Here is a 53,765-nt window from a genome sequence, read left to right on the forward strand (position 1 = left end):
CTTGAGCTACGCAACGGCTCCGCTCAGCAGGCCTTGACCGCAACCTAAACACGAGAAAGAAACAGGAACGGATTCTACATCCAAACGGCCCGGATCAAGGGGCTGGGTCAAGCTGACTTGAGGCAGGTCGGGTCTCACGACCGACCTCGCCTGGCAGCCCGCACTTCCAACGGAAAAAGTCCACACATTGCACCCAATAGATTGCGGCTAGTTCCGCATGGTCGCGAAGGTTGACATTCGTGTTGAATCGCAAGTTTTGCAACCATTGGATGTTTACCGACATCGCAACGAAACGGGAACATTGCTGAACAAGTGTTATGCGTCGTTCAATTGTGCTCACCGCTTTCGTGAATGCAGCTTGTCGCTGGTGCAAAAGAGTCACTCTGCTCAGGTTTGTCCATATTCGGGCGCTCACCCCAAAAAATACTTCTGCGATTGCAACCCACGCACCATTGGCGTCTTGAGCCACAATGACACTCACCACGCCTTATCCGGCATCCGGCAATTTCGACAAAAACGTCCATTTTTAGCTCGTAGAAGAGGTGTTCAGGTTGGTAAAGTCGGAACCAATGATTTTGGAATACGGGCCCCAAAATGCCTGATCACTTCGAGTGCCAAAGTCTGCCCACCCGCCACTGCTGCGGTGGGTGTTTTTCCGGAGATTCTGGCCGCAAGGTAACCCGCGTTGAAAGCGTCTCCGGCACCAGATGTATCGCGAAGTTCATCTGCATGCCGGGTCGGAACGTTGTGTCGGCCCTCCGCACCGATGCAGACTGAATCAGTACCGTTCTTAACGATCACTTCGGAAACACCCAGCGCACTGATCCGATCAATCGTTTGGTCTGGAGAACGATCCCCCCACAATCCGGCTTCATCATCGAAGCTAGGGAGTGCGATATCGGAGACGGCGAAGAAGTTTTTCATTGCCGTACGCGCTTCGTCCGGGGAAACCCAAAGCACTGGACGCACATTTGGATCAAACGAAACACGCGTGCCGGCAGTTCGCGCTTTGCGAAGGGAGCTCAGCAGCCGTTCGCGAGAATCGACATTGAGAATGCCTAATGTAATCCCGGACAGATGGATCAAACCCGCACCTGCGAAAGCCTGGTCCAACCAACTTTCATCCCTGGCCAGCAATCGCGCGGCTGACGCCTCGCGCCAATAGCTAAAACTACGCTCCGCCTCATCGAGTTCGATCATGTAAAGGCCCATGGTCCGATCTGGAACACGACCGACATACGCAACGTCAATGCCGTCCTCGCAAACCATATCGACAAAACTGTCCGAGACAGAGTCCGTGCCCACCTTCGTGACGAACCCAACTTGTAATGACAGATCAGGGATCTGTGACATATGCCATGCGGTATTAAACGTGTCGCCCGCAAAGCTCCGATGGTAGGTGTCATCGCCGATCACCGCCATCTCGATCATGGCTTCGCCGACGGCCAACATCCGATTCGAACTGAAGGCTAACATGAGGACAACGGATTCTGCTGGTGGAAGATACGACCGGTTAACCAAGCGGGCCAGTCTCTTTCAAAGAACGTTCGCATGCCGTCGTGTTGGCGGTTGGCGCGCGAAGAAATTGATATGCTGACGCCATCAAACTGCGCGATTAATTGCTGCTGTTTGTCTGCATCCCTTTCCGCGCGAAAGCGCGCGTCGAAAAGTGGTCCATGAATGGTGTCTGGCAATGCGTCACCCTTGTCGTCGCAGATCGCCCGCGCCCCGCGGCTGCCGCCACCATGGGCGATATAGAAGTTGAGGGCCGCCAATACTGCTTCGGAGGCCAAAGCCATTTGCTGCCATTGCAGCACGCGTGCGGCCTCGGACGGGCGTGAGATGGCAATGCCGTGTTCGCATATTTTGGCGTTCAGGGCATTTGCGTCATCAAGCGCCGTTGCCACCTCTGTCGGGGCGCAAAGAATACCGGCTTTGTCGCTCATCCGGGCCTGAACTTCGGTTCGAACACTTTTGACGGATAAGGGACTGTCATGAGCGAGTACCTTTTGGATTTGCTGAACTGCATTGGTCGCGGAACTTGTAACGTCTTCAATGAATGTCGAAGCGCCCACAGCACCGATATGTTCCGCGATACGTGTACCAAAAACTTGACCAGCATTCAGTGCTGAGCCACCCGGTCGCGTTGCGCCATGGGTGCCTGCTGCCTCGCCCACGGCATAGATGCCGGGTAAATTGGTCCGTCCCCAGATATCGACTGCAATCCCGCCATTCATGTGTTGATTGTTAACGGCGAATTCCAGAGGATCCGTCGTGATGTCGACTTTGTAGCGCTTGTATAGTTCAATCGCGAGCGGGTTCATATGGCGCAAACGATCAATCGGCAGCGCGTGATCTGCACCAGCATCGCGCAGATAGGTCGCCACGTCATTGTCCAGCCGATCAAGGCTGAAATCCTGATCGATGGTTAGAGGATTACGGTTGAAATCCATGAAGACCCGCCGACCTTTCTGGCCTTCACGGAAGATCGCGAGGTCTATGAGACTTGACTGGAAATTGAGCATCCGGCTGGCGTGGAATGGCCATTGGTAGCCCTTGCGGAAGATGTTCGAGGCCATCTCTTGCGTGGTGCGGTAGTAGTCCGCAAGGAAATGATGCTCTGTCCCGTCCTCGTCCGCGGAAAAGATGTGCGGGATCACCTGCACATAGGTACCAGACAGGTTCCAGGGGAAGCCCTCGCGCCGGGTGCCGATGCCAAACTGGCTTTCTGTGATATTTGTCAGAGCCAACCCCGTCTCGAGCGCAAGTCCAAGGGTACCAAAGCAGCCATTCGGAAAGACGCTGTCACGATACAGCTCGCCTGGGCCGCCAGCAGCCAGGACAAGGGCGGAACAAGCATAAATCGTCAGACCATAAGAGTTCGCTTCGCTTGCGTCCTTTGATCGGATCGCCATTACGCCGATGACACGCTCGCCGTCTTTCAGAACTTTCACGACAGTTGTCTGATTGAAGAGTGGAATTTCAAGGCGGATTGCTTCTTCCGCCAGAACCTTGACCATCAGCCGGGATGTGCGCGGCCCACAGGACGTGGCGCGTCCCACTTCGTCATGGTCGGTCTGATAGCGCAGCGTACCACCAAGACGGTCCTGTGGCAAAGGAAGGCCTAGATATTGCAGCGATGCCATGGCGCGGATCGACCCCACCGCCTCGATGTACGCTGTGTCTTCATCCATAGCACCGCCTGCGCCGATAGAGGCCGCCATGTCAAAGAAGTCGTCACCCTGATCCTTGGTGTTCGCTGTGTGCAGGGTTTGCTTGTCAGATCCAGAGCAGGCCGATGTCCCCCCCCACGCGCTCTGGCTGAGAACCGCAACATCAACATCGCGGCGCTTCATCTCAACAGCGGCGCGCAGACCTGCGGCACCGCTGCCCACCACAACGGCACCCACGCGGTGCAACGGGATCGTGAAATCACCAACAACTATAGTCTCTGTCGCCTCGGGTTCGGAGGCGAGCCGCGGCATGACCACATCGGTCAGTGCATCAAGAATGTCTTGTGGGACGGAGGACGCCACTTTGATCTTCCTTCACTGCTCAGATGTTGACCCAGGCGCGCCGCTTTGAGGAAATCATGCATGCATCCACGATTTGACAGATGTGATGACCGGTCTCGAAGGTCGGCCACATCTGCGTACCGGTTGTGATCGATTTAATAACCTCGGCCGCTTCGATGATCTTACTTTCGTTGTATCCCAATGCAAAGTTGGGCAGAGGCAGGAAGGCGCCATAGGTTGGATGTTCGGGGCCTACGTCAATCTCACGGAAACCCCGCCGACCGGTCGGATCATCATTGGAGTAAAACCGAAGGCGATTTATCTCATCGAAGGTGTAGGCAAGACTGCCCTTCGTGCCATAGATTTCATAGGTTTGCATGAACTTACGACCAGTGGCGACGCGGCTGAAATCGATGTTACCTTTTGCGCCGTTCTCAAAGGTGCAGAGTACATTGGTACCGTCAGGGTTGGTGACATCGCCCCATTCGGTCTCGTCTGTGATCTCTGGTGCCGCGCCACCAAGGCCCGACCCCTCGATCTTGGGCCGCCTTGGGGATGTAATGTAGCTGTCGGCGATCAACGATGATACGCGTCCGACAAGAAAGTCCATATAGCTGAAAACGTGGCTGCCCGTGTCGCCGATGATGCCGGTTCGGGCTAGATCGCCATCGGCGCGCCACATATAGGGAGCGAGCGGGTCGCCAAAAACATCGATGTGCTGACAGCCCTTAAACAGCTTGATCTCGCCAATCTCGCCCGCCTCGATGATCTCTTTGGCGCGGTCATGGATCGGATTGCGCGGGAATGCGTGACCAACGCGCGTGATGGCGCCCTTTTCCCTGGCTATTTGCACCAGTTCACGCGCCTGTGCTGCCGTATCTGCCAAAGGCTTTTCGCAAAAGACGTGTTTACCGGCGAGAAGTGCTGCCTTGGCGACCTCGTGATGCAGGTTATCGGGCAGGCAAATGTCGATCAAGTCGATCTCAGGGTCGTTCACCGCGTCTTGCCACCGGTCCAAAAGCTTCGCATCTGGCGCGGTAGACCTAAGCTCTGTTGCCGAGTTCGTATCAGTCACAACAAGCGCCGTTACGCGAGCCGTGCCCCACTCCGTTCCCAAAAAATGCGGAAACGTCTGATAAGCCATGGTGTGCACGCGACCCATCCAACCTGCGGCACCTAAAACGGCGACTCTCACCTCTTCCATAGTGCTCTCCTATTTATCTTTTTTTGATACCGCTTGAAGCCCTAACTACCAGTCGAACGGGGCTGCGTGCGGATACCGGCGGGGCTACGCCATCCTTGATCCATGCCGTAATCTGCTGCGCGGCAGAGGCTGCAAAATCGGGGATATTACAACTTATTGTCGTCAAAGGAGGATAGCTGTCCTGCCCGTCTTCGATATCGTCGAACCCGACAACCCGTAGGTCGCGACCTGCAGTGATACCAAGATCCGGGCAAGCCGCCAGCACACCCAGTGCCACCAGATCATTGAAGCAGATGACGCCGTCAACGTCTGGGTGCTCTGCCCGCAACTGCGCCGCTGTGACTTTGCCAAACGAACGAGTGGACTGCCCAGTAAGGGTCAAAGGCGCTTGACCATGCGCTTCTAGAACCTCCATGTAGCCTTGCATCCGTTCATGGGTGACGGGCCGCCCTTCGAGCCCCCCGAGAAAAGCGATCTTCTTGCATCCCTGTTCGATCAGATGTTCGACTGCGATGCGCCCGCCCGTCACATAATCCGGGGCCAGCACCGGGAAGGTGCCGCCAGTTCGCTCGAGAGTACGAAACACCTGCAGTGTTGGCGTGTTTGCCGCATCCAGCACCGCCAAAGTCGACGCGTCATCTCCATAAGAGGGCGATATGATAAAACCCGACACGCCATGCTCCACAAGCGATGAAATCATCTGGCGTTGCAGCTCAGGATCTTCATCCGTGTTGGCCAGCACCGTGGCAAAGCCGGCATGAGCCAGTTGCATCTGAAAGAGCGCTGCGAACTCTGTAAAGAATGGGTTCCGCAGGTCGTTTATTACCAGCCCCACAAGCCCCGAACTGGCGGATCTGAGTGTCGCGGCGGATCGGTTATAGACGTAGCCGATATCTTTCATCGCTTGACGCACGGTTTTGCGAGTAGTGTCTTTGACCGACGGTGCGTCTTGTAGCACAAGACTGACCGTAGACTTCGACACTCCGGCATGTTTGGCGACGTCAAGAATGGTGGGGCGCTGTTTCATTGTGACTCCGGTATGATGACCCATCTGGCCTATACGTTGAGATCGAGGACGAGAAGCCCGTCAATTCCACCCACCGCATTGTTCACTAATTGCCCGCCAAGCACTTTGTGTTCTTCGTTGTCGGCGTAGGTTTGTAGAGCATCCCAACTGTCAAAATCGATGACAAATCCATGCATGTATCCACGTTCGATCTGTTCGGGACTTTCTGATCGTCCACCGGTGAAATTCTGCGCACCCGGCAGTTTGTCGGACAGTGCGGCAAGGCGATCATAGATGCTGTTGATGGTGTCCTCGGAGGTTTCCGGCTTGAATTTGGTCAAGACAATATGGCGGATCATAGGTTTAGTCCTTGGTCTTCTTTGATCATGTCGGCAGCTTTTTCACCAATCATGATGCAAGGAGCGTTGGTGTTGGACGAATTGACGTTGGGCATGACTGACGCATCAGCTACACGTAGCCCGTCAATGCCATTAAACTGCAGCCGAGGGTTGAGTACTGCCGCATCGTCAGCGCCCATTCGGCAGGTGCCGGCGCAATGATGTGACGTCTTGGAATGCAAGCAGATAAAGTTGAAGTAGTCCTCATCCGTGCGCACGTCTGGACCCGGTAAGCGTTCCGCGAGGATGTACTCGCTCAGCGCGGATTGCGACAGGATACCCTGCACGAGCTTCAGGCCCCGAATCGACATCTCGCGATCATACGGATCAGAGAGGTAGTTCGGGTCGATCAATGGAATGTCAGTGGGGTTATCCGACTTGAGCCGCACGGTGCCGCGCGACCGGGGCCGCAGATGGCAGGCGTTCAACGTGACGCCCCCGTTTGGCATTGCTTCGACACCTGCCTCGATCCCCGTACCAAGGCCAAGGTGCATCTGTATATCAGGGGACCGAGCGTCTTCGTCAGCATACCAGAACCCACCCGTTTCAAAGAGGCTTGAGGCCACCGGTCCCTTGCGTGTCAGCAGGTATTGCAGACCTGCAAAGGCGCTCAGATGTGGCTTAGCAAAACGGTCGTAGGTGTGCGGCCCGGTAACTTCACAAATGGCGTAGAGGTCGAGATGGTCCTGCAAATTCGAACCTACGCTGGGCTGGTCATAGACGACATCGATGCCGATGCTTTGCAGGTGCTCTGCCGGTCCAACCCCCGATAGTTGTAACAGACGAGGTGAACCAATGGCCCCAGACGACAGGATTACCTCGCGATCTGCGGAGATCACTGTACCGTCAACCAATTCGACCCCTGTTGCACGGCCATGTTTGACCACGATGCGGGCCACCTGTGCCTTCATTTGGATAGTCAGATTGTCCCGCCTCTTGGCTTGCCCCAGAAAAGCCATAGCAGCCGAGGACCGACGGGCATTCTTCTGAGTCAGTTGGTAGTATCCTGCGCCATCCTGTTTCTCGCCATTTACATCAGTCGTCATTGGAATCCCAACTTGACCCGCCGCCTCAATAAAAGCGTCGCAAATCGGCAGAGGTGCGGCGGGCATGGAGACGCCTAGCGGCCCGCCTTTGCCATGATAGCGACCGGAATAAGTATCATTGTTTTCAGACTTCTTGAAGTAGGGCAGCACATCTTCATAGCTCCACCCCTCACAGCCCATCTGTCGCCAATCGTCGTAGTCTTGTGCTGCCCCACGTGTATAGATCTGCGCGTTGATCGCAGAGCCACCGCCAATGACCTTGGCTTGGGTATAGGTGAAAACCTTATTCTGCATCGCCCTTTGGGGCGTGGTCGACCACCCCCAGGACCCGATGCCCTTGGTCATCTTGGCAAAGCCAGCGGGCAGGTGAAAGAACGGATGACGGTCACTGCCACCTGCCTCGAGCAACAAGACGCGCGCGCTTGAATCTTCGGAAAGGCGCGCAGCGATCACCGATCCGGCTGACCCGCCGCCTATCACTATGAAATCATATCCCCGAGGCATTAGGCAGCAAACTCCGTCTCTGCGATGTGACGCCCCGCGCGCAGTGCAAGGGCCGCAACGGTCAACGCCGGATTGACGGCAGCTGAGGTCGGCAAAACCGACGCATCGACAATGAAGAGGTTCGGATGATCATGGCTGCGGCAATAGCTGTCGACCACACTGGTGGTTGGGTCACTGCCCATGCGGGCTGTTCCACACTGGTGCGATGGGGTGCGGCGGTCGAATGGCTTTGACACCACTATGGGAAAACCGGCGCATCGCAGGACGCGCTTCAGTTCTTTGACCAGCCGCGCGTGCGCCGCCAAGTTGGAGCGTTGCCAATCGAGTTTGATCTTCCCATTTCGCAGTGTAACCCGACTATCTGGATTAGGCAGGTCTTCAGACATCGCATAGAAATCGAAACTCCGCGAAGCGATGAGCTCTGCCAAGCGGCTGGGAAGGTTCGAACTGGCTGCCAGAATAGGCCCCGTAATCTTGCCCAGCATCTGCACATTACCCAGTGGTGGCCTCTTATCTGTGCCAAGATAAAAGTCGTTAAGCATCAGCGTCTTTTGATATACACACCGGTTCTTGCGGAGCGGATGCAGAGCCAGAACGGCCGAACAGTTGTGATTCATAAAATTACGTCCCACCTGATCGGAACGATTTGCAAGCCCGGTAGGGCAATTGTCATTGGCTGATCGCAACATAAGTGCTGCTGATTGCACCGCACCTGCGGCAACTGTGATAATCGGTGCAGTGAGTGTTCCACCTTGTGCCAACATGACACCCGTCACGTGACCGGCCGCGTCACTTATCAAGGACTGTACCTCACATCCCGTCCTCAAAGTCACGTTTTTATGGACTAGCGCGCGGGCCAAGCCGCAGGTCTCGGCATCCATCTTGCCGTTGCAGGTGTTGGGATAGGCGTCCCAAGTCGTCCGCCCAGATGCAAGCCAGGTCGATATGTCAACTCCCAGCGGGATATGCGACGGAGCCAGCCCGACCTTTACCAAACACGTTCTCATGTCAGCCAAATCCGGCTCGTCTGGAACGGGCGGATGGGGATATTGACCAGAATGATACGGCTCGGTCGGATCTTCCGCGGCGTTGCCGCGCACCTGATACAGATCTTCCGCAGCCTGATAGTCGGGTTCAAGCGCATCGTAGCTAATCGGCCAGCCTGCCGTATCGCCGCCCGGATGACTGACCACACCAAAATCCGCTTCGCGATAACGAATAAGCGCAGCACCATAGAACTTAGAATTTCCGCCCACGTTGTAATAATTTCCTGGGTTGAACGGTTGGTCCTGTCCATCCAGCCATTCCTCATCAGGGCGAAACACGCCACGTCCAAATATCGCGTTTGCGTCGCGATCCTGCGGCGACGGGCGCAAATGCACCCCCCGCTCTAGAATTATGATCCGCTTTCCAGTTGGTGCCAAAGCTGCCGCCAGCGTTGCGCCTCCCATGCCAGATCCGATGATTAGAACATCCGCATCCATCAGGGTACGATCCGCATTTCTGTTTCAGGATCAAAGGCCACCGCTTTTTCCATGTTCACAGCGAAGATGAAATCTGCACCAGGACGCACATCTGCATCAGAGCGCATCCGCGCAATCACATCCTCTCCCCCCAATGTCATCGTAACGAAGGTATCTGACCCAGCCGGCTCCGTAACAACAATCCGGTTGGTCATATGCGCGATGTTAGACGACTTGCGATCTGCGGCGTCTTCATCAGTGAGCGTCTCGGGCCGGATCCCTAGCATTATGTCGCGACCATCCCATGCCGCCAGATTGTCCTGGCTGAAGGGAAGTGATACGTTTGAGCCGTCATGCAGCGCGACTACAGCCATGGGTCTGCCGTTCTCGACCGCAACTCTGGCGGGCACCACATTCATCGCAGGTGACCCCATGAAGGTCGCCACAAAGATGTTGGCTGGCGTGTCGTAGATTTCCTGAGGCGTGCCCAATTGCTGAACATAACCGCCATACATGACCGCTATTCGGGTTGAGAGCGTCATGGCCTCGATCTGGTCATGGGTGACGTAGACAATCGTTGTACCCAGCTTCTGATGCAGTTTCTTGATCTCCGTCCGCATGTCGACCCGCAGCTTGGCGTCGAGGTTGGACAAAGGCTCATCAAACAGGAACACGTCGGGGTTACGGACCAGTGCGCGGCCCATGGCGACCCGCTGACGTTGACCGCCAGACAAGGCTCCCGGCTTACGGTCAAGCAGCTGCTCGATTTGCAATAGCTCGGACACCTCTTTCATGGCCTTTTCACGTTCAGGTTTTGGCGTTCCGTGCATTTCCAGCCCGAAGGTAATATTCTGGCCCACGGTCATGTTCGGGTAGAGGGCGTAGCTTTGGAATACCATCGCGATATTGCGTTTGGATGGGTGGACCCCATTCATCACCTGATCCTTGATGCGGATCTCGCCGCTTGAAATCTCTTCAAGCCCCGCAATCATGTTGAGCAGCGTGGATTTGCCGCAACCGGACGGCCCCACTAGGACGAGGAATTCGCCCTCTTCGACGGAAATGTCGACTTTGTGCAGAACTTCAACCGACCCATAGGACTTGGTGGTGTTGTCGATATCAAGAAAGCCCATGAGATTATCCTTTCACGGAACCAGCCATCAGACCGCGCACGAAATAGCGGCCGGCGACGATGTAGACGAGAAGTGTTGGAAGGGCGGCAAGGATCGCGCCAGCGAAGTGTACGTTGTACTCCTTCACGCCATGGCTGGCCTGTACCAGATTGTTCAGAGCGACAGTCATGGGTTGGCTTTCGGCTCCGGCAAAGGACGCACCAAAGAGGAAATCATTCCAGATGTTGGTGAATTGCCAGATAATCGAAACCACGGCGATTGGACCAGACGAGGGCAGTAGAATGCGCCAAAAAATCTGGAAGAACCCGGCCCCGTCAATTTGCGCCGCTCTGATCAGTTCGGTCGGGAAGACGGCATAATAGTTACGGAAATAAAGTGTTGTGAAACCAATTCCATAGACCACATGCACCAGTACTAACCCCCAGGTGGTGCCAGCCAACCCCATCAGCCCCAGCATCCGGGCCATCGGGATCAGTACAACCTGAAACGGTATGAAGCACGCAAACAGCATCAGACCAAAAAGGATCGTATCGCCCCGGAAGCGCCATTTGGTCAGCACATAGCCGTTCAGCGCGCCAAGCACTGTCGAAATAGCCACAGCAGGAACGACCATTTTGATCGAATTCCAGAAATACGGTGAAAGGCCAGTTGGCTCGACTCCGATCTGGGCCGAGGACCACGCCTTGGCCCACGGCTCAATCGTGAAAACCTGGGGCAGGTTCATCATGCCGCCACCGGTAATCTCATCAAGCGGCTTAACCGAGTTCACGAGCATCACATAGAGCGGCAGCATGTAGAATAAGGCAAAGAGAACCAACACCAGGTAGATCAGTGTGCGAACTGTCCGGCCTGTGCGGATCGCCGTGTCTTGCGTTGCAACGGACATCACTTCTTCTCCCGCAATTCGGCATAAAGGTAAGGGATCATGATCGCGGCAATTGTTATCAGCATGATGGTCGCTGACGCCGCACCAATCCCCATTTGGTTGCGGCTGAACGTGTAGGAATACATGAAGGTTGCGGGCAACTCAGTTGCCCGGCCCGGGCCACCCCCGGTCAACGCGATGACAAGATCAAACGTTTTGATAGCCAGGTGGCTGAGGATCACGAATGCGGACAGGAAAGCTGGCCGAAGTTGCGGAATAATGATCCGGCGATAGAGGTTCCAGTTCGACGCGCCGTCCATCTGTGCGGCCTTCAGGATTTCATTATCGATACCGCGCAGACCTGCGAGAAACATCGCCATTACGAACCCGCTCGTCTGCCAAACCGCGGCAAGGACGACGGTGTAGATCGCGAAGTCACGGTTCTTGATCCAGTCGAATTCAAACGTAGTCCAGCCCCAACTTTGCACCACGTTCTCAAGGCCAATGCCCGGATCAAGAAACCATTTCCAAGCCGTACCTGTGACGATGAAGCTCAGCGCCATGGGATAAAGGTAAATCGTACGGATAAATCCTTCGCCGCGGATTTTCTGGTCAAGGAATATAGCCAAGCCTAGCCCAAGTGCCGTGCAAATCCCAATGTAGAGCACAGCGAAGATGCCCATATTGGTGATGGAGATTTCCCAATGGCTCAGGCGCCAGAGTTTGGAATAATTCTCCCATCCGACCCAACCATAGGAGGGCAGCAAGCGACTGTCGGTGAACGATAGGTAGACCGAAAAGAAGATGAAGCCATAGACGAAGATCAAGACCATGGCTAATGACGGTGACAGAACCAGCTTGGGCAGCCAAGTCTGTAGCCGCGTCTTGAAATCGGCATTCGCTACCTGAGCCATGACGCTAACCTCATTGCATTGTGCTTGGATGGTATCCTTCGAAAAGCAGGGCGGCAAAGCGCGCCGCCCCGCTCTGGGAGGAACCGCTTACTTTGCGATCTCGACCGCGTCGACCAGTTCCAGAACAGCCGTCTCGCTATCGTAGTCACCGTTGAAATGCGCGGTCACGACGTCATAGATGGCGTTCTTGACGGAAGCCGGGTTGGCGTGACCATGAGCCATAGAGCCAAACAGGTTGCCGGAAGCGGCGGCGGCGGCCAAATCGGCCATGCCTTTCTTACCGCAATCGTCGAAGGCTTCGTCTGACACATCTGTCCGCGCAGGTACCGAACCTTTGACGACATTGAACGCTGATTGGAATGATGGCGACAAGATTGCCGTTGCCAATGCGGCCTGTTCATTTGATACCGCCCCCCCCTGGTCAAACATCATGAACTGGTCAGCGTTGAAGGTGACTTGTTCGGAGGTGCCAGGGAACCGGAAGCAAAGGAAGTCCTCTCCAGGTACTTTGCCCGCGTTCAGGAACTCGCCCTTGGCCCAGTCTCCCATCATTTGAAAACCAGCTTCTCCATTGATGACCATGGCGGTCGCAAGGTTCCAGTCGCGGCCTGAGAAGTTGTCGTCGACATTGGCTCGGATCACGGACATGCGGTCGAACGTTTCTTTCATCGCGTCACCGCCTAGAACTTCCGGGTCGAGATCGATGAAAGCAGCCTGATAGCCGTCGGGCCCAAGAACCGACATGGCAACACCATCAAAGACGGTGGCCTCTTGCCAAGCCTGACCACCATGCGCGACGGGTGTGATTCCAGCCGCCGACAGCGTGTCCATAGCTGCAACGAAGTCTTCCCAAGTCTCGGGTACTGAAATGCCATTGGCATCCAGAACCGCCTTGTTGGCCCAAACCCAGTTGGTGGAATGTACATTCACCGGAGCGGAAACCCACCGGCCGTCGACTTTCGCAAATCGCTGAAGGGCTGCGGGGATAACATCGTCCCATCCTTCTGCTGCGGCAACATCGTTCAGGTTCGCCAAGGCACCTTGATCCGCCCAGTCGAGGATGTCGAAGCCAAGACCTTGAACCGCGGTCGGAGCGTTGCCCGCAGTCACACGTGCGCGCAATACAGTCATTGCCTGCTCACCACCACCACCTGCGACCGGCATGTCGGTCCAGCCAATGCCTTGGCCTTCAAGGTCTTCCTTTAGGACGTTGAGCGCTGCGGCTTCACCACCTGACGTCCACCAGTGCAACACCTCCACACCATGGCCATCAGCCTGCGCGGCTCCGGTGGTCACGGTGAGTGCCAGTACAACGGCTGTTTTTGTTTTTAGAAGTGAACGCATAGTGTCCTCCCTATCTGCGTTGCATTGTTTCAGACGGTTGCTAGTCGCCTGATGTGACCCAAGGTGCGCGGGTATCGCGTCCAACGCGCATCACCAGCGATTTCACCTCAAGGAATTCCTCATATCCGTAGCGGCCAATCTCGCGCCCCTGGCCGGATTGTTTGACGCCGCCGAACGCAAGTTCAGGATATCCGTCCATCCAGGTATTCGTCCAAACCGTGCCCGCATGAGCCCGTCGTGAGAATTCAAGGCAGGTGTGTATGTCGTTGCTCCAGATACCTGCTGAAAGGCCGTAGTCGCTGTCATTTGTCAGCGCGATGGCCTCTTCCAGCGTCTTGAACACCAGAACGGTCAGCACCGGGCCGAAGACCTCCTCACGCGCAATCGCCATGTCCGGCGTTACATGGCTAATCACGGTGGGTTGGTAGAATTGCGAGCTGCGTCCTTCGACCTGGAGTGTGCCGCCTCCGATTTCCAGTTTCGCACCCGCACTAAGCGCATCACGAACAAAGCCGTCGATTTTTGCGTTGTGCTCTGCGGTGACAATCGCGCCTACTTGCGTGCTGTCATCCATAGGATCGCCAAATCGCACCTGTTTGGATAGCGCAACTAAACGGGCAATAAACTCTTCGGCTATATCCTCGTGCACAATGACCCGGCTGGAGGAGTTACAGCACTGGCCCACGTTGAAATAGACCCCAAAAGTTACCGCGTCCGCAGCATTGTCCAGATCAGCGTCGGGCATGATCACCTGCGGGTTTTTTCCACCAAGCTCCAGCGCCAGCTTCTTGAGCGTGCTGGATGAGGCCTCTGTGATCAGCTTGCCCACCGCTGTGGATCCTGTGAACGTCACCATATCCACGTCTGTGTGGGTCGACATCAGACCGCCAACAGGTTGCCCGTGGCCCAGCACGATGTTGCAGACGCCCGCAGGCAGGCCAGCTTCAATCAGTAGCTCGCCCATCATCACGGTTGAAGATGGCGTCATTTCTGACGGCTTCACAACAACTGTGCACCCAGCTGCAAGCGCAAAAGGCAGTTTCTGACTAAGTATCCAGAACGGAAAATTCCAAGGCGTGATGATCGACACGACGCCAATTGGATCTTTCACAACAACGCCAAGCATTTCCTCACCCAGCGTATTGTGGCTGTCTCCATGGGAAGTGCGCGCAAGCGAGGCCGCAAAACGCCAAAGATCGGCCGCCCCGCTAACTTCGCCACGGGCTTGAGAAATCGGCTTGCCACTTTCCAGTGTTTCCTGAACCGCAATGCGCTCTACATTTGCCTCAATCAGATCAGCAACTTTCAGCAGAACACTCGCGCGGTCCTTGGCGGAAATCCGGCTCCAAATCCCGGCATCAAATGCACGGCGTGCTGCGGCAATGGCGGCCTCTGTCTCAGCCTCACCACCGAAAGCCGAATGGCTTACAACGACATCGTGAGAGGGCGAAACGCGTTCAAACGTCTTGGCGCCTTCAATCCATTGGCCGTCAATTAGATGCCTACCCTTAAAGGCAGGCGGAAGCTCATAGGTGGTCGCGATGTTGATGGTCAGGTTGTTCATGTTGTTATTGCCTGCTAAAATCAGGTGAACGTTTTTGCAGGAACGCCTCAACGCCCTCACTCCGGTCTGCGCTGGCCCCGGCCGCTGCAGACCCAAGAGCTTCGATCGCCGCCGCGCGGTCTTCTCCCACAGCACCGTGGATCATGGCTTTGGTGATTTCGTTTGCACGAGGTGAGACGTCTGCAAGATCGTTGGCGAACTCCAACGCCACCATCATCGGATCGTCCACAAGACCCGCTGCAAACCCCAGAGCCATTGCGCGCTCTGCCGAAATCCGCCTTCCAAACAGCGCCATTTCCTTGACAATCGGTTCTGGCAACAACCTGGCTAATCGCTGGGTGCCAGACCAACCCGGTACGATACCAACCTTTGCTTCGGGCAAGGCAAGTGTCGCGCGCGGCGTCATCAGCCTAATGTCACAACACGCGGCCAATTCCAGCCCGCCGCCAAAAGCATGGCCGTTGAGCGCCCCGATTGTGGGTTTGGACAGACGCGCCAGACGGTCGAATACCCGGTGACCGTCGCGCACCCAGTAGCGTGCGAAGTCGGTCGAGCTGAGCGCACCCCATTCCGCAATGTCAGCACCGCAGCAAAACGCCCTGGGTCCCGCGCCAGTCAGGATCAACGCGCGGACATCAGGCGACCGATCAATCTCGGCCAGATGGGAATCGAGTGCGCGCAGCATCGATGTCGTAAGCGCATTCAGCTTGGCCTCATTGGCCAGCGTCAGCACGGCAAACGGGCCTTCCTGCGAGAGTGTCACTGCGCTCATAGAACCAGTCCCATCGGCGCTTCGGACAACAGCTCCTTTGACATCCAGGTGGCATTCTCTGCCACCTGGATTCGCCCTTGCGAGGCCTCAACGATATGCCGCTGAGGGTCCACGCCCGGCATGATCTCCGTCGCCACCGGACCGTTCCCAGTCAGACGCATCACGCAGCGTTCAGTGATGTAGGTGACACTCTGCCCCTGCTCGTTTGCGCGTTTGCCTGAGAAGGTGACATGCTCGACCTCGTCCACCATTTTAGCGAATTTGCCCGGCGCCTCGATATTGATGCCGTTCTCTGTCAGGCCGATTTTAGCCCCGGCCTCAAACCAGCCGGAAAAAATGATATTCTTGGCCTTCGCGGTGATATCAACAAACCCACCGCAACCTGCCGTCAGATAAGGTTTCTTGCCCAACTTCGAGACATTAACATTGCCTTCTAAGTCAACCTCAAGAAAAGACAGGAAGGACATGTCAAATCCAGCACCTTGAAAGTAGATGAATTGCTGAGGCGACGGCACATAGGCATCCGCGTTAGACGCACAGCCAAAGGCGAAGCCAGTTAGAGGAACGCCGCCCACTGCGCCCTGCTCAATTGCCCAGGTCACAGCATCCGGGTGACCTTCTTCCAGCAGCACGCGCGGCACCATGGCACTGATCCCGAAACCCAAATTGGCCGTCATCCCACGTTTCAACTCTTGTGCAGCACGGCGGGCGATGACCTTTTCCACCCCATGCTCGGCTAGGGAAAAGCTGTCCCATGGGCGCATGACCTGACCCGAGATTGCAGGATCATGAAGCGTTTCAGTTGTCTGCTTTTGGTCCGGGTCGACAACAATGCAATCTACCAGATGCCCAGGCACACGCACGTCGTGCGGCCTCAGCGAGCCATTCGCCGTCACCCGTTTTACCTGAGCAATGACCAGCCCGCCGTTGTTGCGCACGCATATCGCCTGTTCGAGCCCGCCCAAGTAGGCGCCCTCATGCTCATATGTCAGGTTGCCACGCTCATCCGCGGTGGTGGCGCGGATAATGGCAACACTGGGCACTACATTTGGGAAATGCAGCCAAGTCTTGCCACCAAATTCTACGCGGTCAACGATTGGGGAGGCTGCACCGCTCTCATTCATCGCGCAGCCTTGCCGCTTAGGATCTACGAAGGTCTCAAGACCCACCTCGGTCAGCACTCCAGGACGGTGCGCCGCAGCTTCCCGGTGCATGTCGAACAAGATGCCCGATGGAACATTATAGGCCGCGACCCGATCCTCAACGATCATCTTCCAAATCTCGGGCATTTCAACGCTAGAAGGGCCGGATGGGTAGGAGCCGGCCAAAACGCGGCTGAGGAGACCATCTTTGGCAATGTGGTCCATACCTTTGACGCCGTAGACATCGCCGGCCGCAATGGGGTGCAATGATGTAATTTTTCGGGGGCGGCCCTCTGTCTCAAAACGCTCACCGATGGCCGCGAGCACAGCATCAGGGCAACCAAGTGTGGATGACGACGACACCGTCAGCACAGCGCCGTCTGCAATACGCGCAACTGCTTCTACTGCTGGTATGACCTTGCTCATGACCTTCCCTTATCGCCCATAAATTGGAACGTTCCATATCTATATTGGAACGTTCCAATTTCAGCAAGAGAAATTTTCCTTGGGGAGTAGTCTTTGATTTTCAATGATTAGGCTCAGGACACATAGCCAATAGATGACCAAAGCGGCGAGAGCGATTGCTGAGAGGAAGACTTTGGGGCACCTGCCGTACCGTGTCGCCATACGGCGCCAGTCCTTCAATCTGCCACACATAATCTCGATACGATTGCGGTGTTTGTAGCGGCGCTTGTCGTATCGGACAACTGTTTTGCGCTGTTTGCGGCCTGGGATGCACGCGCGTATCCCTTTGTCTTTCAACGCTTCTCTGATCCGATCTGCATCATAGCCGCGATCACCCAGCAACCATTCGACATTTGGCAGACTGCTAATCAATGTCCTCGCACCAATGTAGTCGCTGATCTGACCCGCAGTGACAAACAGATTCAAAGGGCGTCATTCGCCATTGTGCTTGAACCAATGGCGCACCATGGCTCATCTGTCACAAACCGCATGCAACTTTGTGTTCATGCCACCCTTTTCGCATGTGCGGTACGTCGAAAACCGCACGTTCCGGACGTTCAGTACCACGTGGCAAATGGCAGGTGAGCGGACTTTCCCGACTTTCGCAGCGGCTGCACCAATGACGGTTTTGGATAATGGGCGGCGTCACAAACGGTCGATTTTGGTATCTTCAAAGAATACAAGTGGAAGGTGATCTCAAGCGGAACGATCACATATGGACTGCAGCTCTAGTCGCCGCATTCAATGGTATTCTCTAGCCCGAGCGTCAAACTAGCTTCTTCGTCGAAACGTGCTGCTTCAAGCTGCTCGCCGCTGATAGTCGCTCCCGCGCAGGTTGCAGTTGACAAATTTCGCACCTTCGGCCTGAAGGCCGGTCGCAACAATTCCAACCATCTCACATCGATCGAAGCTGGCATTGAGGAACGACGCCTCGCGGAGATTAGCTTTGGCGAACTTTCCACCTTCCACGACGATACTGTGCGCCCTCATCTTTTCCGCTTGGACACCACGCATTCCGCAGCGAAAAAAGACGCTCTGTGCAACTGCGCGCCACGAAATGAGCCTTGATCAAAATCAGATTGCTCAGCTTTGACATCGCGAAGACTTGCTCCATCGAAGTCAGAACTCTTCAAGTCGCAATGATGTATCTGAGCTTCGTTAAGGCGTGCCATAATCGCGGTAACGTGGCCCGTCGTACCGGTAAGGTCTACCTTTTCAAGGTTTGCACGGGTAAACACTACGCCCGCGAGAGACGAACCGCGAAACGCCGCTTTCGTCAAATTTGCTTTGCCAAAAGTAGCACCATCGAGCGCGGCCTTTCGAAAACGCACACCGCCTAGCTGTGCACGTTCAAACCGGCGACTAGCAAGGTCTACTCCCTCTAGATCAAGCTCTGAAAGTATCTCCTTCGGACTTTGCACCAAAACAGCAGCTATGACCTGTCTGGTTCTTTCGAAGAGCCGACTAACATCATAGATGGCATCGCCTGGCGAACTAGCTTCATCATCTGAAGGCAGAGATGCCTGTGCGATCCTGTTCAGCTGCACTAGGTCTGGAAGGGCGTCCGTACCAACGCTCAGCAGTGCAAGGCGCAAGCCGGCCTCCATTTCGTCGCTGAACTGCCCGAGCGACATTGCTAGCAAGCGTGTCGTCTCTTTTGGGTAGAGAGATAGGGCAGGTGTTGTCCACACTCGAACGTCGGGATCGTCGGTCTCTCCAAATCGCGACATCAATGCAGATACATGGGCAGCACGGCGTCCTTCTTCATCTATCCGCTGTTACTCGATACGGCGGCGCTCGATTCCGGCGGCCTCGGTACGTGCAACGCGACGCTCTTCCAACAATTTGAGAACCGCCCAGATGCCCGCCCCAAGTATCATAAACACAGCAAGCAACAAGCTCGCAGCACCTGTAAGCGCTTCAATGAGGTCTGGGTTCAAGAATCCATTTTAAGCCATGCAAGCAGTTTCGCAACAGACGCGTCCAGATGCCATCGAAAACGGTGAAGTCAGATCAAACCAAACTGTCTGCGGGAGTATGAAATGGGGGTGGCGTGTTAGTTGGTGACGCAAAGACCAAATTCAACCGATGTCCAACGTTGGGGGCGCCTTCTGATGTCGAACGTTCACTGCTTTTCTGGTCCAATTATGACGGTTGGGTCAGGTTCGTGTGACGTTCAACAGGAATGTCGGGCGACACATAGTTTTGCCATTGTGGCGCGGCTAAAGCATTGATTTTCAACCAACTGGAATTTCCTCCGCGCACCAGTTTTGCCATTTGCGACTCAAAGGTCTTCCATCGTATCAAAGCTGCCTGATGGCTGCCATTGGTCTCAGGCGCAGAGAAAGCCCGAAATGAGCCCAAACTGTTCATTGGCCCGGTCGGAGCGAAAGTCTGCTTTGCTGCCCAACCCATTAATGAGGTTGGTCAAATACATTGACTAATAGCTAATTAACTATGTAAAAGTATATTATGACTGATCGCCTCGAACAATCCAAAGCTCTCGCCAACGGAGCTCGACTTTCCATTCTCAAGTGGTTGTCCGAGCCCGATAGGCACTTCTTGCATCAAGTCACAGGGACGCCTTCTGAGATCGGTGTTTGCGTAACTTTGATCACTGAGAAATTGGATATGGCGCAGCCTACAGTTAGCCGCCATCTGGAGCTGTTACGCCGCGCTGGCTTTCTATCGGTCACCAAGATTGGCAGGTGGTCATTTTACCAGCGGAATGAAGCTGCGATCTCTGAGTTCAAGGATTGGGTCAATGAACATCTTTGAAGAGGCTGATGCAAAGCTACTGCCCGGTTTCAAACGCGAGGTAGCGGAGGCTAACAGCAAACATGTAATGACGCTGACGGCTGGAAACGGACCGGCGCTGCTGATGTTGCATGGTGATCCGCAAACGCACTTATGTTGGCATCATCTAGCCCCGCAGCTCACTGACCGTTTCACCGTAGTGTTAACTGACATCCGGGGCAGAGGAGAAACACACAAGCCGCCGCACATTGCCGGTGAAAATGCGTACACCAAGCGCGCAATGGCGAATGAGCAACGCGCTGTGATGCGGGCGCTAGGGCATGATACGTTTTCTCTGGTTGGGCATGATCGCGGTGCACGGGTGGCACGGCGGTTGGCATTGGATCATCCCGATGCGGTGACGCATCTCGTCGCCATGGATATTGTTCCGGCGCTCGACTTTTATCAGGCATCAAATGCCGAAATAGCTCAGGACTATTTCTATTTCTCTTTTCTGACTCAGGACTATCCTGTTCCAGAGAAGCTGATTGCGAGCGATCCTGATGGCTTTCTCCGTTTAATACTCCAAGGATTGTCAGACAGGCCTGTGCCATATGATCAAATGGCCATGGAGGCATACTTGACGGCCAATAGCGTGCCAGACGCGATCACGGCCATGTGTGAGTGCTTTCGCGCTGGTTACCATATTGACCGCTATCATGATGCTGAAGACTTAGAAAAAGCGCGTCAGATTACCTGCCCAACTCTCATCATGTGGGGAGAGAAAGGTGTGGTTGGAAAGCACTTCGATATGGAGCGTATCTGGCGCAAGTGGAGTGTGGATCCGATCTTTGCGTCGATGCCTTGTGGTCACTTCATTCCTGAAGAGGCGCCAGACGCTGCATTAACAGCAATCGAGCAGTTCTTTGCGACGCCTGAACAGAACAACTCCAAAAACTTAAGGTGACATATGCACTATATCAATCTTCCCGGTATTGGCGGATCAGACGAAAGACACTGGCAAACCATTTGGGAGACCGAAGAAACCGTGTTCAGCAGGATCGCAGTAAAGGACTGGAACGCGCCGGACCTTGATGAATGGTTGTCGTCCGTTGACGATGCGATCGAAAAGGTGAGCGGCGCATGCATTTTGGTCGCCCACAGCCTGTCATGCCTTTTGGCCGCTGAATATATCCTGGAGAAGCCAAGGCGAGTTAAGGGGGCTTTTCTTATCGCGCCACCAGACCCTGAGTCGCCCGTCTTTCCCAGAGAAGAAGCCGCCGAATTTATAACAATTGGCCAAGGTAATCTCGAATCCCCTGCACTGGTTCTTGCCAGTCAAAACGATCCCTATGGGGACTTAAGTTATGCTAGGCGGCGAGCGAGCGAGTGGAATGCGTCTTTGATCGAACTCGGATACAATGGCCACCTGAATGATCTTGGCGATTGGGCGGATGGTCGAAGGCTATTGTCAGCGTTTAATGCTGGTATCTCCTGATCAATCTACCCTAAAGCTGCTCGACGTCGTTGGAAAACGTCATAAGACCAGTGCGTCGGTCAGCTTATGGTCCAGCTGTGGTTCATGTGCGTCGTCTATAAGCCGCAGCCTTGGCTCGATTGCCACACACTTCCATACTGCACCACCGTCGCTTGTGGTTCTTGCTCACGTCGCGAAAGAGTAAGGTACAGTCTGGGCCCTCGCAGTTACGTACATAAGAAAAGTTGGCTTCCGCAATCAACTCGGCACAAGCCACCGCAAGCCGCGGAAGAAGATCGGTAGGCCTATCTAATTTGTGCACCAACTGAAGTTCGAACACGGGAGCGTCGCTTGAAGTGAGGCGCAGAGTTTGTTCACCCTCAGAGATCATGCGATTGAGCTTCGCAATGATCGGGTGATGTTGATCGACATGCCCGGCTTCACTCGCTTCGACGATGAAAGACCGGAACTCTTCACGAAACACCCGGATCTGTTCGGCTGCCTTGTTGAGCAATGATCTAGATTCTGGCTTTCGCAGGCCTGCGATGTCGGCTTCTGTGACAAGTCCTGATTGCACCAGCCAATCCAAAACGTCCTCGCCCGACTCAAGCCACTCAAATTCTTCTGCCTTGGGGGCCGCGACCGAATTCAGGAAATCCAGGGCTGCACTATCTGCGATGAAGAACGGTTCCGGGCGTCCATCAGCCATTTAGATTGAACCTCCACGTATGACGTCTGGTGAATTGGGCAGCCAAACCTGATAACCCTCATAATTTGTTTTTACAAGTTATTTTCGCACGCACTCTGCACAAGACAATGTGACTTGCTCAAACGCGCCGCCGTCACCTAAGAATAACTATCTAAAACATATTATGAAGGTTACTCACCGATGCCCTCCAAGAAACAAACGATCCCAATCGCAACTGCATTATTGCTTTCTTTGTCCGCTCTGACAGCATCTGCAGGCGAGCCAAACCATCACATTTCCTACAACACAATCGAAGTCGGAGATGTCTCCATCTTCTATCGTGAAGCCGGACCAAAATCGGCGCCGACGATTTTGTTGCTGCATGGCTTCCCTTCCTCATCTCATATGTTTCGGGATCTGATTCCGGAATTAGCTGAAGATTTTCGCATCATAGCACCGGACTATCCTGGCTTTGGTCAGTCGTCTGCGCCGGATGCGGGCGCGTATGACTATGATTTTGCGACGCTCGCAAACACTATCTCTGAATTCACCGAAGAGCTGGGGCTGCCGAGCTACACACTCTTCATGCAGGACTTCGGCGGTCCCGTTGGATTTCGCTTGGCGCAGGCTGATCCGGATAAAGTCGATGGCATTGTCATTCAAAACGCCACCATCCACGCAGAGGGCTGGAATCCGGATATCGTTAGCCAGTTTGCACCCTTCTGGGAAAACCGGAACGCCGAGACGGAAACACCCATTCGGAGTTTTTTCGCGCCGGAAACAACGAAGTGGCAATACACACAGGGCGCAAGTCTGAAACATCGCATTAATCCCGATGCATGGATCATTGATCAGGCTGGACTAGACCGACCGGGCAACCACAAGGTGCAATTGGAGTACCTGTGGAACTATCAAGATAACGTTGCCAAGTACCCGGCTTGGCAATCCTATTTGGCCGAGAACCAGCCAGACACACTCATCGTTTGGGGACGCAATGACCCGTTCTTTACGATTGAAGGCGTGGAGGCGATCCAGGCCCTTGTGCCCGATGCAGATGTCCAACTGTTCGATGCTGGACACTTCGCTTTGGAAACGCACGCGGAAGAGATCAGCGACGCCGTCCATCACTTCATGAAGCGCCAATCAAAACGATAGTTCAATTTGCCCTAAAGGAACCAAAGAATATGACCAAAATTCTTCATATTGTCGCCTCTCCGAGAGGAGACGCGTCGCAGTCCACACAACTGGCTGAAGCCTACCTTAAAACATTGACTGAGTCAGATCCAACCGCATCCATCGATACATTGGAACTTTGGAAGGAGAAGCTTCCCGAGTTTGACGGTGACAAGGCCGCTGCAAAGATGACCTTTTTCGGCGTCGGAGAAATGGGGGATACACAGCAAACTGCATGGGATCAGGTTGTCGACATCACGTCGAGATTTACCGATGCTGATATCTATGTGCTTTCCGTGCCCATGTGGAATGGAGGTATTCCCTATAAGCTGAAACAATACATCGACATCATCACCCAACCCGGATTGCTGTTCGGTTTCGATCCGGAAGCGGGCTATTCTGGATTGCTCGAAGGGAAGCGTGCGCGTGTGTTTTATACATCTGGTGTTTGGTCACCGGGTACCCACCCTAAATACGGCAGCGATTTTCACTCTGAATATCTGTCATGGTGGTTGGATTTCATCGGCATCAAAGAAGTACAAGATGTGCGTTTCCAGCCATCACTTCTCACGGCTGATCCTGAAGGGAGTCGAAACGCGGCCCTTCAACATGCCAAAGAACTAGTCGTCGAAATGGCCTGACGGTTCTCATCGCTCAATAATATCACCCCTGCCGCCTTCCGCATGGCGGCAGGATCAGCCTCTAGTCACTGCCGATGAAGTTCAAGAAATGAGAACTCTCCAAAAAAAGCTCGACGGCTGGACGCTTATTCAGGGCCGCGGTGGCATCGTCATGAACGCGCTAAGTGCCCTCGACATTGCCGTTTGGGATAGAAACTCGCGTGCTGAGGAGTTGCCCCTGGCGAAGTTCATTTCCTCTGAGGCAAGCGACATCGTACATTGTTATGCATCTGGAGGGTACACTGGAGGTGCCACACAATCGCTGGAAGACGAATTGCACTCCTACATTGATGCAGGTTTTGACAGCGTAAAGATAAAGTGCGCTTTTGGCGCCTTCTCGGACGATCTGAACCGAGTGCGAGCGGCAAGACGAGCCCTTGGGGATCAGGTTAACCTTATGCTGGATGCTTACAATAGGTGGGAAACCGTTGAAGCGGCTCTCCCATCTGTATTGGGCTACAGCGAAGTTAGACCCTATTGGATCGAAGATCCGCTTGCTCCAGACTTGTTGGACGAAATGTTCGTCCTATCAGTGAATGGCCCGTTCCCTCTAGCAACCGGAGAATTCTACTTTGGGTCCCAACCATTTAAGTCGATGGCAAGGTTGGGAGGTGTCAAAGTCTTTCAAGCCGAGGCTCCACGATGCGGTGGGATTACAGAATGGCTGGAGATTGCATCTATTGCTCAAACGGCTGGCATTGAGATGAGCCCTTGTTGGTTCCATGACTTGCACGTTCATCTCGTAGCGGCGATAAATTGCGCAAAGTTCGTCGAGTACTTCCCTACCTTCGAAGTGCTGAACTTTGGCCTGCTGATAGACAACCCGGTAAGAGCATCGGAAGGCAAAATTTGTGTACCAACCGGACCGGGTTTGGGGTTCGACTTCTTGCCTGACCAGAAGGAAAAGTACTCCTTGCAGCGCGCAACAGAATTCAGTGTCGAAGACATCTAGGATCGGAAAGAGTGTGCGCCAAGCCCACGGCACCGTTCTGGTGCCGTAGGAATGCAAGTTAAGTCGCCAGTGTCTGAGCCATGTCTGCACATGCGCCGTCCAGCATCGGCTCCATATGGTCGCGCGCATCTGCTGGCAGTAAGTCCACGATCCAGTTTAATCGGGTATTGCCTTGACCTTCCTCCAACTGCATGGCGGCGACATGAAAATCCATGTTCAATGGTGAACTGGTGATCGCATACACCACACGTTTCAACTTGTGATCCACGCTCACTATTTTTTCAGTCAGCTCGCCGCCGCCCTCCAGCGTGCAAACGCGAGAATCACCTTCTTGTACGCTGGACGCGAGGAAGCTGATCAAATCTGAGATACGGCCTGTGTCTGAGACCTTTTCCCAAACTTTAGAAATAGGGGCGTTGATCGTGATGGTTTTTGAAATTGTCGTCATATTAGCTTTCTCCATATCGAGACAAGTGTCTAGATACTCTTAAGCTAGACACTTGTCTAGTAATAAGTTACGTTCTTCGAAAGGAGACGAACTTGGCGCGTGCAAAAAAATATGATCGAGAAGTAGCCGTCGAAGCAGCCATGCTCGCTTTCTGGAGAAAGGGATACGGGGCGCTTGGCGTTCGTGAGATTGAGAGCGAAACCTCAATTAATAGATTTGCCCTGCAGACAGATTTCGGTGGCAAGCAAGGCCTTTTCCTAGAGGCTTTGCAAAGGTACTTGGAAATCTCGGATGAGACAGCACTGAAGCCTCTTAAGTCAGGTGGGCTCACTGCGTTGATCTCATTCTTCCGACAACTCGCCCAAGGAGAGGCCGAAGATCCTCGTGATGGGGGCTGCCTAATGGTCAATACAGTTATCGAAAACGCAAATTTGGGTATCGACGATGTCAGTGATCTCACAGCCAAACACTACAATAATATGCAACAGATGTTTGAACTGGCGCTTGGTTGGGCCCAGGAAACAGGAGAGCTTCCTCGCGACTTTGACTTATCATCCGCTGCTAAGATGTTGCTGACATTCGCCATGGGCGTCGAGGTCTATGTGCGAATGAATGGAAGTGTGAGTGCTGCTTCTGCACAGGTTGAGTTTCTTGTTTCCCAAATCGAAAACTGGCGGCTGAGAATGTAGCCGTTCGATCTTCTTTGCCGCGATGATCGGAGCGGTTTTCTTCGATGAAGGTCTCACCTGGCTTTCGGCTCTTGCGGGAGGGTCTGCTTGCCACAGCGCTGACCATACGCAATCAGGAACACCGGGATCGAACCTGATCGGCTAAGGTGCAGCTCGTTTTCTGACCTCACCGCGGGTCATCAGAGTTTTAAGGCATTCCAATCCGCCGAGATAAATGCCGACGCAACCAAATCCGATCAGGGTTGCATAAAGCACGCCCAGATCAGGGAATAGTTTTGTGACACAAGCCAGGTAGATCCCGGTTGAGAGAAACGAGACCCCGAACCCCTTGATCATCGCAAATGCCGCTGCCCGACCATGGTTTGAGTGCAAAATGACAAGCAGAGGGACCAGCGTCACGGGAAATGGCGAAAATACTCCGGCCCATTTGGGGCCAACGAGAGCGACCATCTCTGTCACAGCAATGACAACCAGCGAAGCCAGCAGCATTCGGGCGAGCAGAACACCCGGAGTAACCGTGACGGATTTGCTTTTGGCGTGCGCAGGAATGGCTCTGAGCTGGAAGTTAATGATGCAGGTCGTGGCAAGCAAAAACAGGATTGCTGCAGCAAAACTCCATGAGATGTTTGCAACACCTGCAGCAACAACAAAGTAGACGATTAGGGCAAGTGCCAGGTTGGTCTTGAAACTGAACTCCCCGGACAGCCGGGAACCGATTGCAAAATAGGCATAGGCAAAGATCGGATTTATCGACAGTGCAGCTAGAGAATAAAGTGAAGAGAGCGACGCGAGAACCGGCCCGTTCTCTACGGCGATGAATGAGACAACGATAGCCGTCCCAATTGGAAACCCCGTGAGGATGCCCGCGAGCCTGGGGTTTCCACGATCAGCGATGAACCCAAGGATGAGGACACTGAGCGCCGAAACGACGATTTTTAGGAAAAGAAGGGACACGCATGGCTCCTGGCAGCGAATTTTGGGCCAATTAAAATCAGGCCGAAAGAACTTCAAAATTGCGAGACATATGAACCAAGTCTATCGTCTTGACGAATGGTGTTTTCCGCCCTTAGCCTGAAGAAAAACTTTAGCCTAGAGGCAGCCGATATATGCACTTGAACCTAAATTCGCTCAGGATGTTTGATGCTGCAGCCCGCCACTTGAACTTCCGGAAAGCAGGGGTGGAACTGAATCTCACTCAAAGTGCGGTCGCGGATCGTGTGCGTCAGCTCGAAGATGCACTTGGTCGCCCCCTGTTCGTCAGGCACGCAAGAGGTCTGGCGTTGACCGAAGAAGGATGTGCATACCACGCTCGGATTGAGCAAGCGCTCTCAATCATTGAGAGGGCGACTGAAGACATCGCCCATCAACCCGATAAGAGCGTGTACATCAGTGTTACACCGTCATTTGCTGCAAAGTGGCTCGTGCATAGATTGAGCGCGTTCAATGAAGAGTACCCAGATATCGATCTGCGTGTAGAGGCCTCCGACAGGTTAGCAAATCTCGGAGCCGGACAGATAGATTTGGCGGTTCGCTTCGGGAATTCTCCCGCCGTTCCAGGCAAGGAAGTTGAATTGTTTTCACCAATCAGGCTTTGCGCCGTCTGTACGCCGGCGTTGGCAGACCATATCGGCAAGGTTTCTTCACCTGAACACCTGTTCGAACACCGTCTGGTTGAAGATGGGCAAATGCGATGGCGTGCCCTCGCAGATGAATTGCAGGTCGTGTTGCAACACAAACCTAAGCAGATTAATCAAACATCGCTCGCAATCGAGGCGGCCAAGTCAGGAGCCTGGATTGCTCTTGTGCCAAATGTCCTAGTCACTTCCGAATTGAAATCGCAAGAACTGATAAAAATATGGCAGAGCACCAATGACGCGCCTGAAGCGTACCATCTGATCTACCCAAAGAACCCGACAGAAGCGCAGGAACGCGTTATCGAGTGGATGGCGGCTGCGGCCCAAAACCACTCAAACCAGGAAGACCGATGAGGTCGGGCATTCCAAACCAAATCAGGCTGCATACAAGAGAGTTGCGGTTCAATGCTGCGATCGTTAGCAGGATCTGGTGCCTCAACTCAATTTCGGGTGTATTCTGTACCCTTTGGCCAGCGGGCCGAGATAAAGTCCCACGAGTTCGGTGCTTCATCGATTTTATTTGTAAAGATAATGGAATTAGCTAACCGTTCTTATAATATATCATTGGATCATAAAGTAATGAAGATTAAAATATCACTTATAGCCGCCGATATTCTCAGAAAGCACTGTAGCGTGGGAGATTATATAGCTAGACAGATTGATTCCTTGCCTTCCAAAGCCGAAACCGTTTATTTGGAAATTCAACCTTCAGAATTGAGGAAAGCGGCTCGTCAATTAAGAGATTTCATGAAAGTGTCTCCGACATGCCATCAAGGCGTTTACACCACAATTCTAAATGAAATCGAATATGCTTCTAAACTCAGGAAGTAAATTTTTCGAAAATATATTTGTTACGCTTGATTGAAAAATACACAGTATAGCCAAAGTGAATTTATATTTCACTTTAGCAGCTGCTTACAATTTTGCGCCACTGCAGATACCATAGTCGCTGTACGTTTTAGCAACCTCTTTCTTTGAATTTTAGCGAACCGTATGTCTTAATATTCAAGCGAGCTTTCGGTGTTGTAGGGAGGCCGGGTAAGGCTCGATTCATTCGACCAGACACCGATGAAACAGAACATTAAGAACCAACGCGCCACACCATTCACGCGATCAGGACTAAGCCGTGTGGACGGATTTGATCAAGATGCTAAACGCAGTCAGAGCTGTTGGGGCTGCGCAAACGACGCCATGGGCGGCGCTTGTCTGTTGACCGGCCAGGGCAGGTTTGTTGGGCGGACAAAGGAAATGAAGGGACACCTGGTCTCCTAGAGCGAAGCCGGGGGCAGACACTCGGATCAACAGTGAGCCGCGCACCGCGCGGATCTCAACACAGGTACTAAGTTGGAGCCGACTGCCCCAAACCCCGTGGATATTTCTCGAAGGTGAACAAGCTTGGGTTGAAGAAACGTCAACCTTATCTCTTGAACTCAAATGAAGGGACCTTCGGAAGCTCCGATTTAAGTTTCTTACAATGAGTAACATTTGCACCCGTGGGACAATTCTGGGAATAGAAAAGCTCCGCCTGCCGGATGCTGCGTTCAAACCCTTGTCCCCTTGCAATCATCAGCCCTTGCAGCGCACAGCCCTCCTTGTCCCCGTTTTTGCACGCTTCTTCCGTCATCCTCGCAGTGCCCGCGAGATCGCCAGCGCTGAGCAGATACTCCGCATAGGGCCTGCAACCCAAGTCTGGTTCGATGTCACAGGCTTTCTCATAAAGAGCCATTGCTGCTTCAGCGTTCTTTTCGGTGCCCCCGCCGCGTGCGAATGCTTGTGCAGCCTGTTCACACCCAATTCCAGATCCTTGATCACAGCCAAGCTTGAAGTATTTCAAGGCCAGTTCCAGATCGCGTCGGGTACCAGAACCAACTTTATAGAAACCACCAAGTTCTGCACAGGCATCGGGATATCCAAGATCACAGGATTTCGCCGTGTATTCGAAAGCAAGAGCTTGATCCTCACGGACACCATCCCCCCACCTGTAACGGTCACTCAGAAAGATGCACCCGAATGCATGGCCAGCATTGCAGGCTTGTTTCAGGTATTCCATTGATTTTGAAATGCTGCCGGCGTTCTCAAACAGTCCCTGTTCGAATGCAAAGGACACGATGAAAGCCGCATGTGCGTCTCCTGCATCCGCAGCTTCTTTGAGCGGAATCAGATTGTCTCCCGCTATCGCTTTCTGTAGCAGTACTTTCTTATCCTTGTTCACCCAGTCATTCATCGGGATGGCGTTCCAGGGCGCAGAGTCGCCCTCCGCGAGCACACGGCCACCATGTGGTGCCTGAAGGGTAATAAGGAACATGATCGCAAGAAAAATGCGCATCGCCATGGCGTGCCGCCCTTCTGTTTAAAATGTTAAAATTGAATACATCTGCAATAGACTTGCTCCGATGAGCTATGTGACCGCAATAGTGTCACGGTGCTCCATCGCTTTCGCTTTTGGCCATCTCGCGCGCATAATCTAGACGCCGCCAATCAGCACTGGTCAAGGTGCCAGTTTGAAACATCTTCTCCATTTGCGAGGCGATGTCCGCCCATTTGACCGTGTTTCCAGGGGTTACTTTCAGACGCCAAAGAGAGACCCAAACATCACGTTGCGCTTGCACGTCTTCAGGGTTGTCCTTGGCGATCTTCTTTAGGATGTCATCCGCTCTTAGAAGGAATGGCAGTGCCTGTGCCGGATTGTCCTGACTTAGGTGTACATCCGCCAATTTGCTGAGGGATATTGAAAGATCACGCTGCGCAATTCTGTTGGCGGGGTCGTGCTTGAGCATTTTCTCCGCGTTCTCAACACTGAGAGAGTAGGCTTTAAGAGCTCTGTCGTGATTGCCCGAGGCCTCGCTGGCAAGGCCCACTTTGATTGTTGAATAAATGAAATCGTGCTGTAGCTGCGCGTTCGACGGGTCCTTTGTGGCCAGCTTTTCCGAGATCCCTAGCTCTCGCATGTAAGCCGCGTCAGCGGCGCTAAACTTGCCTTTGGCAAAATCCACATCTCCGATCCAGCTCAGCGCAAGAGCAAGATCACGTTGTGCCTGTGTGTCCGACGGATTCTTCTCGACCTGTTTTTCTGAGATCGCTTGACTACGCGTGAAGTTGGTTAAAGCTGAGTGCAGAAAGCCCTCTGCCAGAAAGATTTCTCCGACCCGCATGAGCGATACGGCCAACTTATGTTGAGCCTCTGCATCCGTCGGGTGGATCGCGCTCAGGCGCTCACTGATTTCCAGACTGCTGGTGTAGGCGATAAGCGCCCCGTCCAAATCTCCTTGACGCTTGCGCACATCTCCCAGATTGCGGAACGCGTGTGAAAGAACGCGCTGTGTCTGCGTCTCATCTGGATCCTCTGACGCCATGTGTTTTGCGACCCTTAAGGCCTTTGTATAGGCTGAAAGAGCTTCCACAAGGTCGCCAGCGGCGCTTTGCGTATCTCCGGTTTCGGAGAGCGTCTCATAGAGTTGGCGCAGCGTTCCTGTGATCCTGGTCTCAGTATCGATCCAGTGCATTTCGGAAGAGGACGCAGATGGCTGAGCGACGCGCGTGAGACCGCAATCTATCGGTTTCGGATCATCGAATTCGACATTCGTCACAATATGAACAACGCTGATTTCTGACCTTTCCTCCTTCCCGGTTGGCCGAAGAACCGAAACACCCAGCACCATCTTATCGCTGCCCAACAGAAGCCTCTGTCTTTCCTGCTCAAACAGGAATATGTCACCAAAAGACATACGTGCCGACCAGCCAGAGATCGACTTTGGGAGGGGAGACTGTTCGCTCCAACCCGGCGCAAGCAGTTCTAGGATTTGATTGTTCAGGTCGTTTTGTGATCTGGGGTCGGCAGGCTGGACTGTATGGTTTTTGAAATCCTCTGGTGATAGCTCGGCTTTCAGCATATAGGGGCCAAAAACCTCAATGTCGTCGACCTGATCTTCGGCATATTCCCACAAGGGGCGCAGCAGTTTATGCGCAAGAACCGTATCTTTGTCACCAAAGGGTATGAGCTCGCATGTGAACAGAAGGCTTGAAAGATCAATAGGGGTCTGTTCATCAGCCGCCGAAACGTGCGACGCAGAACAGCTCAGTCCAATCGCGAAGACTGTTGAAAGGGTAAGATCCCGCATAGCGCGCATAGCTCTAATACAGCGCTGTTGAAAGCGACATGGTGGTGTTGTTCATCAGGATGCTGTTGTAGGTATCGCGGACATGGCGGTCGTAGTCGCTTTCTTTTCCTGTCCGTGATGTTGATGACCCGCCCCGGCTGGCAAGGAAGGCGTCTATTTCAGCGGGCGTTTTGCTGGAGCTCAAAAACTGACGCACCTCTTCTTCATCGCCGGTCTCCAAAAACGTCTGTAGCTTCGACTGATCAAAGCTGACCTGCCCATCCCTGCTGATCACGATGAAAGACGCAGGATACTTGGTCAGAAAGACAAACATCTGCGCCGCGTTCTGTTTCAGGGCGGCCAAAAGCTCCTTGTCACCGGCTTGTTTGGCGGCTTCCTTCAGCGTCACAAGAACCACTGGCGCGTGAAATAGCCAGTCATAAAACGCATCCTTGTTAGGGCCAAGTTGAGCTGAATTCAGGCCCACTTCGTCCAGGTGTGTGGTCCAATACTGAACAACTTTTAGTTCTGCGGCTTCGGGTAGCTTCTTGTCATGAGCAAGTTCCCACATGGTGACGAAGTAGACGCCATAGGCCATGCCGACGTCGCCTTTGGTTAGGCCTACGCGATCTACCAAACCTTCGGCCGCAACGCGGGCCTGCATAAAGGTGTCGAAGAACTTTTGCTCCTCAGAGGGCGAACCCTGACTTAAGTCTCTCGCCATGTTGCGGGCAAAGGTGCCGCGCGCGCTTTCAGAGGCAATAACGCCAGAAGTATATTGTGTTTGAGCCGAGAGAGGAAGGATAGTTGCAATAACGATGATGGCAGACAGAAATACTCTAAACTTAAATTGAACCAGTTCTTTAAGATTTTAAGGGTGAATGCTTACCTGAAAAAGTAGCTAAGATGCTTAGCCTCGCTTCGATAGAGGTCGATTGCGAACTTGATGTGACATCTCTAATTCGAGCGAAAATCTGCTCAGCGATGCGGCGCATTCGGCTTGGAGGCATAGGCGAACAATACCAACTGCATCGCCCGCTTATGCCTCTCTTAAACCTCAGCTCAATTGTCCGCCATCAACCGGCTCCCGTGAGGGTTGTCGATGACCATTTTCCAGCTGCCGTCTGCTTGTTTGCGTAGGACGGCAACGCTGAGGCCTTCCTGCTCTATTGGTGTCCCATCGGGGCCTGTCGCCTTCATTTGCCAGGGGGCGATATGGATTGCGATGTCATCATTCACGATGACCTCGTGGCCGGAATAACTGAATTTCGGTTTTGCGCCGGACATGCCGGTGAACATGCCGTGTAGTTGGTCAGGGTCCGACACCCCTTCGCCCGGTTGGAACATGACGGTTGCGTGCACCTCGTAGGACGCCATGACGGTGTCGATGTCTCCCGCTTCGAACGACGTGGTCATAGTTTCTACTGCGGCCAATACGGCCTTTTCCTGATCGATCATATTGTCTCCTGCGTTTGAGAGGTTGGGTAAGCCAAGCAAAAGGGCGCAAGAAAGCGCCCACTTGAAAAAGTGGTTCATAGTTTTCTCCTGAACGTTGATCGTTGTGACTGGTCTTGAGGCTAGGGTGGGTCGACTATCCCGATGATAAGCTCGCCGAAATCTCTCGGAGAACTCAGACTCCCGGTCGCCCTTTGCAGCTTGGCTGTGCGAAGTTCTTCGCTAAGCGCTTCGGCCTGGTGTCGAACCTCCTGATATGTCGGGGCATCGGAAAAGAGCGATGCATCAGACGATTTGACACGGCTAAGTGCCACGGCGCTTGGTAACCGACGCGGGCAGGAGCATGGCGCACCCTGATCAACAAGACCGCAATGCGTGCTCGTGAACCCGATGACCTTTCCACGCGCTCTGCTCAATTGCTGCCGATAGGTATCCCGAGATACCCCGAGAATATCGGCGGCCGTTGTGTGATCAAATTCTAAGACATCACCCAGCACATAGGCGGCGCGGTGTTTGGCGTCCAGGCACATGAGCATGGCCATGGTACATTTGATCCGCAATTGGTTGAGCAGCACATGATCATCAGGCGCGCGGGCCTCTTCATCCGCAAGGCCGGACAGCAAATCATCAGCAAACATACTGAAGGTCAGGCCGGGGTCTCTTTGACGAACCTTCTTCTCGGTCAGCAGATAGTTGATGGCGATGCGATGTACCCAAGTGTCAAACCCCGCCTCTCCCCGGAACGTCGACAGATTTGTCACGACACGGATCAGGATTTCCTGGGTGGCATCTTCAGCGGTGCCAGGATCCACGACCATGCGCATGGCCAACCGGTGGACCTTGTCCTGACAATGAACAACCAGATCATGGAATGCATCCGCACTACCGCTCCTCGCAGCGTTAATCATTTGATCTATGGACTTGGCGGTCATCTCGCCTCTCTTTTTTGCCGTCATATCTATTTAGACAACCGGGAGAGGGAATGTGTGACAAAGAAAAAGAGATTTTTTCGTAGCGACCAACCGACCAACGACGCGCTGGCACCGCGGTCACAAAACTGACATCCGGTGTGTGTAAGGACCACACCGTTTGCATTGCTGCGGTCGATCTGATTCAAGCGTGGAACTATCTGTTATGAAATATAATAGATGGCCAAATGGGGAAGCCGACGGCCCTTCATACCGGTCAAGCAAACGCCTGACATTGTCGCGCGCCTTGGGCTTTGCCTCTGGTGTGACCGAGTCTTCAAGATCAAATTTCACGGCCTGCGCGCCGGATTGCGTAGCCCGCAGAAAACGCTCGGGCTGGTCGGCGGGAACGAACAGAAGGCTTCGGGCTATTGCAGCGGTGCTAGGCATCTGCTCAACCTCATCTCAGGACAAAGGGATTGGAGGGAAATTCGTCCGATGTGTTGATCCAGACGGATTTGGTTTCGAGGAATGCGTGGATCGCCTCTATCCCGTTTTCCCGACCAGTTCCGGACTTATTGAACCCGCCAAACGGCATCATGTAACTGATCGCACGATAGGTATTGACCCAGACCGTGCCCGCCTTCAGTGCCTCGGACATCCGCGCAGCCCGACCGATATCCCGCGTCCAGATCCCGGCGGCCAGGCCATAAATGGTGTTGTTTGCAATCTCGATTGCTTCCTGTTCATCCTCGAAGCTGAGGATCGACAGAACCGGGCCAAAGACCTCCTCCTGAGCGATGCGCATGTCGTTGGTCACACCGTCAAAAATCGTCGGCTCCACGCATTGCGCGTGTTCCGCTGGTTTGCCGCCAAGGATCAAGCGCGCGCCCTCTGCCTTGGCGATATCAATATACTCAAGAACCTTTTTGTATTGGGTAGGTGTCGTCACCGGACCGATATTAGTGTCCGGCACCATCGGGTCACCGATCTTCGCTGTTTTGACCAGGTCCAGAAGTTTATTAACGAACTGGTCCTTGATGCTGTTCTGTACCAGCAGCCTTGAACCTGCCACGCATGTCTGACCGGATGCTGCAAAAATACCCGAGACGGCACCAGATAAGGCGGCATTAAGGTTTGCGTCTTCAAATACTATGTTGGGTGATTTTCCGCCAAGTTCCATCGAGACACGCTTCATCTGCTTTGCGGCGGTCGCGTAGATTTCTGCGCCTGTTGTATCGGAGCCCGTGAAGGACACTTTGGCAACGTCCGGGTGATCCACGAGGGCGGCACCAGCCTCCTGCCCAAAGCCCGTCAACACGTTGAACACGCCCGGGGGAAAGCCCGCCTCAACGGTCAGCGCAGCAAATTCAAGAGCCGAAGCGGAGGTGAACTCCGAAGGCTTGATGATGACTGAGCATCCAGCCGCGATTGCTGGTGCGGCTTTCCATGCAATGAACAAGAGCGGAGAATTCCACGCCGTGAGGGCTGCGACCACGCCAACCGGCTCATATCGGGTGAATGCGAGATGATCCGGCTTGTCCAGCGGTACAACCGATCCCTCGATCTTGTCCGCTAGCCCACCATAGTAATACCAATACTCGGGATGATACTTGAGTTGGCCGCTCATCTCGCTCAAAAGCTTGCCGTTGTCGCGGACTTCAATTTCGGCCAGACGCTGCGCATTCTCGGCCACCAGATCCCCAAGCCTGCGCATCATTTTACCACGCGCACTTGCGGTCATCTTGGCAAATGGGCCGGATGTCATCGCTGCCTTTGCTGCCGCAACAGCTTTGTCGGCATCCGTGTCGGTTCCTCGGGGAATGCGCGCCCACGGCTCGCCGGTATAAGGGTTCACTGTGTCGAACCATTCCCCGCTGGAAGGATCGGTAAATTCACCATTGATGAAGTGTCGATAGGTTTTCATGTGGAGCACAGGCTTTCAGGAATTGAGTGTGGTTGCGATATGGTTGAGCCATCAGACGACCTGACGATCATGAAGGTCTGCGATCTCGTCCTTTGTGTACCCAAGTTCTGACAGAATCTGATCGGAGTGCTGCCCGATATCCGGGACCGCCGCCATGCGGGGCTCACATCCAGTCCCGCCGGGGGGGAGTAAGGCCGGAATGGTTCCTGCAGGCGTTGAGACGTGCCTCCAACGGTTACGCGCTCTGAGTTGTTCGTGATCCCAAAGTTGCTCCATGTCGTTCATGCGGGCATTTGCGATGCCCGCTGCATCGAGCTTCGCTGTGACATTTTCGATGGAGGCATTCTTAAAGTTGCGCTCTATCAACTCGGTGAGGAGCTGACGGTGTTCCGTGCGCAAGCTGTTAGACGCAAAGCGGGGATCAGATGCCAGCGCGCCCTTCTGCAAGACGATCTCGCAGAACGACGTCCATTCGCGTTCGTTTTGCAGACCCAGAATAACGGTCTGCCCATCGCCGACCTTGAAAGGGCCATACGGAAAGATTGTTGAATGGCTAGCCCCTGCGCGTTTTGGTGGCTCGGCACCGCCAAACGCATAATAAAGTGGGAAACTCATCCATTCTGATAGGGCTTCCAGCATCGACAGATCGATGTTGCACCCCGCTCCGGTCCTTTCCCGCCGCAACAAGGCCGCCAGGATATTCGAATAGGCATACATGCCTGCCGCAATATCCGCGATTGAGATACCCGCCTTGCTTGGTATGTCTTCTGTTCCGGTTGTCGACAAGAAGCCGGATTCTGCCTGAATAAGCAGGTCATAAGCCTTACGCGGACTCTGAGGTCCGCTTGCTCCAAATCCGGAAATGTTACAAACGATGATCTTCGGGTTGCGCGCACTCAGCGTCTCATAGCATAGCCCAAGCCGGTCGGCGGCACTCGGTGCCAGGTTCTGAACAAGGACGTCCGCCTTGGATACCAGAGACGACAGTATGCGCACGCCTTCGCTGCTTTTGACATCCAGAGAAAGGCTTTCCTTGGATCGATTGGTCCAGACAAAATGAGAGGCAAGGCCATTTACGCGCGTGTCATAATGTCGGGCGAAATCCCCAACACCCGGGCGCTCAATCTTGATCACGCGGGCACCTAGATCGGCCAGTTGTCTGGTGGCAAAAGGTGCTGCAATCGCGTGCTCCAGGCTGATGACGGTGATATCCTGCAGCGGCAACATCACAACACCTCTGCCGTCGCCGTCATGGCGAGCGTTCCATCCTTCCTGCGAGCCCAGAGGTCAAAGGTCTTGTCATCTTGCCCCTGCCTGCCGTGAACCGAGAACGTCTCATTGTCAAAGATCGTCGCCAGGGCGCGAAACTCAAACCGCTGCACATGCCCATCTGGATGCTCAGTGCGCAAAAGATCGAGCAACAGTGTTGCCAGAAGCGGTCCGTGGACAATAAGCCCCTTATAACCCTCTGAATTGACGCAAAATGGTTGGTCGTAGTGGATTCGGTGTCCGTTGAACGTCAGCGCCGAGTAGCGAAACAAGAGAACCGGGTCAGGCCGGACATCACGCGAAAAATCTGACGCTTTGGGCGCGCATTTGACGTCCGGTGGAGGAGCGTCTGCGGGCAGCGCTTCGCGATACACGATGTCATGCTCTTCCTCGATACCCAGCACATCGCCGTCAAAAACTTGATGACCTACGGTGACAAAGATCAGCCGCCCAGAGCGCCCGAACTTCTCCTGAATGGATTTGACCGCTGAGGTTTTTCTCAGCGTCCTGCCAATTTTCATTGGCGCGTGAAAGCGCAAACGGCTGCCCGCCCACATGCGGCGCGGGAGAATAACGGGAGGCAGAAAGCCACCAAGTTCCGCATGTCCGTCATAACCAGCATTCGACAACTTAAAGACCGGGAGAAAGTGCATCCAGTGCCACAACGGGGGCAGCGGCGTGCCATCTTCATAGGCCGGATCGTTCCTGTCCAAAGTGGCTGCAAGCGCATTGCTGGGAAACGCAGCAATCCGTTCCTCTCTGGTTTCTGTTCGACCTATCCAGTTTTCAATTTCGCCCACATCCGATCTCCAAACTTACGTATCTGGACAGATTGACATGTGCTCAGCGTTCTGCAAATTCGCGATCTTGTAAGTTTGCATTCATAACCAACGAACACAAAAATGAACTTTGAACTGATTGATCTGAGGCTGTTTGAACGTATCGCCACGTGCAAAAACCTGACCCGCGGGGCCCAGGAAGCGTTTCTGTCCCCGCCCGCTGCCAGCGCGCGCATTAAGGCGCTGGAGGAAGACGTGGGCCGCAAACTGCTCGTACGGGGAAACAAAGGCGTTTCTCTGACCGGGGCGGGAGAGGTCTTTCTGCGACATGCGCGGCTGGTGTTGCGGCAGGTCGAATTCCTGAAGGATGAAATGATCAGTCCCGATACGGGCCATATTCGCATTTCAGCAAACACCACAGCTCTGACCGAGTTCTTGCCCGAGATATTGGCAGACTTTCTTGCACAGCGGCCCGGTGTAACCGTGGATTTGCAGGAACGCCTGACGCATCAGATTGTGCAGTCCGTGCGGGATGGCACATCGGACCTAGGCATCGTGTCCGGTGAACCTGATGTTGGCGATATGGACCTCATCCCTTTTTCAACCGATCTGTTGAAGATCGCGGTGCCAACAGGGCACGTTTTGGCATCAAAAGGCGGCGTGTCGCTGGAGCAAACGCTTTCGTTTGAACATATCGGGCTGCATGACGGCAGCACGCTACTGGATTTTCTCCGACGGCAGCTTCGGCGAAGCGGATTTGACCAAAGCCTGCGCCTTCAGGTCCGGAGCTTTGAAGCCATGTGCAGGCTTGTTGAGGCAGGTGTTGGCGTCGCCATCGTGCCTGAATCGGCCGCCCAACGGCACGCACAGACAATGAAACTGACATTGCTTGATCTTAACGACGATTGGGCAGTGCGCAGCCGTTCGGTATTGGTCAGGGATCGGAGCGCATTACCTGTATCCATAGATGCGCTGATAGAAAACCTTGTTGAACTCGGTGCCGGCGGCAAACAGCTTTAGTGCTGCATGGAACCCATTTGAGAAACCATGAGACGCACGCTCCAGAGACAGCCGAGCAGGATAAGCAGCGCAATCTTCATAGCATCACTGCATGTTCAACAGCAGCTTGGCTGAAAATGCGATCAGGATAACGCCGGAGATTTTCCGAAACCTATCATACCGCCTCTGCGTTATAAAACGGCTCCTGAACACATATGCGAGCGCCGAATAGGTGGTGAGCGACAGGATGGACAGGCCGCAATAGGTCAGGATCAGGATTCCAGCTTGTGACGCCAATACCTGCCCCAGGTTCAGCACCTGGGGGAACAGCGCCATGTAAAACAGCAATGCTTTGGGGTTGGTCGCTGCCAGCAGAAATGCCTCTGCAAACAACGCGCGGGCGGGCACCGCAGCGACGGCCTGAGAGCTTAAAGACAGGGTCTCTCTTCTGATCAATAGTTTGACGCCGAGCCAAGCCAGATAAACCCTCGGCTGTCATCCATTGGATGAACGTCTACTCGAGCTTCTCAAGAAAACCTGTGAACGCGGCCCAAAGCCGCCGTCTGCCCATCGGTTAAACGCCGCATCGCGGCATTCCGAAAGCGGACACTCAGATTCCATGCCTTTGTGGATCGTAGCACTAAAACAGAGTCGGAAACGATCGCAGCTTGAGTTCACGTTCGACCAGTGTTTTGGGGTCAGTATTCAATCGGTCTGACACAACTTCCCAGACGCCGTCTTCCTGAATGGCCCTGAAAGCCCCAGATTTGAAACGTACCTCGTCGGAATTCCCAACGAAATCGGCAACTATTCCATCAATGCAAATTGTCCAGGCCCCCTGACGCATGCTTTGTAGTGCGAAATCAAAGGTGTGATTGACTATCGCACCGGCATCGACTGTGATGCTATCGTCCAAGCGCGGCGCATGAATGCCGGGCGTGATATCTTCCAGCGGGCATTCCGCGTCTTCCGGTTTATCGGTTGCTGAGACGTCAGGTGCAAAGAACATGATGTCCTGAGTGCCGGTGTTGATCATTGATACATGCAACGAATACGTTCGGAGTTCAGGATCAAGTTCCGCCCCACGCACGATCACTGCGAGCCCTCGTGTGTCGGTGGCCACCCCAAGAACGGAAAGACCTAGTGCGAGCAATGAAATAAGGATTGGGAATAAGTCTTTCGCGGCCACGGATTCTTCTCTCAAATAGCAAGCCTGTGCAGGCTATCATGGCAAAGGTCCTCTCAAACTACCTTTTTGGCTTGTAAGAGCATTTTACAACAACGACGGCCCAAACCTGCCGTTCGCCCCAACTCTCGATCCCTGCAGTACAGCCTTCCAAAGCGGACATCGGGGCAAGGCACCGCAAAAGACCGCTGAGAGCCCATACCCGAAGTCTTCAAGTTACGCTGCGCGCGCACGCAGCACGAAAATCGCTGCATGTGCTTGCTTCATTACTTTGCACAGCGACGGCGATAGCCGCCATTCGTTCACGACGCAGCGAGAATTGCCACTGCAACTCAAGGGTCGCGGGACGTCACCCCAACATTCTGTAAAATGACGTTGTTGCAAACACGAGCTTGTTTATAAATATGGCAAAACACTTGAGGCCAAAACGATATGATGCAGTACTTTGATCTGAGCGACGACCAGTTCGAGAAGGTTGTGGTCGCCATCGGTCAGAGACTGTTTGGACCGGGACTGATGGGTTTCGCACCCGGCAAGGACGGTGGGCGCGACGCAAAGTTCAAAGGAACGGCTCAATGCTACCCATCGGCGGCGGCGCCCTGGACTGGCTGCACGATCATTCAGGCCAAACACACAAACGGTATCAACGCCTCATTCAGTGATCCATCGGTGTGCAATCCTGACAAGCTTACCGGGTTGATCTGCGACGAAATTCCAAAGGTCAAGGCGCTCTATGAGAGTGGAGAAGCACAAAACTACCTTCTGATTTCCAACCGAAAACTCTCTGGCATTGCCGAGCAAAAGCTCACCAAATTGATCTCCGACCTGACCGGAATGCCTAAAATACCTTGAGGAGAACATCCGCTCCGCTGATCTGAAACTGACCCAGGATGAAGCTTCGGAGTTGGAAGGGACCTTGGACTCAATAGAAATACGCGGGCAGCGTTACACAGAAGAAGGCATGAAAGGGGTGAGCGCATGAGTGACGAAACCGCACGTCTGACCCGAGCTTTGGGAGTGCTTGAATCCCTTGAACCGGGAGCGCCTCGCAGAGTTCAGGACAATCTGGAGGACTTTGCACGAGGCACAACAGAACTTGTGCTGGGCTATGCGTTTGCGGACATCGTCAGTCGGCCAGGTATCAATCTAAAGACCCGTGAGATGCTGACCGTTGCGATGCTGGCCGCAATGGGCACAGCTCCGGGTCAACTCGAGTTTCACATGCGCGCCGCGATGAACACCGGTGTTTCGAGAGAAGAATTGGTCGAGATTGTGCTGCAAGTTTCGGTTTATGCCGGTGTGCCAGCGTGTATGAACGCAATTGCAGCAGCGAAGAAGGCCTTGGAAGTCTTCGACGGCGCGTAGCGGACACGACTTCTGCCTTCTTCTGCAAACCTGTACAATCAAAATAGTCATCGCGAGTGGAATAGAAGGCCAGTTTCTTCTGCGAAAAGACGACAACCGTGCTTAAAAAAGGTACGTTGAAAAAAGTGGTATTGAGGAAGATTGTATTCTGCGCCTTTAGAAACTTCTGGTCCTCAGAAAGCGCCAATGGCATTTCAGCTTTTTTGCTAAGGCTTGCGAAAAACTCAAGGTATTGGTTTCCGATTGCATCAGGAAGCAGACCTTGGCACAACCGCAGCGAAATAGCGCTTAGTCCGCGTCTTGTCCCTCTACGCGTGTTGCAGCGAAGGTGATTTACAGTGTGGATCTGCAGCTGTTAGCAATTTCATTGCAATGGGACTGGTCGGCTTGATGCGCCATCTGATGTTAAGCGTTCACCCTGTCCTGGTCGCACTACGACGGTTGGGTCAGGTTCGTGTGACGTTCGACACTAGCTTCAAATCATTGATGCTACGGCCCCTTTATGATGCAGTCACTGTATGAAAACCAGCCGATCCAAACCTTCAGACATTGTGGTGGTGCGACGGGCAAATGCTGCTGACGTTGCGACCATCGTTCACATGCTCTGGGATGACGAACAGGGCCGCCAAAGAGAGAGCGTCTTGCAAGATCAGGCCAGCACCTACCTTTCGGCCTTCAAACTGATCGAACGCGATCCCAATAACCAGGTTCTGGTTGCAGCGATTGATAACACCGTGGTGGGCTGTTTGCAGCTTACTGTCATTCCGGGCTTGTCGTACCGAGGCGTAAAGCGTGCATTGGTGGAAGACGTGCGCGTCGTGAAATCCCATCGAGGGCGCGGCATAGGCAATCAGATGCTCGCCTTTGCCGAGGCCAAAGCAACGGAGTTAGGGTGCGGACTGATCGAACTCTTCGTCCACGAAGGTCGAAGTGATGCTCATCGGTTCTATGAAAGAGCAGGATATTCCGGCGCACATCGCGGTTTCAGAAAGAAATTGGAAACGGGATAGGTGTCCGCTTGCGGTCATTCGCCGCTTCGCAAAAACTTTGTAGGTCTGGACTCACATAGCCGACCTTTTCTGCAGCGCGTCATCCTGCGGATCTGCAGCTTGTTGCCAATTTCATTGCAAAAGTAGTTTTCGGCCTGGTGCGCCATCTGATGTTTAGCGTCTACCCGTCCTGGTCGCACTGTGACGATTGGGTCAGGTTTGTGTGACGTTCCAGAGTTGGGTCAGGTTTCTGTGACGTTCAACAGAAGTGTGGAACGTCACTGATTTCTGACTCAATCGACTTCCAAAACCTCAACAAATCGGTGAATTGCGTCATTCAATTCTGACCCAAACGTCAAGCATTTCTGACCCAATAACGATAGCCGCCTTCGTTGACGCTGCAGCGAAAGGCTACTGAGAGCCCAAGGCGGTCATCAGCTTTTTTCGCTGTGTGCGCTCGCAGCATGAAAATCGCAACGTAAAGGCTCTAGGAGATTGCTCTATTGGTGTTGAGTTCGCCAAAGCCCTCATCAAATCCCGCTAGAAATGGATCACCGAAAACCCTGAAAAGCATCGCTGCTAACTAGGGTTCGCAATATGGATAGCTGCACACAGAACTTCTTGCACACACACGATTTTGGGCATCTTTAAATTCGCCAGATGGATAACAGAAAGTTTGCGCACATAGTAACTTCTGCTGCACGCAGAGAAGTACGAACCGCATTGGGCAAAAGAAGACGGCGAATAACCACCATCGAAATGCCTTCCATCATTCAGCTAATCCGCCTCTGAACTATGTCGATCCAATACATAAACTGAGGCCCGGGTTTCACTATACCGCGTATAGGGCTTCTTGGCCTGACTGCCGGAGAAAGCCACAGGGAGTATTGAGCAACTATGCCATTGATCACAAACGGAGATTTTTCAAACGGATTGACAGGTTGGACGGTCAGCGGAGCGGGCCCCACTGCGCCTACGCACGATCCGATCAACAACCGTGTCATCTTCGGAAATGGTGATAATGATGTACAGGATGGTGATCGATTAGAGCAGGAAGTAGGTCTTCAATCAGGTGAGGAATACACCCTAACATTTTCGGCTTCCGAAATTGGACCTAGCGTTGGAAGTTTTGGGTTGAACATTGAATTAATCGACGTGAATGGAAGTGGCAACACACAGTTTCTAGACTTCGTTTCTGTCAACAACGATGAAACGACCAACGTCACCATAACATTCACCTCGAACTTCGACGACCCAGTTCTTCGAATCCGTGGAGCATTTGGAAATGGAGGCATCGAATCGGTGCTTATCCTGGACGATTTCGTCCTGACCTGCTTCACCGCTGGAACAAGATTGATGACTAGTCACGGCGAAGTTGAAGTACAAGATCTGAAAACCGGTGACTTAGTCATCACTCTTCCAAAGTCTGAAGGTTTTCAGGAGTCGACGGGCGCAATACGCAGAGTTTTCCGCCAGTCGATCTCAGTTCAGCGGATGCAACGCAACCCAAAGCTGCGGCCCGTTTGCATTGCTGCGGGCGCGCTTGGGGATGGGCGACCAACAAGAGATCTGCTGGTGTCACGACAGCACCGGATGCTTGTGCAATCCAAAATCGCTGAGCGTATGTTTGGTATCTCGGAAGTACTAATCCCGGCGATCAAGCTCACGGTACTCCCAGGAGTGTTTGTTCAAGAGATCACCGAAGTAATGCAGTATTTTCATGTGCTGTTGGATGACCACGAAATCATCTTTGCAGAAGGAGCGCCGACCGAAAGTCTGTTTACGGGCCGCGAAGCTCTGAAATCGATCGGTCCCGAAGCTCGCGAAGAGATTCTAACTATTTTTCCAGACATTGAAAAACTGGACTACGATCCTAAGCCTGCGCGCTACATTCCTTCCGGGAGCCTGCAGAAAAAACTTATTGAACGGCATCTCAAAAACAACAAACCCCTTCATTTCTCCTAGGGCTTCAGTACTGTGCTCTTTTCCGCGCGTTTGCGTGTCTCCGACGGGAGTTCACCAAAGAACTCCCGATAATCGCTTGATAGCCAGCCGAGATGCCAGATATCGAACTGCGCCGCGATATCACCAATGGTTTGCCCCTGGTTCTCCTGCTTCAGCAAGGCTGATCGAAAACTGTTGAGCTTTACTGCTTTGTTGTATTCCAACGGACTCTGTTGAAAAAACTCACGAAAAATTTTCTCAAGAGATCTGCGAGAGACGCCAAGGCGATCCGCCAGCTCTTGTGGCGAAAAGTTTGTACCCAGGTTCTCCCGAAATTCTCGTTGAGCTGCTCCTGCCAATCGCGCCCGATGATTCCGCTTCTCTTGCTCCAAAAGCGAGGTGGCGACATAGGCATCTGATGCAATGCCAACCAGGAGATTGATAAGCGCCCGTTTCGAACTCTGCATGACGCCCGGAAAGGCATGTTGATCTTCACCTGAAGCGAGGCGCGCCAGAAACGCGACGGAACCTCGAAGGTGTTTGAGAGTGGTCGAATGCACAAAAAACTGCGTCGACATCCCAATGCGCTTGCAGACATCATCTCTTAAGTGAGCGTCACCGAGAGCATTCTCAAAAGTCACTTTGTCGACACTTACAACGCAGAACCCGGTATTGGCTTCGGCTCTGCAATCAAATGACTGCCCGGGTGGCATTATAAGAACATGATCACCTGTAAAGCTGACCCTGCCAAATGCACTCTCCAAATTCCCGTGTGTGAAAAAAGCAAACCCGTAGCGGTCTGGCGGAGATGCTCCCCATTGATCCATTCTTTGGTTAAAGGTTTCAAAGTAGAGACCAAGCTCTGAATCAATGTCGATCGTTTCAAATCGTCCCTTGTAAAGGCCCGCGCTCATTTGTTGATACTGCTGATCGTAACCCGCCAAACAGGCCGCTTGATCATCGATGTTATAAAAGGTGTGTGTCCATCGCTGCGGCAGTTGTTTTTCACCAATCGGATATGCTCGCGGCTCCTGATCCGTCATTGTTGGCTTCCTTCGCTGCGCCGCAGGCCGGATAGCGATAGGGTAGCGCCAAGTGCATGAGAAAGTAAAACTGAGACGGGAAGCGTCTCGCGAGCAGTTCTTGAAGTGTTTCGAGTCATAAATTTGGAATTTATTAATATACTATGAGCAGCAACTTGATCTAAATCAATTGGAGAAGCACGAAATAGTGAACAATTAAAGAGTTTCAGCCTCGATTGTTATCGGTAAATTTTGTAACGATTTTGTAAAAAGGTAATCATTAGTTTGGTAAAACCAAATATGCATTCTGGCGCTGCGCGGACTGATTTCGCAAATCGGATAATTCTGCAAGCCTCCCCTCGGATTTCTTTGGAATTGTTTGATGTCTTGGTCTCGCATCCCGGATAACGGTCCCTTGGACGAATCATTTAGACTCAAAATTGCGAGATAGATTTATTCGCCTCAGCATTTGCATCAGCGCAAAAAAGTTCGAGAACTAATGAGGAATGACGAGGTTAGAGAGTAACTACAAATAACAAGATTGGCCTATCCGTTCAGCCAAACCTAACTGCCCAACACCCCACCACCAACCAACCCAGGGTGCGCTTGCGGCGTATCCTAGCGTTGCACCGAAATTTGGCTACGGCCCGGCCCCCTCCGTTCGGTGCAACGCCCAAGCATAAGGAGACAGTCAGAGCCTCACAAACTCCGACACTTACCAAGGAATGGATTTGGTACGCGTCGAGATGTCGGCGCATCTCAGCTACATAACACCACTCACTTTTGCCACTCACTCGCGTAAACGTAGGAGGAACGAACATCCGATGCACAGCAAAGGTAGCCGCATTCACAACTGCTTCGAGCTTATCCGGATGCGGCACTGCCTTTCTTGAGACCGCCCCTGTTGAATTAGAAACACCCCAGGGGATGTGATCTGTCAGCTATATACCACGGGGTTAACAGTCTGGGATAGGGCTGTTTAGGCTCCTGATGGCATGTCAATTCCTGAGGCTGACAGACTTTGCGTTAACGAGGGACTACGCCAAAAAAATGGAAATTAACAACTGTAGGCTATTTCGAGAAGTTAGCCTTAAAGCACAAACAAGTGCGGCTAGGATTGATGAGGTGCCTGAACATGGCAACTGCAGGAACTGCAGAGCTTACCTAGTATCCAGAGAGGACCCTTTCTGTTGGAGATGCGGGACACGATACCCATACGAGACCAAAACAAAAAAACAAATACCCGCTCTTCCATTTTTTCTCATAGCGACGGCTGGGAGCGCTGTTTTAACATATCTCCTCTCCACTATGGGATTGATCAAGTGACACGCTTGGCTCAACTCAATGGTCGTCATGTGTAACCAAATAAGAGGCCTAGATTCTAAAACACTCTAGCTGATCGTAGTTGCTAAGTAACACAGCACCAAGGTAAAGGCATGAAAACTCTTCGCTATCAAATGAAGACCGCTGCTAGGCAGATTGCGCCAATACCAATAAGAGTTTTGGTGGTGTTTGGCGTGATAGGTAGTATCTCGCTACCGGGTTCAGAAACTACCGCTTCAGAGGCACGATTCCTGAAGGTAATTGCCGCATCGCCCCCTCCTTCGGGTGCTATTCACTTGTGTCAGCAATACAGTTGGGTGTGTTCCAGTAAGCGCTCTATTTCTCACAGCAGTCAGCATGAACTACAAATCATCAAACGGATCAATCATGAGGTAAATACTTCAAACCGAGAGGTTGGAGATCAGCGCCAGTATAGAACACGTGATCTTTGGACTTTGCCGACATCCATTGGTGGTGACTGCGAAGACTTTGCGCTGCTAAAAAAGAAAGAACTGATCAAAGCGGATGTTGATCCTAATAAGCTCTTGATTGCAACCGTACTCGACAAGCGTCGCAATGGGCATGCCGTTTTGGTGTACCGTTCTTCTGATGGCGATATGATCCTGGACAACCAGACGAACCGTATCAAACTATGGTCCGAGACACCTTACCTATTTTTAAGGATGCAGGATCCCAATCAGCCACGCCGTTGGGTCAGTGTTAGCAGTCGGAGCTGAAGGTGTCTGTCAGGGGGTTTGAGCTATTGCTAAGCAGTCTGTTTCGGTTGCTAAGCCAAAAGCTTAGGCCATGTAGCGTGCATTTTACTATTCGAGACGCACGATAGGAGGATGTTGGTTGGCCGACTACACACTTGCAGTCCTGCCGGAAAGCGCGATCACCATCACGGGTGGCGTGGGTCTGGACGGTGTAACCCAAGGCGATGGATCACATCTAGTCGGCGAGTTTATGACGTTGGGGCCAGGAGCGCTGACATCCCTCAATATCTCAGATGGAGGAACTGACACCAATTTTGATGACAACGATAGCAATCAGACGCTTGATGGAGCACAAACCCTCAATGGCGTAACCTATCCAGATAACACCCGAATAGAGGCCGAGTATCAGTTCACGCTGCGCGACAATGCCACGGGGGAAACCTATCAGGTAATCGGCGTCAACATCATAAATTCGGCACCTGCATTTGGCACAGTTGAGGGGTTGGCGTTTGTCGGTGACTTCCCACCACGCGGCGTTGCTTTGGAAGTCATTTCAGCGGCTGAAGGCCCCGGCTCTGCAGGTCAGCCGCCGATCGACGTTACAGATTTTGTCACCTGCTTCACGCGCGGCACTACGATACTAACAGATCGAGGAGAGGTTTCGATCTGCGGACTGAACCCAGGAGACAAGGTTCTGACCGCAGAGGGATCGTCATCTCAAATACGCTGGATAGGTCATCGCGAATTTCGTTGCAAAGCACTTCGTGCAAACCCCAAGCTTTGCCCAATCCGTATCACAGCAGGGTCTCTGGGGCACGGGCTACCGAAGCGCGACCTACTTGTTTCGCGCCAGCACCGAATGTTGGTACAGTCTAAGATTGCAGAGCGCATGTTTGGAGAAATCGAAGTTCTCGTTCCGGCGGTCAAACTGACTAACTTGCCAGGTGTTTTCTCAGATGAATCTGTCAGGCAAGTGGAGTACTTCCATCTGCTTTTTGACCAGCATGAGATCATCTACGCCGAGGGTGCACCAAGCGAAAGCTTATTTACCGGTCCAGAGGCTTTGAAAGCTTTAAGTTTAGAATCGCGAGAAGAAATCTTGACGATTTTCCCAGAAACTCGAGACCTGTCCTATCCGCTGGAACCCGCTCGATACATTCCATGCGCTAGACAACAAAAAAAACTGATCGCACGGCATCTGAAGAACAATAAACCCCTACTTAGTCACGTAACTTGGCCCAGTGTTTGAAAATCCAGATCAGCTAGGTTTTTAGCAATCTAGCGCGGTTAGCGGGTACGACTTCGATACCTAGTGGAACTAAGCTAGTGAAGAGAATGACACGCAGTGAGCAAGGGTTCCTAGGTTAATGGCAAAGCTAATACAGAAACACTCGATACTCGACGTGCTTCAATGCGCTGCCAAGAAGCACCCGATGCTGGGTTCGCTCCCGCTTATATGACGTTTACAGGACGAGTGTGCTGTCCAACTTAGCTCAGATCTTCGACACGTGCTTCAGGAGCATTACGTTTGACGGATTCAATACCGTTATCCCGAGCGGCCGCACTGGAATAAGTTTCGCTGGTCCCGACAACCTGCCCATTGCTGGCTTTAAGATTAAACATATACCCGCCAGATTTGGTTTCCTTACGCTCGTATCTGTCATCACTCGGTGCGTTTTTCTTAACTGATGTAATACCGTTTTCCGCACTGGTTTTTTGGACATAGCCTTCACTGGCCAGAATGACTTCGCCATTGCCTGCCTTCAGTCGAAACCGATATTCCCCAGCTTTGTCTTCAAAGACTTCGAACTTTCCGGGCATATGAAGCTACCTCATTATTTTGAACTAATAATTAGAACGACGTTGCAATGTTTAACAAGCGTTCACAAGGTAAAAGTTGTCGCGATTCTGCGATGTTCTCGATCATACCCAATGCAGTGAGGTGTCTAAAATCACGGTCAGGCGACCAATGCGTTTTGTTTTACATATGGCAACGCACCAAGTTGCTTATTTGTTTACTTTTTGCGAATATCGAGAGCCTATGTTTTAAGACTTTAGGACCTTCACCCATCGAACTCGATATCATAAGCTTGCGAACAATCAGCAGAGCCACATTCCGTCAAAATACCTCGAGCAACGGTCTGCCGTTTTTGTGGTGACGCATCGCAAGTTGCTTTATTTGTTTGCCCTTACTGGGGATGAACCGCGCCGGAACTGGCAAGAAGCCTGGCTCGCAGATTTCCGGAAAAAGCTTTTCGATTTCCGCCCGAGCTTCGGCTGAAATAGCTTTCATCGCTTCAGGTCCTGTAAACAAGCTTTCTGTTGGAGCCCCATTGGAATAGATGACTTCATGTTTATCGAAGAGTATGTGGAAGTACTCAACTTCGGACAGGTCATCAACAACGTCAATGCCCTCTATGCCAACCATCTTGATTGCCGGTACTAGTGTTTCGGTGATTCCAAACATGCGTTCTACAATTCTGGAGCGCACCAGAACGCGGTGTTGACGTGAAACCAAAAGATCTTGCCTGGGCAGGCTGCACCCCAACGCTCCAGCGGTGATACGAACAGGGCGCAACTTAGGGTTGGACTGCAACTCAACGGGCCTAACTTTGCGAGACCCAATCCAGCGAATAACCTGAGCTGAACCGTCCAGTGTCCGCACGCGGTCTCCAACTCCCAGAGTTTCTACCGGAAGCTCGCACCCACCATCTGCCTGTATCAACGTGCCGGCGGCAAAACAGACGATAGTATCGTCAATGCTGGTATAGGCAATCGTTCCATCGGAATTGATGAGTGAAAGCGTGCGATTTGTATTGTCGAACAGCCAAGCCGGTGGCGGGGAGGAAAAAACAAACAATTGCCCTGGGGGGTTACCCGCTGTCTGGGAAAACACCTCGAAGATGTCATCAAAAGTCTCCCCAGTATCGTTGTTTGTCATTCGATAAAGGCCGCGCGACCGGACAGTATCTCCTACGTCTAACTCACTGATGTTGGAAGCAATGATCCTCTGGTCACCGTTTGTTTCAAATGGCGGAGCTTGTTCAATATCGTCAAAAATCGTATCCCGAAAACCGTTGTCATCGCGAACGGTGACTGTGCCACCAAATTGGAAACCGTTCGTACCTCCGATGTTGGCAAGACGATATATTCCAAAATCAAAGTCAGGCATTTGTCGATGCTCCAATGATCTAGTGTTAATTCGAAATTAATTGGTGCTATTTCCTTAGATACTTGAGCGAAAACCTCCGGATGGCGCGGCTATCATGCTGTCTACGGTTCTATTGAAGCGCTCGCAGTCTTTCGACTGCATCTTTGAATCCAGTTAGAGACAAATCGGCTTGTAGTTTCTGACCATTGATACTCATCATAAGAACAGTGAGCGTTTGGGAAGACCGCAGGTTTTTCATTACATCAGCGTCTGCTGCAATATCAGCGACACACCCGACAGATTGCAGGCAGGTCGAAAAGGATCCCATCGGGAGATCGCCATTCCCGGTGGAAAACTTGACGCCTTCCCGGAGTTGTAGGCCAAGTGGTGTAATAAGGGTCAGCTTGTCGGGATTTGTGGTGAAAACAGCAGAAATGACCCTTTGTTGTGTGTCGGCTTGCCTGAGTTCCTGAGAAACCTGGCAGGTGCGTTTTGTGTCATCGCCCTCGGGCGCTTTGGCGGTTTTGCACTGCACCGCCCAGACACCGTAGGTTTCTGACAGCGCGTTGGGCTCCTGCGCGGACCCTGCACCAGTTGTCAGTGCAAACCCAGCGGCTGCAAGAAACAGACTCTTGAGGCCGGCACGCAGACCTATACGTAGTACCCATTCAGAACTCGATCTTGACACCAAAGCTGCCCCCCAGTGATTTACCCGAACTCAGACTGGATCCGAGCACCGAACCAGCCGTCATTTCGGCATAGATTGCTGAGCGGGTTCCATTGGAGGAAAACCATTCATAAGACCCACCAAGTCCGATTTCTCCCCGCCATGGACGGGATTCCTGTATCAGCGTAGTATCGTCTGACCGCACCGCTGTGGTCCCATCGAACAGATGGAATACATTGGCCGACAGGTAGATGCTGCTTTGCGCATCGCCGCGGCCAGGCGATCGATATTCCAGGACGCCGCCCACCCGAAGCTCCGAGGTCGAGCCATCTTCGAGCGAGACGATCTCACCATTGGCGCCGGTGAAACTGTCGAAATCCACGTCATAGTACATGTACTGCATTTCTGGCGTGATCGAGAATACATCACTCAACGCAATGGTCTTGCCGATCTCAAGAGAGGCCGCATAGCCTGAGCCGCTGTTGTCCTCAATCAAGGGTGCCCCGTCGAAAGACAGATCGCTTTCGAAATCCGCATATTGCAGCTGTGCGTCGACATACAAACCGGAATCGTCATACCACGTGAGGGTCGTGCCAACTCCTACGGCGTCGGTGTCGGCACTTCCACTACCAATCAACGAAGATCCGGACAAAGAAGCAGACCCATAAAAAGCACGGAACCCACCGACAAGGCGGCCACTACTGTACTCTCCGAGAAGTGTTTCCACGCCCATTTCATATTTAAACGAGCTGATGTCGTATTCGGAATCCGTGGCGCCAAGTTCCAGCGCGGTAGTTGAGGTGCTGAGGTCAAGGTCTGACCTGCCACCAGAAACCTTCATCCAAAGGCCGGCTTCTCCACAGTCACGGCTGTCCTGGTGGGTCTCGGTCTCAGGATGGATCGCATCGCTGCACAGTGGGTCACCGCCAGCCAGCCACGCCCGCCCTTGAACGCGCTGGCTATGACCTTCGAGCGTGTTCAGAGCATTCAGGTTTTGCGGGTAGGCTTCATAGATCAGGTTCGACGGCAGGAACTGGCGCTGCAAGAACCACTGAGACCCAACAAGGACAAGCCCATATCCAACCCCGCCAAGATCCACGGTATCCCCCGCGAGCTGAAAATCGCCCTCAGAAGTTGCACCCTGAACGTCGACGAGGAGTATGTCATTGCCGGTGGCCTCCCCAGAAGTGATATCCGCTACAAAAATCGTAGTTCCACCTGCAACGACGTCACCGGCAATCACCAGTGTATCAGCAACATCGCCTGTGGCATCGGCGTCGAGCTGTAATGCACCATCACCGGAATAGTCGCCACTCACCTGAAGAACATCTCCGGTCACATTATCCCGAAGATCGATTGCTCCGGCATTGCGGATGCTTCCAATGACGTTGATCATCGACATGGAGCCAGAGGTGTTTTGGTACCTGCCACCCGCAAGTGTCACCAGATCACCGGTCAGATCGAAATCACCCCAGTTGCTGATGACACCACCAGCCCCCGCAATCATCCCGTGCCCGGGCCCATTGCCAACAGTCAAGGTCGGTCCAAATTCAACTGCGCCGTCCACAACGGTGATCGCTTCCCAGTTCTGGAAGGCAGAACCATCCACGGTGCCATCCCATCCATCGAACAGGACATTGTCGTCCGTTCCAGATCCACCATCAACCAGACCGGTTAAACCCGACAGATCCGCACTACCAACAAAGGTCAGCATGTCATCGCCGTCGAGCATGTCGATGGTTCCTGCACCGGTCAGAATCCCCGCAACATCGAAGGTGTCCTCACCTAGCGTAAAGGTGAACGTACCTTCCAGATCAAGCGTTGCGCCTGTGGTGACTGTCGCGGTAGTCACATCCGATATCGCAGCCCCGGCTACCACAGTCATTGTGCCTGAATTGGTGATACTTTCGATCTGAGCCGGTGCTGCACCACCCAGCACGTTAAAGGTACCACCATTATCAAGACGACCAGACAGGTTAAAATCTCCCGTCCCGTTTATCGTGGTGATGCCGCCATTGAGCATATCCCCGTTGGCATTGAGAACACCGTCATCAAGATTGATGGTGCCAGTGCCTGTGGTGGACAGCAGACCGGTTACGTTAAACGTGCCCCCGTCCTGATCCAGTTCACCCCCGTCTTCAATACTCGCCATGCCG

General features: G+C 53.2%; 52 protein-coding genes and 1 pseudogene. 15 read left to right on the forward strand and 38 right to left on the reverse strand.

Going from position 1 to position 53,765, the window contains the following annotated elements; all coding sequences use genetic code 11:
• Positions 1 to 546 precede the first annotated feature (546 nt).
• The 19 genes and pseudogenes from ACR0I7_RS18285 to ACR0I7_RS18375 form a co-directional block, all read right to left on the reverse strand.
• Positions 547 to 1,449, reverse strand: a complete 903-nt coding sequence (locus tag ACR0I7_RS18285) for a sugar kinase (protein WP_480513578.1) — start codon at positions 1,447 to 1,449, stop codon at positions 547 to 549.
• Between the two features lie 20 nt (positions 1,450 to 1,469).
• On the reverse strand, positions 1,470 to 3,536 hold the full coding sequence (locus ACR0I7_RS18290; protein WP_480513580.1) for an FAD-binding protein: 2,067 nt from the start codon (positions 3,534 to 3,536) through the stop codon (positions 1,470 to 1,472).
• Positions 3,537 to 3,555: 19 nt separating this feature from the next.
• Entirely contained in the window at positions 3,556 to 4,719 is a 1,164-nt protein-coding gene (locus tag ACR0I7_RS18295; protein WP_480513582.1) for a Gfo/Idh/MocA family protein, read from the reverse strand.
• Positions 4,720 to 4,732: 13 nt separating this feature from the next.
• On the reverse strand, positions 4,733 to 5,746 hold the full coding sequence (locus ACR0I7_RS18300; RefSeq protein WP_480513584.1) for a LacI family DNA-binding transcriptional regulator: 1,014 nt from the start codon (positions 5,744 to 5,746) through the stop codon (positions 4,733 to 4,735).
• A gap of 29 nt (positions 5,747 to 5,775) precedes the next feature.
• Positions 5,776 to 6,084, reverse strand: coding sequence for a Dabb family protein (locus ACR0I7_RS18305; RefSeq protein WP_480513586.1), 309 nt, complete (start codon positions 6,082 to 6,084; stop codon positions 5,776 to 5,778).
• Positions 6,081 to 7,673 (reverse strand): GMC family oxidoreductase, encoded by a 1,593-nt coding sequence (locus ACR0I7_RS18310; protein ID WP_480513587.1) that lies wholly within the window; start codon positions 7,671 to 7,673, stop codon positions 6,081 to 6,083. Before ACR0I7_RS18310 ends, ACR0I7_RS18305 begins: the two co-directional genes overlap by 4 nt.
• Entirely contained in the window at positions 7,673 to 9,157 is a 1,485-nt protein-coding gene (locus ACR0I7_RS18315; protein WP_480513589.1) for a GMC oxidoreductase, read from the reverse strand. Before ACR0I7_RS18315 ends, ACR0I7_RS18310 begins: the two co-directional genes overlap by 1 nt.
• Positions 9,157 to 10,269, reverse strand: coding sequence for an ABC transporter ATP-binding protein (locus ACR0I7_RS18320; protein WP_480513590.1), 1,113 nt, complete (start codon positions 10,267 to 10,269; stop codon positions 9,157 to 9,159). The genes ACR0I7_RS18315 and ACR0I7_RS18320 overlap by 1 nt, the downstream gene beginning before the upstream one ends.
• A gap of 4 nt (positions 10,270 to 10,273) precedes the next feature.
• A complete protein-coding gene (locus ACR0I7_RS18325) occupies positions 10,274 to 11,155 on the reverse strand; it encodes a carbohydrate ABC transporter permease (protein ID WP_480513592.1) in 882 nt (293 codons plus the stop codon).
• Entirely contained in the window at positions 11,155 to 12,048 is an 894-nt protein-coding gene (locus tag ACR0I7_RS18330; protein ID WP_480513640.1) for a carbohydrate ABC transporter permease, read from the reverse strand. The genes ACR0I7_RS18325 and ACR0I7_RS18330 overlap by 1 nt, the downstream gene beginning before the upstream one ends.
• An 87-nt stretch (positions 12,049 to 12,135) precedes the next feature.
• The gene (locus tag ACR0I7_RS18335) at positions 12,136 to 13,392 is read right to left on the reverse strand and encodes an ABC transporter substrate-binding protein (protein WP_480513594.1); all 1,257 of its coding nucleotides are present in this window, start codon (positions 13,390 to 13,392) and stop codon (positions 12,136 to 12,138) included.
• A gap of 40 nt (positions 13,393 to 13,432) precedes the next feature.
• Positions 13,433 to 14,956, reverse strand: a complete 1,524-nt coding sequence (locus tag ACR0I7_RS18340) for an aldehyde dehydrogenase family protein (protein ID WP_480513596.1) — start codon at positions 14,954 to 14,956, stop codon at positions 13,433 to 13,435.
• Between the two features lie 4 nt (positions 14,957 to 14,960).
• Positions 14,961 to 15,728: an enoyl-CoA hydratase/isomerase family protein gene (locus ACR0I7_RS18345; RefSeq protein ID WP_480513597.1), complete on the reverse strand. Its 768-nt coding sequence runs from the start codon at positions 15,726 to 15,728 to the stop codon at positions 14,961 to 14,963.
• A complete protein-coding gene (locus ACR0I7_RS18350) occupies positions 15,725 to 17,296 on the reverse strand; it encodes an acyl CoA:acetate/3-ketoacid CoA transferase (protein ID WP_480513598.1) in 1,572 nt (523 codons plus the stop codon). Before ACR0I7_RS18350 ends, ACR0I7_RS18345 begins: the two co-directional genes overlap by 4 nt.
• A 123-nt stretch (positions 17,297 to 17,419) precedes the next feature.
• Positions 17,420 to 17,767: pseudogene (locus ACR0I7_RS18355) on the reverse strand (IS5 family transposase); the annotation flags it as partial.
• Between the two features lie 366 nt (positions 17,768 to 18,133).
• Entirely contained in the window at positions 18,134 to 18,349 is a 216-nt protein-coding gene (locus ACR0I7_RS18360) for a pentapeptide repeat-containing protein (protein ID WP_480513600.1), read from the reverse strand.
• Complete coding sequence (locus tag ACR0I7_RS18365; protein WP_480513601.1) at positions 18,322 to 18,969, reverse strand: pentapeptide repeat-containing protein; 648 nt, start codon at positions 18,967 to 18,969, stop codon at positions 18,322 to 18,324. The genes ACR0I7_RS18360 and ACR0I7_RS18365 overlap by 28 nt, the downstream gene beginning before the upstream one ends.
• Before the next feature lie 144 nt (positions 18,970 to 19,113).
• A complete protein-coding gene (locus ACR0I7_RS18370; RefSeq protein WP_480513602.1) occupies positions 19,114 to 19,275 on the reverse strand; it encodes a hypothetical protein in 162 nt (53 codons plus the stop codon).
• Positions 19,276 to 19,480: 205 nt separating this feature from the next.
• The gene (locus tag ACR0I7_RS18375) at positions 19,481 to 19,750 is read right to left on the reverse strand and encodes a hypothetical protein (protein WP_480513603.1); all 270 of its coding nucleotides are present in this window, start codon (positions 19,748 to 19,750) and stop codon (positions 19,481 to 19,483) included.
• 57 nt (positions 19,751 to 19,807) lie between these two features.
• On the opposite strand from ACR0I7_RS18375, the gene ACR0I7_RS18380 reads away from it, so the two are divergent.
• From ACR0I7_RS18380 to ACR0I7_RS18390, 3 genes are read left to right on the forward strand one after another with little or no spacing between them, the layout of a single operon-like run.
• Positions 19,808 to 20,113 (forward strand): ArsR/SmtB family transcription factor, encoded by a 306-nt coding sequence (locus ACR0I7_RS18380; protein WP_480513604.1) that lies wholly within the window; start codon positions 19,808 to 19,810, stop codon positions 20,111 to 20,113.
• Positions 20,100 to 21,038 carry an alpha/beta fold hydrolase gene (locus ACR0I7_RS18385; protein WP_480513605.1) on the forward strand — a complete coding sequence of 313 codons (939 nt, stop codon included), beginning with the start codon at positions 20,100 to 20,102 and terminating at the stop codon, positions 21,036 to 21,038. Before ACR0I7_RS18380 ends, ACR0I7_RS18385 begins: the two co-directional genes overlap by 14 nt.
• A 3-nt stretch (positions 21,039 to 21,041) precedes the next feature.
• Entirely contained in the window at positions 21,042 to 21,569 is a 528-nt protein-coding gene (locus ACR0I7_RS18390; RefSeq protein ID WP_480513606.1) for an RBBP9/YdeN family alpha/beta hydrolase, read from the forward strand.
• Positions 21,570 to 21,651: 82 nt separating this feature from the next.
• Here the strand turns inward: ACR0I7_RS18390 and ACR0I7_RS18395 are convergent, their stop codons facing one another.
• The gene (locus ACR0I7_RS18395) at positions 21,652 to 22,257 is read right to left on the reverse strand and encodes a CGNR zinc finger domain-containing protein (RefSeq protein WP_480513607.1); all 606 of its coding nucleotides are present in this window, start codon (positions 22,255 to 22,257) and stop codon (positions 21,652 to 21,654) included.
• Positions 22,258 to 22,437: 180 nt separating this feature from the next.
• On the opposite strand from ACR0I7_RS18395, the gene ACR0I7_RS18400 reads away from it, so the two are divergent.
• The 3 genes from ACR0I7_RS18400 to ACR0I7_RS18410 all read left to right on the forward strand — a co-directional run bounded on the left by ACR0I7_RS18400 (position 22,438) and on the right by ACR0I7_RS18410 (position 25,041).
• Positions 22,438 to 23,391, forward strand: coding sequence for an alpha/beta fold hydrolase (locus ACR0I7_RS18400; RefSeq protein WP_480513608.1), 954 nt, complete (start codon positions 22,438 to 22,440; stop codon positions 23,389 to 23,391).
• Between the two features lie 29 nt (positions 23,392 to 23,420).
• Entirely contained in the window at positions 23,421 to 24,050 is a 630-nt protein-coding gene (locus ACR0I7_RS18405; protein ID WP_480513609.1) for an FMN-dependent NADH-azoreductase, read from the forward strand.
• Positions 24,051 to 24,138: 88 nt separating this feature from the next.
• Positions 24,139 to 25,041 (forward strand): mandelate racemase/muconate lactonizing enzyme family protein, encoded by a 903-nt coding sequence (locus ACR0I7_RS18410; RefSeq protein WP_480513610.1) that lies wholly within the window; start codon positions 24,139 to 24,141, stop codon positions 25,039 to 25,041.
• Between the two features lie 58 nt (positions 25,042 to 25,099).
• Here ACR0I7_RS18410 and ACR0I7_RS18415 read toward each other — a convergent pair whose 3' ends face one another.
• Complete coding sequence (locus ACR0I7_RS18415) at positions 25,100 to 25,489, reverse strand: SRPBCC family protein (protein ID WP_480513611.1); 390 nt, start codon at positions 25,487 to 25,489, stop codon at positions 25,100 to 25,102.
• A gap of 92 nt (positions 25,490 to 25,581) precedes the next feature.
• Here ACR0I7_RS18415 and ACR0I7_RS18420 point away from each other — a divergent pair, with 92 nt between their 5' ends.
• Entirely contained in the window at positions 25,582 to 26,178 is a 597-nt protein-coding gene (locus ACR0I7_RS18420) for a TetR/AcrR family transcriptional regulator (protein WP_480513612.1), read from the forward strand.
• 141 nt (positions 26,179 to 26,319) lie between these two features.
• On the opposite strand, the gene ACR0I7_RS18425 is transcribed toward ACR0I7_RS18420, so the two are convergent.
• Complete coding sequence (locus tag ACR0I7_RS18425; protein WP_480513613.1) at positions 26,320 to 27,132, reverse strand: hypothetical protein; 813 nt, start codon at positions 27,130 to 27,132, stop codon at positions 26,320 to 26,322.
• A gap of 152 nt (positions 27,133 to 27,284) precedes the next feature.
• Here ACR0I7_RS18425 and ACR0I7_RS18430 point away from each other — a divergent pair, with 152 nt between their 5' ends.
• A complete protein-coding gene (locus tag ACR0I7_RS18430; protein ID WP_480513614.1) occupies positions 27,285 to 28,166 on the forward strand; it encodes a LysR substrate-binding domain-containing protein in 882 nt (293 codons plus the stop codon).
• Between the two features lie 1,063 nt (positions 28,167 to 29,229).
• On the opposite strand, the gene ACR0I7_RS18435 is transcribed toward ACR0I7_RS18430, so the two are convergent.
• The 9 genes from ACR0I7_RS18435 to ACR0I7_RS18475 all read right to left on the reverse strand — a co-directional run bounded on the left by ACR0I7_RS18435 (position 29,230) and on the right by ACR0I7_RS18475 (position 38,268).
• Positions 29,230 to 30,144, reverse strand: a complete 915-nt coding sequence (locus ACR0I7_RS18435; protein ID WP_480513615.1) for a tetratricopeptide repeat protein — start codon at positions 30,142 to 30,144, stop codon at positions 29,230 to 29,232.
• A gap of 85 nt (positions 30,145 to 30,229) precedes the next feature.
• Complete coding sequence (locus tag ACR0I7_RS18440; protein WP_480513616.1) at positions 30,230 to 31,756, reverse strand: tetratricopeptide repeat protein; 1,527 nt, start codon at positions 31,754 to 31,756, stop codon at positions 30,230 to 30,232.
• Positions 31,757 to 31,943: 187 nt separating this feature from the next.
• Positions 31,944 to 32,507, reverse strand: coding sequence for a hypothetical protein (locus ACR0I7_RS18445; RefSeq protein ID WP_480513617.1), 564 nt, complete (start codon positions 32,505 to 32,507; stop codon positions 31,944 to 31,946).
• A gap of 464 nt (positions 32,508 to 32,971) precedes the next feature.
• Positions 32,972 to 33,367 (reverse strand): YybH family protein, encoded by a 396-nt coding sequence (locus tag ACR0I7_RS18450; RefSeq protein ID WP_480513618.1) that lies wholly within the window; start codon positions 33,365 to 33,367, stop codon positions 32,972 to 32,974.
• Between the two features lie 119 nt (positions 33,368 to 33,486).
• Complete coding sequence (locus ACR0I7_RS18455) at positions 33,487 to 34,296, reverse strand: RNA polymerase sigma factor (RefSeq protein ID WP_480513620.1); 810 nt, start codon at positions 34,294 to 34,296, stop codon at positions 33,487 to 33,489.
• Positions 34,297 to 34,413: 117 nt separating this feature from the next.
• Positions 34,414 to 34,722: an aldolase/citrate lyase family protein gene (locus ACR0I7_RS18460; RefSeq protein WP_480513621.1), complete on the reverse strand. Its 309-nt coding sequence runs from the start codon at positions 34,720 to 34,722 to the stop codon at positions 34,414 to 34,416.
• A 10-nt stretch (positions 34,723 to 34,732) separates the two neighbouring features.
• Complete coding sequence (locus ACR0I7_RS18465) at positions 34,733 to 36,199, reverse strand: aldehyde dehydrogenase (RefSeq protein ID WP_480513622.1); 1,467 nt, start codon at positions 36,197 to 36,199, stop codon at positions 34,733 to 34,735.
• A gap of 51 nt (positions 36,200 to 36,250) precedes the next feature.
• Entirely contained in the window at positions 36,251 to 37,426 is a 1,176-nt protein-coding gene (locus ACR0I7_RS18470; RefSeq protein WP_480513623.1) for a CaiB/BaiF CoA transferase family protein, read from the reverse strand.
• On the reverse strand, positions 37,426 to 38,268 hold the full coding sequence (locus ACR0I7_RS18475; RefSeq protein ID WP_480513624.1) for an HTD2 family dehydratase: 843 nt from the start codon (positions 38,266 to 38,268) through the stop codon (positions 37,426 to 37,428). Before ACR0I7_RS18475 ends, ACR0I7_RS18470 begins: the two co-directional genes overlap by 1 nt.
• A 102-nt stretch (positions 38,269 to 38,370) precedes the next feature.
• Here ACR0I7_RS18475 and ACR0I7_RS18480 point away from each other — a divergent pair, with 102 nt between their 5' ends.
• Positions 38,371 to 39,267: a LysR family transcriptional regulator gene (locus ACR0I7_RS18480; protein ID WP_480513625.1), complete on the forward strand. Its 897-nt coding sequence runs from the start codon at positions 38,371 to 38,373 to the stop codon at positions 39,265 to 39,267.
• A gap of 84 nt (positions 39,268 to 39,351) precedes the next feature.
• Here the strand turns inward: ACR0I7_RS18480 and ACR0I7_RS18485 are convergent, their stop codons facing one another.
• Positions 39,352 to 39,726 carry a LysE family translocator gene (locus ACR0I7_RS18485; RefSeq protein WP_480513641.1) on the reverse strand — a complete coding sequence of 125 codons (375 nt, stop codon included), beginning with the start codon at positions 39,724 to 39,726 and terminating at the stop codon, positions 39,352 to 39,354.
• A gap of 160 nt (positions 39,727 to 39,886) precedes the next feature.
• Positions 39,887 to 40,435, reverse strand: a complete 549-nt coding sequence (locus ACR0I7_RS18490) for a hypothetical protein (RefSeq protein ID WP_480513626.1) — start codon at positions 40,433 to 40,435, stop codon at positions 39,887 to 39,889.
• 429 nt (positions 40,436 to 40,864) lie between these two features.
• On the opposite strand from ACR0I7_RS18490, the gene ACR0I7_RS18495 reads away from it, so the two are divergent.
• The 4 genes from ACR0I7_RS18495 (at position 40,865) to ACR0I7_RS18510 (ending at position 44,751) form a co-directional block, all read left to right on the forward strand.
• Positions 40,865 to 41,284, forward strand: coding sequence for a hypothetical protein (locus tag ACR0I7_RS18495; RefSeq protein ID WP_480513627.1), 420 nt, complete (start codon positions 40,865 to 40,867; stop codon positions 41,282 to 41,284).
• A gap of 126 nt (positions 41,285 to 41,410) precedes the next feature.
• The gene (locus ACR0I7_RS18500; protein ID WP_480513628.1) at positions 41,411 to 41,797 is read left to right on the forward strand and encodes a carboxymuconolactone decarboxylase family protein; all 387 of its coding nucleotides are present in this window, start codon (positions 41,411 to 41,413) and stop codon (positions 41,795 to 41,797) included.
• Positions 41,798 to 42,315: 518 nt separating this feature from the next.
• On the forward strand, positions 42,316 to 42,807 hold the full coding sequence (locus tag ACR0I7_RS18505; RefSeq protein ID WP_480513630.1) for a GNAT family N-acetyltransferase: 492 nt from the start codon (positions 42,316 to 42,318) through the stop codon (positions 42,805 to 42,807).
• An 876-nt stretch (positions 42,808 to 43,683) separates the two neighbouring features.
• Positions 43,684 to 44,751 carry a Hint domain-containing protein gene (locus tag ACR0I7_RS18510; protein WP_480513631.1) on the forward strand — a complete coding sequence of 356 codons (1,068 nt, stop codon included), beginning with the start codon at positions 43,684 to 43,686 and terminating at the stop codon, positions 44,749 to 44,751.
• On the opposite strand, the gene ACR0I7_RS18515 is transcribed toward ACR0I7_RS18510, so the two are convergent.
• A complete protein-coding gene (locus ACR0I7_RS18515; RefSeq protein WP_480513632.1) occupies positions 44,748 to 45,773 on the reverse strand; it encodes a helix-turn-helix domain-containing protein in 1,026 nt (341 codons plus the stop codon). The two genes, ACR0I7_RS18510 and ACR0I7_RS18515, sit on opposite strands and share 4 nt — an antisense overlap.
• Before the next feature lie 1,415 nt (positions 45,774 to 47,188).
• On the opposite strand from ACR0I7_RS18515, the gene ACR0I7_RS18520 reads away from it, so the two are divergent.
• Positions 47,189 to 47,812, forward strand: a complete 624-nt coding sequence (locus ACR0I7_RS18520; protein ID WP_480513633.1) for a transglutaminase-like cysteine peptidase — start codon at positions 47,189 to 47,191, stop codon at positions 47,810 to 47,812.
• Between the two features lie 118 nt (positions 47,813 to 47,930).
• Positions 47,931 to 49,040, forward strand: a complete 1,110-nt coding sequence (locus ACR0I7_RS18525) for a Hint domain-containing protein (RefSeq protein ID WP_480513634.1) — start codon at positions 47,931 to 47,933, stop codon at positions 49,038 to 49,040.
• A gap of 239 nt (positions 49,041 to 49,279) precedes the next feature.
• Here ACR0I7_RS18525 and ACR0I7_RS18530 read toward each other — a convergent pair whose 3' ends face one another.
• From ACR0I7_RS18530 to ACR0I7_RS18545, 4 genes are all read right to left on the reverse strand, one after another.
• On the reverse strand, positions 49,280 to 49,612 hold the full coding sequence (locus ACR0I7_RS18530; protein WP_480513635.1) for a YegP family protein: 333 nt from the start codon (positions 49,610 to 49,612) through the stop codon (positions 49,280 to 49,282).
• Between the two features lie 298 nt (positions 49,613 to 49,910).
• A complete protein-coding gene (locus tag ACR0I7_RS18535; protein WP_480513636.1) occupies positions 49,911 to 50,963 on the reverse strand; it encodes a Hint domain-containing protein in 1,053 nt (350 codons plus the stop codon).
• Positions 50,964 to 51,072: 109 nt separating this feature from the next.
• Complete coding sequence (locus ACR0I7_RS18540) at positions 51,073 to 51,630, reverse strand: invasion associated locus B family protein (RefSeq protein WP_480513638.1); 558 nt, start codon at positions 51,628 to 51,630, stop codon at positions 51,073 to 51,075.
• Positions 51,611 to 53,765, reverse strand: a 2,155-nt coding sequence (locus ACR0I7_RS18545; protein ID WP_480513639.1) for an autotransporter outer membrane beta-barrel domain-containing protein, incomplete at its 5' end; no start/stop codon positions are given. The genes ACR0I7_RS18540 and ACR0I7_RS18545, both read right to left, overlap by 20 nt.

The organism is Ruegeria sp. AM1, assembly GCF_056540745.1.

Bases quoted from the DNA above. Each gene is read 5' to 3' on its own strand.
- ACR0I7_RS18295 (WP_480513582.1), bottom strand. From the start codon at position 4,719: ATGGAAGAGGTGAGAGTCGCCGTTTTAGGTGCCGCAGGTTGGATGGGT.
- ACR0I7_RS18300 (WP_480513584.1), bottom strand. From the start codon at position 5,746: ATGAAACAGCGCCCCACCATTCTTGACGTCGCCAAACATGCCGGAGTG.
- ACR0I7_RS18305 (WP_480513586.1), bottom strand. From the start codon at position 6,084: ATGATCCGCCATATTGTCTTGACCAAATTCAAGCCGGAAACCTCCGAG.
- ACR0I7_RS18310 (WP_480513587.1), bottom strand. From the start codon at position 7,673: ATGCCTCGGGGATATGATTTCATAGTGATAGGCGGCGGGTCAGCCGGA.
- ACR0I7_RS18315 (WP_480513589.1), bottom strand. From the start codon at position 9,157: ATGGATGCGGATGTTCTAATCATCGGATCTGGCATGGGAGGCGCAACG.
- ACR0I7_RS18320 (WP_480513590.1), bottom strand. From the start codon at position 10,269: ATGGGCTTTCTTGATATCGACAACACCACCAAGTCCTATGGGTCGGTT.
- ACR0I7_RS18325 (WP_480513592.1), bottom strand. From the start codon at position 11,155: ATGTCCGTTGCAACGCAAGACACGGCGATCCGCACAGGCCGGACAGTT.
- ACR0I7_RS18330 (WP_480513640.1), bottom strand. From the start codon at position 12,048: ATGGCTCAGGTAGCGAATGCCGATTTCAAGACGCGGCTACAGACTTGG.
- ACR0I7_RS18335 (WP_480513594.1), bottom strand. From the start codon at position 13,392: ATGCGTTCACTTCTAAAAACAAAAACAGCCGTTGTACTGGCACTCACC.
- ACR0I7_RS18340 (WP_480513596.1), bottom strand. From the start codon at position 14,956: ATGAACAACCTGACCATCAACATCGCGACCACCTATGAGCTTCCGCCT.
- ACR0I7_RS18345 (WP_480513597.1), bottom strand. From the start codon at position 15,728: ATGAGCGCAGTGACACTCTCGCAGGAAGGCCCGTTTGCCGTGCTGACG.
- ACR0I7_RS18350 (WP_480513598.1), bottom strand. From the start codon at position 17,296: ATGAGCAAGGTCATACCAGCAGTAGAAGCAGTTGCGCGTATTGCAGAC.
- ACR0I7_RS18360 (WP_480513600.1), bottom strand. From the start codon at position 18,349: ATGCGTGGTGTCCAAGCGGAAAAGATGAGGGCGCACAGTATCGTCGTG.
- ACR0I7_RS18365 (WP_480513601.1), bottom strand. From the start codon at position 18,969: ATGTCGCTCGGGCAGTTCAGCGACGAAATGGAGGCCGGCTTGCGCCTT.
- ACR0I7_RS18375 (WP_480513603.1), bottom strand. From the start codon at position 19,750: ATGGGTTGGGCAGCAAAGCAGACTTTCGCTCCGACCGGGCCAATGAAC.
- ACR0I7_RS18380 (WP_480513604.1), top strand. From the start codon at position 19,808: ATGACTGATCGCCTCGAACAATCCAAAGCTCTCGCCAACGGAGCTCGA.
- ACR0I7_RS18385 (WP_480513605.1), top strand. From the start codon at position 20,100: ATGAACATCTTTGAAGAGGCTGATGCAAAGCTACTGCCCGGTTTCAAA.
- ACR0I7_RS18390 (WP_480513606.1), top strand. From the start codon at position 21,042: ATGCACTATATCAATCTTCCCGGTATTGGCGGATCAGACGAAAGACAC.
- ACR0I7_RS18395 (WP_480513607.1), bottom strand. From the start codon at position 22,257: ATGGCTGATGGACGCCCGGAACCGTTCTTCATCGCAGATAGTGCAGCC.
- ACR0I7_RS18400 (WP_480513608.1), top strand. From the start codon at position 22,438: ATGCCCTCCAAGAAACAAACGATCCCAATCGCAACTGCATTATTGCTT.
- ACR0I7_RS18405 (WP_480513609.1), top strand. From the start codon at position 23,421: ATGACCAAAATTCTTCATATTGTCGCCTCTCCGAGAGGAGACGCGTCG.
- ACR0I7_RS18410 (WP_480513610.1), top strand. From the start codon at position 24,139: ATGAGAACTCTCCAAAAAAAGCTCGACGGCTGGACGCTTATTCAGGGC.
- ACR0I7_RS18415 (WP_480513611.1), bottom strand. From the start codon at position 25,489: ATGACGACAATTTCAAAAACCATCACGATCAACGCCCCTATTTCTAAA.
- ACR0I7_RS18430 (WP_480513614.1), top strand. From the start codon at position 27,285: ATGCACTTGAACCTAAATTCGCTCAGGATGTTTGATGCTGCAGCCCGC.
- ACR0I7_RS18435 (WP_480513615.1), bottom strand. From the start codon at position 30,144: ATGGCGATGCGCATTTTTCTTGCGATCATGTTCCTTATTACCCTTCAG.
- ACR0I7_RS18445 (WP_480513617.1), bottom strand. From the start codon at position 32,507: ATGGCCTATGGCGTCTACTTCGTCACCATGTGGGAACTTGCTCATGAC.
- ACR0I7_RS18450 (WP_480513618.1), bottom strand. From the start codon at position 33,367: ATGATCGATCAGGAAAAGGCCGTATTGGCCGCAGTAGAAACTATGACC.
- ACR0I7_RS18455 (WP_480513620.1), bottom strand. From the start codon at position 34,296: ATGACCGCCAAGTCCATAGATCAAATGATTAACGCTGCGAGGAGCGGT.
- ACR0I7_RS18460 (WP_480513621.1), bottom strand. From the start codon at position 34,722: ATGCCTAGCACCGCTGCAATAGCCCGAAGCCTTCTGTTCGTTCCCGCC.
- ACR0I7_RS18465 (WP_480513622.1), bottom strand. From the start codon at position 36,199: ATGAAAACCTATCGACACTTCATCAATGGTGAATTTACCGATCCTTCC.
- ACR0I7_RS18470 (WP_480513623.1), bottom strand. From the start codon at position 37,426: ATGTTGCCGCTGCAGGATATCACCGTCATCAGCCTGGAGCACGCGATT.
- ACR0I7_RS18480 (WP_480513625.1), top strand. From the start codon at position 38,371: ATGAACTTTGAACTGATTGATCTGAGGCTGTTTGAACGTATCGCCACG.
- ACR0I7_RS18495 (WP_480513627.1), top strand. From the start codon at position 40,865: ATGATGCAGTACTTTGATCTGAGCGACGACCAGTTCGAGAAGGTTGTG.
- ACR0I7_RS18500 (WP_480513628.1), top strand. From the start codon at position 41,411: ATGAGTGACGAAACCGCACGTCTGACCCGAGCTTTGGGAGTGCTTGAA.
- ACR0I7_RS18505 (WP_480513630.1), top strand. From the start codon at position 42,316: ATGAAAACCAGCCGATCCAAACCTTCAGACATTGTGGTGGTGCGACGG.
- ACR0I7_RS18510 (WP_480513631.1), top strand. From the start codon at position 43,684: ATGCCATTGATCACAAACGGAGATTTTTCAAACGGATTGACAGGTTGG.
- ACR0I7_RS18515 (WP_480513632.1), bottom strand. From the start codon at position 45,773: ATGACGGATCAGGAGCCGCGAGCATATCCGATTGGTGAAAAACAACTG.
- ACR0I7_RS18520 (WP_480513633.1), top strand. From the start codon at position 47,189: ATGAAAACTCTTCGCTATCAAATGAAGACCGCTGCTAGGCAGATTGCG.
- ACR0I7_RS18530 (WP_480513635.1), bottom strand. From the start codon at position 49,612: ATGCCCGGAAAGTTCGAAGTCTTTGAAGACAAAGCTGGGGAATATCGG.
- ACR0I7_RS18535 (WP_480513636.1), bottom strand. From the start codon at position 50,963: ATGCCTGACTTTGATTTTGGAATATATCGTCTTGCCAACATCGGAGGT.